General features: G+C 60.5%; 56 protein-coding genes and 1 tRNA gene (2 of these 57 only partly in view). 27 read left to right on the top strand and 30 right to left on the bottom strand.

Annotation, left to right across the window (positions count from 1 at the left end):
* The 4 genes from AC1D35_RS13410 to ftsE form a co-directional block, all read right to left on the bottom strand.
* A protein-coding gene (locus AC1D35_RS13410; RefSeq protein WP_477938687.1) for a lysophospholipid acyltransferase family protein crosses the window boundary here: on the bottom strand, positions 1-26 show its 5' end (the start). The gene continues 772 nt to the left of window position 1, outside the view; only the first 26 of its 798 coding nucleotides appear in the window; its start codon is at positions 24-26; its stop codon lies off the left edge, out of view.
* A gap of 89 nt (positions 27-115) precedes the next feature.
* Positions 116-829, bottom strand: a complete 714-nt coding sequence (locus AC1D35_RS13405) for a YdcF family protein (protein ID WP_477852241.1) — start codon at positions 827-829, stop codon at positions 116-118.
* 67 nt (positions 830-896) lie between these two features.
* Positions 897-1,844 carry a cell division protein FtsX gene (locus tag AC1D35_RS13400; RefSeq protein WP_477852280.1) on the bottom strand — a complete coding sequence of 316 codons (948 nt, stop codon included), beginning with the start codon at positions 1,842-1,844 and terminating at the stop codon, positions 897-899.
* A gap of 70 nt (positions 1,845-1,914) precedes the next feature.
* Positions 1,915-2,574 carry a cell division ATP-binding protein FtsE gene (ftsE, locus tag AC1D35_RS13395; RefSeq protein WP_113299088.1) on the bottom strand — a complete coding sequence of 220 codons (660 nt, stop codon included), beginning with the start codon at positions 2,572-2,574 and terminating at the stop codon, positions 1,915-1,917.
* Between the two features lie 205 nt (positions 2,575-2,779).
* Here ftsE and AC1D35_RS13390 point away from each other — a divergent pair, with 205 nt between their 5' ends.
* The 3 genes from AC1D35_RS13390 (at position 2,780) to AC1D35_RS13380 (ending at position 4,574) form a co-directional block, all read left to right on the top strand.
* On the top strand, positions 2,780-3,442 hold the full coding sequence (locus AC1D35_RS13390; RefSeq protein WP_113308214.1) for a hypothetical protein: 663 nt from the start codon (positions 2,780-2,782) through the stop codon (positions 3,440-3,442).
* A 110-nt stretch (positions 3,443-3,552) separates the two neighbouring features.
* Positions 3,553-4,095 (top strand): hypoxanthine phosphoribosyltransferase, encoded by a 543-nt coding sequence (hpt, locus tag AC1D35_RS13385; protein WP_113299086.1) that lies wholly within the window; start codon positions 3,553-3,555, stop codon positions 4,093-4,095.
* 119 nt (positions 4,096-4,214) lie between these two features.
* Positions 4,215-4,574 (top strand): response regulator, encoded by a 360-nt coding sequence (locus AC1D35_RS13380; RefSeq protein ID WP_113299085.1) that lies wholly within the window; start codon positions 4,215-4,217, stop codon positions 4,572-4,574.
* A 58-nt stretch (positions 4,575-4,632) separates the two neighbouring features.
* On the opposite strand, the gene AC1D35_RS13375 is transcribed toward AC1D35_RS13380, so the two are convergent.
* The 4 genes from AC1D35_RS13375 to argH form a co-directional block, all read right to left on the bottom strand.
* Complete coding sequence (locus AC1D35_RS13375) at positions 4,633-7,263, bottom strand: TIGR02302 family protein (RefSeq protein WP_113308213.1); 2,631 nt, start codon at positions 7,261-7,263, stop codon at positions 4,633-4,635.
* A 272-nt stretch (positions 7,264-7,535) separates the two neighbouring features.
* Positions 7,536-8,804 carry a diaminopimelate decarboxylase gene (gene lysA, locus AC1D35_RS13370; RefSeq protein WP_113308212.1) on the bottom strand — a complete coding sequence of 423 codons (1,269 nt, stop codon included), beginning with the start codon at positions 8,802-8,804 and terminating at the stop codon, positions 7,536-7,538.
* Positions 8,805-8,816: 12 nt separating this feature from the next.
* Complete coding sequence (lptM, locus tag AC1D35_RS13365; RefSeq protein ID WP_113299082.1) at positions 8,817-9,011, bottom strand: LPS translocon maturation chaperone LptM; 195 nt, start codon at positions 9,009-9,011, stop codon at positions 8,817-8,819.
* Between the two features lie 134 nt (positions 9,012-9,145).
* Positions 9,146-10,549, bottom strand: coding sequence for an argininosuccinate lyase (gene argH / locus AC1D35_RS13360; RefSeq protein ID WP_113308211.1), 1,404 nt, complete (start codon positions 10,547-10,549; stop codon positions 9,146-9,148).
* A gap of 26 nt (positions 10,550-10,575) precedes the next feature.
* Between argH and tlpA the strand changes: the two genes are divergently transcribed.
* Positions 10,576-11,238, top strand: coding sequence for a thiol:disulfide interchange protein TlpA (gene tlpA, locus AC1D35_RS13355; RefSeq protein ID WP_113308278.1), 663 nt, complete (start codon positions 10,576-10,578; stop codon positions 11,236-11,238).
* 181 nt (positions 11,239-11,419) lie between these two features.
* Here the strand turns inward: tlpA and AC1D35_RS13350 are convergent, their stop codons facing one another.
* The 7 genes from AC1D35_RS13350 to AC1D35_RS13320 all read right to left on the bottom strand — a co-directional run bounded on the left by AC1D35_RS13350 (position 11,420) and on the right by AC1D35_RS13320 (position 16,814).
* Complete coding sequence (locus AC1D35_RS13350; protein ID WP_477852238.1) at positions 11,420-12,301, bottom strand: 3-hydroxybutyryl-CoA dehydrogenase; 882 nt, start codon at positions 12,299-12,301, stop codon at positions 11,420-11,422.
* 146 nt (positions 12,302-12,447) lie between these two features.
* Positions 12,448-13,389, bottom strand: a complete 942-nt coding sequence (locus AC1D35_RS13345) for an electron transfer flavoprotein subunit alpha/FixB family protein (RefSeq protein WP_477852236.1) — start codon at positions 13,387-13,389, stop codon at positions 12,448-12,450.
* Positions 13,390-13,411: 22 nt separating this feature from the next.
* Complete coding sequence (locus tag AC1D35_RS13340) at positions 13,412-14,161, bottom strand: electron transfer flavoprotein subunit beta/FixA family protein (protein WP_477852234.1); 750 nt, start codon at positions 14,159-14,161, stop codon at positions 13,412-13,414.
* A 183-nt stretch (positions 14,162-14,344) separates the two neighbouring features.
* The gene (locus AC1D35_RS13335) at positions 14,345-15,130 is read right to left on the bottom strand and encodes a rhomboid family intramembrane serine protease (RefSeq protein WP_113312006.1); all 786 of its coding nucleotides are present in this window, start codon (positions 15,128-15,130) and stop codon (positions 14,345-14,347) included.
* A gap of 37 nt (positions 15,131-15,167) precedes the next feature.
* Complete coding sequence (locus AC1D35_RS13330) at positions 15,168-15,746, bottom strand: cob(I)yrinic acid a,c-diamide adenosyltransferase (protein ID WP_477938686.1); 579 nt, start codon at positions 15,744-15,746, stop codon at positions 15,168-15,170.
* Positions 15,747-15,759: 13 nt separating this feature from the next.
* Positions 15,760-15,963: a twin transmembrane helix small protein gene (locus AC1D35_RS13325; RefSeq protein ID WP_113299075.1), complete on the bottom strand. Its 204-nt coding sequence runs from the start codon at positions 15,961-15,963 to the stop codon at positions 15,760-15,762.
* Positions 15,964-15,980: 17 nt separating this feature from the next.
* On the bottom strand, positions 15,981-16,814 hold the full coding sequence (locus tag AC1D35_RS13320; protein WP_113312008.1) for an SDR family oxidoreductase: 834 nt from the start codon (positions 16,812-16,814) through the stop codon (positions 15,981-15,983).
* A 68-nt stretch (positions 16,815-16,882) separates the two neighbouring features.
* Between AC1D35_RS13320 and AC1D35_RS13315 the strand changes: the two genes are divergently transcribed.
* A complete protein-coding gene (locus tag AC1D35_RS13315) occupies positions 16,883-17,854 on the top strand; it encodes a YihY/virulence factor BrkB family protein (RefSeq protein ID WP_113312009.1) in 972 nt (323 codons plus the stop codon).
* Here AC1D35_RS13315 and gluQRS read toward each other — a convergent pair.
* Positions 17,819-18,700 carry a tRNA glutamyl-Q(34) synthetase GluQRS gene (gene gluQRS / locus AC1D35_RS13310; protein ID WP_477852231.1) on the bottom strand — a complete coding sequence of 294 codons (882 nt, stop codon included), beginning with the start codon at positions 18,698-18,700 and terminating at the stop codon, positions 17,819-17,821. The two genes, AC1D35_RS13315 and gluQRS, sit on opposite strands and share 36 nt — an antisense overlap.
* Here gluQRS and AC1D35_RS13305 point away from each other — a divergent pair.
* Both AC1D35_RS13305 and AC1D35_RS13300 read left to right on the top strand, forming a co-directional pair.
* Positions 18,699-19,385, top strand: a complete 687-nt coding sequence (locus AC1D35_RS13305; RefSeq protein ID WP_477852229.1) for a DNA-3-methyladenine glycosylase family protein — start codon at positions 18,699-18,701, stop codon at positions 19,383-19,385. The genes gluQRS and AC1D35_RS13305 overlap by 2 nt on opposite strands.
* A gap of 112 nt (positions 19,386-19,497) precedes the next feature.
* Positions 19,498-20,055 (top strand): HNH endonuclease, encoded by a 558-nt coding sequence (locus AC1D35_RS13300; protein WP_477938685.1) that lies wholly within the window; start codon positions 19,498-19,500, stop codon positions 20,053-20,055.
* Positions 20,056-20,064: 9 nt separating this feature from the next.
* Here AC1D35_RS13300 and AC1D35_RS13295 read toward each other — a convergent pair whose 3' ends face one another.
* Complete coding sequence (locus AC1D35_RS13295) at positions 20,065-20,580, bottom strand: disulfide bond formation protein B (protein ID WP_477938684.1); 516 nt, start codon at positions 20,578-20,580, stop codon at positions 20,065-20,067.
* Between the two features lie 22 nt (positions 20,581-20,602).
* Positions 20,603-21,193, bottom strand: a complete 591-nt coding sequence (locus tag AC1D35_RS13290) for a YqaA family protein (protein ID WP_113299068.1) — start codon at positions 21,191-21,193, stop codon at positions 20,603-20,605.
* Positions 21,194-21,388: 195 nt separating this feature from the next.
* Between AC1D35_RS13290 and AC1D35_RS13285 the strand changes: the two genes are divergently transcribed.
* Complete coding sequence (locus AC1D35_RS13285) at positions 21,389-21,691, top strand: hypothetical protein (RefSeq protein WP_477852227.1); 303 nt, start codon at positions 21,389-21,391, stop codon at positions 21,689-21,691.
* Positions 21,692-21,784: 93 nt separating this feature from the next.
* Here AC1D35_RS13285 and AC1D35_RS13280 read toward each other — a convergent pair whose 3' ends face one another.
* Positions 21,785-23,530: a cation:proton antiporter domain-containing protein gene (locus tag AC1D35_RS13280; RefSeq protein WP_113299067.1), complete on the bottom strand. Its 1,746-nt coding sequence runs from the start codon at positions 23,528-23,530 to the stop codon at positions 21,785-21,787.
* A 157-nt stretch (positions 23,531-23,687) separates the two neighbouring features.
* Between AC1D35_RS13280 and AC1D35_RS13275 the strand changes: the two genes are divergently transcribed.
* Complete coding sequence (locus AC1D35_RS13275) at positions 23,688-23,999, top strand: hypothetical protein (RefSeq protein WP_113299066.1); 312 nt, start codon at positions 23,688-23,690, stop codon at positions 23,997-23,999.
* Between the two features lie 117 nt (positions 24,000-24,116).
* Here the strand turns inward: AC1D35_RS13275 and AC1D35_RS13270 are convergent.
* Positions 24,117-24,201 (bottom strand) — tRNA-Leu (locus AC1D35_RS13270).
* An 84-nt stretch (positions 24,202-24,285) separates the two neighbouring features.
* Positions 24,286-25,581 carry an MFS transporter gene (locus AC1D35_RS13265; protein WP_477852225.1) on the bottom strand — a complete coding sequence of 432 codons (1,296 nt, stop codon included), beginning with the start codon at positions 25,579-25,581 and terminating at the stop codon, positions 24,286-24,288.
* Positions 25,582-25,705: 124 nt separating this feature from the next.
* On the opposite strand from AC1D35_RS13265, the gene AC1D35_RS13260 reads away from it, so the two are divergent.
* The gene (locus AC1D35_RS13260; protein ID WP_113312012.1) at positions 25,706-26,284 is read left to right on the top strand and encodes a TetR/AcrR family transcriptional regulator; all 579 of its coding nucleotides are present in this window, start codon (positions 25,706-25,708) and stop codon (positions 26,282-26,284) included.
* Here the strand turns inward: AC1D35_RS13260 and AC1D35_RS13255 are convergent.
* Together AC1D35_RS13255 and AC1D35_RS13250 are read right to left on the bottom strand one after the other, a co-directional pair.
* A complete protein-coding gene (locus AC1D35_RS13255; protein ID WP_477938683.1) occupies positions 26,281-27,075 on the bottom strand; it encodes a class I SAM-dependent methyltransferase in 795 nt (264 codons plus the stop codon). The genes AC1D35_RS13260 and AC1D35_RS13255 overlap by 4 nt on opposite strands.
* 291 nt (positions 27,076-27,366) lie before the next feature.
* Complete coding sequence (locus AC1D35_RS13250; protein WP_113299062.1) at positions 27,367-28,347, bottom strand: aldo/keto reductase; 981 nt, start codon at positions 28,345-28,347, stop codon at positions 27,367-27,369.
* Between the two features lie 222 nt (positions 28,348-28,569).
* Between AC1D35_RS13250 and AC1D35_RS13245 the strand changes: the two genes are divergently transcribed.
* Positions 28,570-30,207 (top strand): AMP-binding protein, encoded by a 1,638-nt coding sequence (locus AC1D35_RS13245; RefSeq protein ID WP_477852278.1) that lies wholly within the window; start codon positions 28,570-28,572, stop codon positions 30,205-30,207.
* Here the strand turns inward: AC1D35_RS13245 and AC1D35_RS13240 are convergent.
* The 3 genes from AC1D35_RS13240 to secA all read right to left on the bottom strand — a co-directional run bounded on the left by AC1D35_RS13240 (position 30,204) and on the right by secA (position 35,771).
* Positions 30,204-31,481: a GNAT family N-acetyltransferase gene (locus AC1D35_RS13240; protein WP_113299061.1), complete on the bottom strand. Its 1,278-nt coding sequence runs from the start codon at positions 31,479-31,481 to the stop codon at positions 30,204-30,206. The two genes, AC1D35_RS13245 and AC1D35_RS13240, sit on opposite strands and share 4 nt — an antisense overlap.
* On the bottom strand, positions 31,482-32,897 hold the full coding sequence (locus AC1D35_RS13235) for an oligosaccharide flippase family protein (protein ID WP_477938682.1): 1,416 nt from the start codon (positions 32,895-32,897) through the stop codon (positions 31,482-31,484).
* A 156-nt stretch (positions 32,898-33,053) separates the two neighbouring features.
* Complete coding sequence (gene secA / locus AC1D35_RS13230; protein WP_113312015.1) at positions 33,054-35,771, bottom strand: preprotein translocase subunit SecA; 2,718 nt, start codon at positions 35,769-35,771, stop codon at positions 33,054-33,056.
* Between the two features lie 248 nt (positions 35,772-36,019).
* Here secA and AC1D35_RS13225 point away from each other — a divergent pair, with 248 nt between their 5' ends.
* The 6 genes from AC1D35_RS13225 (at position 36,020) to AC1D35_RS13200 (ending at position 40,155) form a co-directional block, all read left to right on the top strand.
* Entirely contained in the window at positions 36,020-36,898 is an 879-nt protein-coding gene (locus AC1D35_RS13225) for a peptidylprolyl isomerase (protein WP_113312031.1), read from the top strand.
* A 116-nt stretch (positions 36,899-37,014) separates the two neighbouring features.
* Complete coding sequence (argJ, locus tag AC1D35_RS13220; protein WP_113312016.1) at positions 37,015-38,256, top strand: bifunctional glutamate N-acetyltransferase/amino-acid acetyltransferase ArgJ; 1,242 nt, start codon at positions 37,015-37,017, stop codon at positions 38,254-38,256.
* Positions 38,237-39,043: a GNAT family N-acetyltransferase gene (locus tag AC1D35_RS13215; protein ID WP_113299057.1), complete on the top strand. Its 807-nt coding sequence runs from the start codon at positions 38,237-38,239 to the stop codon at positions 39,041-39,043. Before argJ ends, AC1D35_RS13215 begins: the two co-directional genes overlap by 20 nt.
* Positions 39,040-39,453, top strand: a complete 414-nt coding sequence (mutT, locus tag AC1D35_RS13210; RefSeq protein ID WP_113299056.1) for an 8-oxo-dGTP diphosphatase MutT — start codon at positions 39,040-39,042, stop codon at positions 39,451-39,453. The genes AC1D35_RS13215 and mutT overlap by 4 nt, the downstream gene beginning before the upstream one ends.
* Before the next feature lie 126 nt (positions 39,454-39,579).
* The gene (locus tag AC1D35_RS13205; protein WP_113312017.1) at positions 39,580-39,918 is read left to right on the top strand and encodes a hypothetical protein; all 339 of its coding nucleotides are present in this window, start codon (positions 39,580-39,582) and stop codon (positions 39,916-39,918) included.
* A gap of 69 nt (positions 39,919-39,987) precedes the next feature.
* Positions 39,988-40,155: a Flp family type IVb pilin gene (locus tag AC1D35_RS13200; protein WP_113299054.1), complete on the top strand. Its 168-nt coding sequence runs from the start codon at positions 39,988-39,990 to the stop codon at positions 40,153-40,155.
* Between the two features lie 13 nt (positions 40,156-40,168).
* On the opposite strand, the gene AC1D35_RS13195 is transcribed toward AC1D35_RS13200, so the two are convergent.
* Positions 40,169-41,053 (bottom strand): methyltransferase domain-containing protein, encoded by an 885-nt coding sequence (locus AC1D35_RS13195; RefSeq protein ID WP_113312018.1) that lies wholly within the window; start codon positions 41,051-41,053, stop codon positions 40,169-40,171.
* 78 nt (positions 41,054-41,131) lie between these two features.
* Between AC1D35_RS13195 and AC1D35_RS13190 the strand changes: the two genes are divergently transcribed.
* Genes AC1D35_RS13190 through AC1D35_RS13175 form a run of 4 tightly spaced genes read left to right on the top strand, consistent with a single transcriptional unit; the run spans position 41,132 to position 43,491 of the window.
* Positions 41,132-41,908 (top strand): ComF family protein, encoded by a 777-nt coding sequence (locus tag AC1D35_RS13190; protein ID WP_477938681.1) that lies wholly within the window; start codon positions 41,132-41,134, stop codon positions 41,906-41,908.
* 33 nt (positions 41,909-41,941) lie between these two features.
* Positions 41,942-42,199, top strand: coding sequence for a glutaredoxin 3 (grxC, locus tag AC1D35_RS13185; protein ID WP_113299051.1), 258 nt, complete (start codon positions 41,942-41,944; stop codon positions 42,197-42,199).
* A 9-nt stretch (positions 42,200-42,208) separates the two neighbouring features.
* Positions 42,209-43,066, top strand: a complete 858-nt coding sequence (locus AC1D35_RS13180; protein WP_113312020.1) for a carbon-nitrogen hydrolase family protein — start codon at positions 42,209-42,211, stop codon at positions 43,064-43,066.
* On the top strand, positions 43,063-43,491 hold the full coding sequence (locus AC1D35_RS13175) for a DUF1178 family protein (RefSeq protein WP_477938680.1): 429 nt from the start codon (positions 43,063-43,065) through the stop codon (positions 43,489-43,491). The genes AC1D35_RS13180 and AC1D35_RS13175 overlap by 4 nt, the downstream gene beginning before the upstream one ends.
* Positions 43,492-43,533: 42 nt before the next feature.
* On the opposite strand, the gene ubiG is transcribed toward AC1D35_RS13175, so the two are convergent.
* Both ubiG and AC1D35_RS13165 read right to left on the bottom strand, forming a co-directional pair.
* Complete coding sequence (ubiG, locus tag AC1D35_RS13170; protein WP_113312022.1) at positions 43,534-44,280, bottom strand: bifunctional 2-polyprenyl-6-hydroxyphenol methylase/3-demethylubiquinol 3-O-methyltransferase UbiG; 747 nt, start codon at positions 44,278-44,280, stop codon at positions 43,534-43,536.
* A 176-nt stretch (positions 44,281-44,456) separates the two neighbouring features.
* On the bottom strand, positions 44,457-44,954 hold the full coding sequence (locus tag AC1D35_RS13165) for a BA14K family protein (RefSeq protein ID WP_113299176.1): 498 nt from the start codon (positions 44,952-44,954) through the stop codon (positions 44,457-44,459).
* 455 nt (positions 44,955-45,409) lie between these two features.
* Between AC1D35_RS13165 and AC1D35_RS13160 the strand changes: the two genes are divergently transcribed.
* The 6 genes from AC1D35_RS13160 to clpB all read left to right on the top strand — a co-directional run bounded on the left by AC1D35_RS13160 (position 45,410) and on the right by clpB (position 55,098).
* The gene (locus AC1D35_RS13160) at positions 45,410-46,684 is read left to right on the top strand and encodes an aspartate kinase (protein WP_113299047.1); all 1,275 of its coding nucleotides are present in this window, start codon (positions 45,410-45,412) and stop codon (positions 46,682-46,684) included.
* A gap of 90 nt (positions 46,685-46,774) precedes the next feature.
* Positions 46,775-49,042 (top strand): phosphoenolpyruvate--protein phosphotransferase, encoded by a 2,268-nt coding sequence (gene ptsP, locus AC1D35_RS13155; protein WP_477938679.1) that lies wholly within the window; start codon positions 46,775-46,777, stop codon positions 49,040-49,042.
* A gap of 28 nt (positions 49,043-49,070) precedes the next feature.
* On the top strand, positions 49,071-50,150 hold the full coding sequence (gene prfA / locus AC1D35_RS13150; RefSeq protein ID WP_113312024.1) for a peptide chain release factor 1: 1,080 nt from the start codon (positions 49,071-49,073) through the stop codon (positions 50,148-50,150).
* Entirely contained in the window at positions 50,147-51,016 is an 870-nt protein-coding gene (prmC, locus tag AC1D35_RS13145) for a peptide chain release factor N(5)-glutamine methyltransferase (RefSeq protein ID WP_113312025.1), read from the top strand. The genes prfA and prmC overlap by 4 nt, the downstream gene beginning before the upstream one ends.
* 345 nt (positions 51,017-51,361) lie before the next feature.
* Positions 51,362-52,120 carry a DUF4167 domain-containing protein gene (locus AC1D35_RS13140; RefSeq protein ID WP_113312026.1) on the top strand — a complete coding sequence of 253 codons (759 nt, stop codon included), beginning with the start codon at positions 51,362-51,364 and terminating at the stop codon, positions 52,118-52,120.
* Positions 52,121-52,494: 374 nt separating this feature from the next.
* Positions 52,495-55,098: an ATP-dependent chaperone ClpB gene (clpB, locus tag AC1D35_RS13135; RefSeq protein WP_113312027.1), complete on the top strand. Its 2,604-nt coding sequence runs from the start codon at positions 52,495-52,497 to the stop codon at positions 55,096-55,098.
* A gap of 69 nt (positions 55,099-55,167) precedes the next feature.
* Here the strand turns inward: clpB and AC1D35_RS13130 are convergent, their stop codons facing one another.
* Positions 55,168-55,466, bottom strand: partial view of a M23 family metallopeptidase gene (locus AC1D35_RS13130; RefSeq protein ID WP_113312028.1) — the end only. Its footprint extends 1,645 nt past the window's final position; the window shows 299 of its 1,944 coding nt (coding positions 1,646-1,944); the start codon falls outside the window, past its right edge; the stop codon is at positions 55,168-55,170.

Here is a 55,466-nt window from a genome sequence, read left to right as displayed (position 1 = left end):
AACAGAACGGAACGCAGGGCGATCATGAAACTTTCCCGAGGCACGGTCACGCCGACCGACCTACACGATATTGCCCGCCATAAAAAGCGTCTGATTGCCGGAGCGGGTAAAAGCCTCAGCTCTGGCCGGTCAGGTTGGCAGAACGCAAGCCCGTATGACGCAGGCCGACGATGTTGCGCGCACCTGCCAGCAGCAACTTGGCGTATTCGGCCAGCATGACGCGTAGTGCGTTCGGATCGGTGAACCAATCGCGCGTCTTCAGATCGGAATTGACGACAGGATAGGGGATGAATTGAATGTCGGGATCGACATAGGAGAGCTCGGCGAGGCTGCGCGGCATATGGTAGTTGTTGGTGACGACCAAAATGCTCCTGTAGCCCTTGGCATGAATCCAGTTCGAGGCTTCCTCTGCATTGCCGATCGTATCGAGCGCGTCGTAACCGATGTCGACGCAGCAGGAGAAGAGATCGGCCGAGCCTTGAGTCATCTTGCGGATCTGCGTTGGCGTGGTGGAGGGGTGCGCGCCCGATATCAACAGCCGCTTGCCTGCGCCTTTCTGCAGGAGTTCTACGGCCTGATCGATGCGCTGGTAGCCGCCGGTCAGCACGATGATCGCGTCGGCCCGCGGCTCGGCAGGTGGCTTCAGGGTCGTCACCGAATCTGCAAAGCGCAAAAAGCCGCCGAAGATCAGCGCGGCGATCAACACGCAGGAAAAGCCCAGCCAGCGCAAGACGCGGCGAATCGGGCCACGCCGCGGCGAGACGCTATCGGGGCCATCCAGCTCCGGGTCCGGGCGAATCGGATTGCGTGTCGTATGGCCCATCGTCATGAGTCGTGATTATACGCTGATTGCGGCGCAGAACAGACGCTTTCATGGCAAAACGGCATGGCGGTATCTAATTCGCGATACCGTCCGCACGCGTCGGATCGGAGCGCAATGTATCGATTTCATAGATCGTGCGCATGACGGTGAGCCGTGCGGTCACGGTCGTCAGCAATGCGATTACAATCATAGTCGCGAAGATGCCGAGATAGCCGAGCGCCCCGACCGAAAAGGTGCCGAAAAGAGCTGTCGCCTGATCGGTCTCGGGTGTGGCGATGGTCCTGCTCTGCAGAAAGCCTGCTGCGGCGAAGAAGAGTGCGGCCAGTGCGCTGCCGATTGCCGAGCCTTTGAGGCTGATCTTCAGGAAATGCTTCTGGAATTCCGTTGCGACGAAGGAGCTCTCCGCGCCGACGAAATGCAGCACTTCGATGATGTGGCGGTTGCCGGAGAGTACCCCGCGTGTGGCGAAGACCACCGTCAGCACCATGGCGGTGAAGACGAGCAGCAGGATGCCGGTGCCGATCATGACGGTGGTGCGGGCCATCGCAACCAGGCGGTCAACCCAGGTGCGGTGATCGTCGAGAAAAGCCTGCGGAATGCTCTCTTTCAGAAGATCCCGCATCGCTGCGAAGTCCGGCGGACGGCTCTCATCGATGGTGATGATGACGAGACGCGGCACGGGCAGTTCCTTGATATCCAGTCCGCTGCCGAGCCAGGGCTCGAGAAGGCGCGCCGTGGCGGCCTCGTCAACGATCTGGCCGCTCTTGGTGCCGACGAAGGTCAGGGCAATATCGCGGGCCTTAATCAGGGCCTTGTCCATATCCAGATTATCGTCAGGTTTGATCTGGATGGTAATCTCCCGGGAAATCTGGCTTTCCCAACTCGCCGCCGTCGAGCGGACCATGCTGACGCCGCCGAGTGTCAGGCAGGCCAGGAAAGCCATGATGGCGATCACCACCATCAGCGCATTGCCCTGAATATTCGTCGGCGGCAGGATCGGCGCCGTCGGGCGCACGCGCATCTCCGGCCGCTTGGGCTGCTGGGCAGCAACGGCGGCAGGTGCCTTTTTCGCGCGGGTCCTGGTGGGCGTCTTAGTCATAAATATCGAGATGCCCTTCCGAGAGAATCATGCGGCGGGCTTCCACCTGGTCCATCAGCGAGAGATCGTGGGTGGCGATCACCACTGCGGTGCCCAGACGGTTGAGTTCCATGAAGAGGTTCAGCAGGCGCTTGGCCATCGGCGGGTCAACATTGCCGGTCGGTTCGTCGGCAAGCAACACTTCCGGCCGGTCCATCAGCGCGCGGGCGATCGCGGCGCGTTGTTTCTCACCGCCTGATAGTACCGGCGGCAGAACATTGATGCGTTCGCCGAGGCCAACCCATTTCAGCAGGTCCAGCACGTCGGTCTTGTAGGTGCTCTCGTCCTTGCCACGCACGCGAAGCGGCAGGGCGACATTCTCATATGTCGTCAGGTGGTCGAGAAGGCGGAAATCCTGAAAGACGATGCCAACACGACGGCGCAGYAGCGGCAACTCAGGGCGCGGGATCTCGGAGATGTCGCGGCCGAACATGCGGATCAGGCCGCGTGTCGGCTGCAGCGACATGAAGAGCAGGCGCAGCAGCGTGGTCTTGCCGGCACCGGAAGGGCCGGTCAGAAACTGGAAGGACTTTTTCGGGATGTCGAAGGTCAGGTCCCGGAGAATTTCCGGACCCATGCCATATCGCAAACCGACATTCTCAAAGTGGATCAACGGGCAGCTCAGTCTTTCGTGGTTTCACCGCATGACTTGTTAACCAACACCGTTAACAGCAGGTAAATTTTGCCGAAAAGACGCCCGTTTGATGGCGATCTTTGCGAAGCATTAACTATTGAAATTTACGACTGGGGCGGATTCGTTTCAATGCCAAGATTGTCTTGAGCAGTGAAACCATGTGGACATCCGAGAGGTCGCCACCATGGAAGCATCCTCCTTCAGACGACAGACCGCCGGCCGGGCCTATGATTTTCTGCCGCCGGAACCAACTATCCGACGGACCCGACGCTTGCCGCGCAGGGATGACGTTGCCGATGCCGAGTTCATTGTTGTCGGTAAGGCGCGGCCGCAAGGCGCATCTGCCGGTGCCCGCGACACGACCCATAACGACAAACGCCGTCGCAGCGCCCCACCCAACACCCAGCCGCCGGTCCTGTTTGCTGCTGCCGCCGCGATCCTCCGTGGTACGGAGATCTGGCTGCAACGTGCGTCGCTGCGCGGTTTTGCGGCACTGGTGATTTCGCTCTTCGTTCTGGTCTTCGGGCTTGCCGGTGGGTTCTCCGGCCTTTCGCGGGGGGAGGCTTCCGCCGCCGGCCTTCACTTCTCGCATGTCACGATCACGCCGCGCGATGCCAATGGCATGCGCATCCTGCTCATCAACGGCATCATCGAGAATGAGAGCGGTGTGACGCAATCGGTGCGGCCTATCCGCGCCGATCTCGTGACCGATGAGCGGCTGATGGCGAGCATCGTCATCACGCCGCCGACGGATGCCATTTATGCCGGGCAAAGCCGCGGTTTTTCGGCCCGTGTTCAGCATGCCGGCGGCAAGGTGCCGGATATCAGGCTTTCCTTCATGCCTTGAGCGCCGAGTGGCGTTTTTAGGTCGATCGGTGGGAAAACCTGTCCTTCCGGGGTGTTTCGACGGAATTAATGTGCTAACGGCTTACCCTTCTTTTTGTGGAGCAAGCCTTTATGCCTGTCGTGCGCGGAAAAAACATCGAGCCGCTCTTCACTGCCGAGCAGATTGCCGAGCGCAATCATTCCATGGCGCAGGATATCGCCGCCGGCCCGACGAAGGATCTGCTGGTCATTGCCGTGCTCAAGGGCTCGTTCATCTTCGCGGCCGATCTGCTGCGCGCCCTGCATGATACAGGCCTTGCTCCCGAGGTGGAATTCATTACGCTCTCAAGCTACGGCGCGGGCACGGTTTCGCAGGGCGTGCGCATCGTTAAGGACATCGACAGCGACGTGAAGGACCGTGACGTTCTGCTCATCGACGACATCCTCGAATCCGGCCGCACGCTACTGTTTGCCAAGGAACTGCTCTATGAGCGCGGTGCACGCAACGTTACCATCGCCGTGCTGCTCGACAAGCGAGTCAAGCGTAAGGAACAGCTGGAAGCAGACTATGTGGGCTTCGAGTGCCCCGATTATTTCGTTGTCGGCTACGGCATGGATGTCGCCTACGCCTTCCGCGAACTCCCCTTTGTCGGCGTGGTTACCGGTGACGCGTAAGGTGTCTTGCTTCAAGACGGCTTGTTAACCATTTCGCCGATCGGCTTGGCATGTTTACCGATCGCTAGGGAACCGCATGCGATCTCCGTCGCGGGGCATGACGACGGAGCAATGCACAGATGGCAAAAATTCTGATCACGGAAGACGAAGATTCCCTTCGCACTTTCGTAGCCCGGGCACTACGCCTTGACGGTCATGAGACCGATGAAGCCGCCGATGGGGCGGAAGGGCTGGAAAAGCTGAAGGGCGGCAATTACGACTTGCTGCTTTCCGATATCCGTATGCCGGTTATGGACGGCATCGAACTTGCGCATCAGGCGAAGGACGCATTTCCAGCGTTAAAAATTCTGCTGATGACCGGCTATGCCGAACAGCGCGAACGGGCCGACGATCTCGCAGAAAAAATCATCGATGTCGTACCGAAGCCGTTCGCCCTGCCGGATATCCGAAAGGCCGTAGCGCGAGCGCTGGTGGCCTGATATTTGACGGCGCGGGCGTGCCGACAGGCACGCCGGCAATCTGCATTCTCTCTCAGTATCACTGAATATCCAGCAACCGCTCGAGATATTGCCGCTCGATCGCCTGGGTCGGATTGTTGCCGAGCTTCTCGCGGATAGCGTCCAGAATCTCTCGGGCGCGCTGAACATCGATCTCGTCGGGTATCTTCACATCGTTGTTCATATCCGGTCCGAGATCGGTCTGGCGCGGGCGGCCCAGCGGATCGCGGCCGTTCTGGTTGCCCTGGCCGAGCTGGCCGTTTGGACCCTGCTGTCCTTGCTGGCCCTGCTGCGCCTGCATCATCTGGCTCATCATGTCGCGAGCGCCCTTGCGCAAGGCTTCGAGGGCCCGGCCCTGACCTTCCAGTGCGCTGCTGCCGTTACCCTGTCCGAGGTCGCGGCCAGCGCCTTCCATTTCGCGCTGTGCCTGACCAAAGCCTTCGCCCGGCTTCATGCCCATATCGCCGAGGCTCTTCTGTAGTTCCTGCAACTGCTTGCCGAGCGCGTCCTGCTGGGCACGAAGCTGCTTTAATGCTTCGCGCAGTTGCTCGGCCGTCATCTGGTCACCGGGTTTCTGGCCTTGCTGTTCCTGCTGACCCTGTTGCTGCTCGCCTTCCTCGCCCGGCATCATGTCGTCCATATTGGGATCACCGCGCTGCATGCGGTCGCGGAGTTGCTGGTCGAGGCGGAAGGTCTGGTCCATCAGCTTCTGCTGATCGCGCAGGATCTGGCCCAGCTTGTCCATCTGCTGCGTCATCTGGCTGTTTTCCTGCTGCTGCTGGCCGCGCTGCGGGCGGGCCGTCTGCAGGTTGTTCATCAGCCGCTGGAGGTCCGAAAGCATCTGCTGGGCGGCATCGCGATTGCCGGAGCGTGCCAGGTTTTCGATCTGGTCCATCATGCGCTGCAGATCTTGCTGGCGCAGGAAATTCTGGGCGTTCTGGTTGGGCTGCATCGGCATGTTCTGCAGGCGCTGTGCCAACTCACTCATATAGTCCTGCATCGCCTTGCGCAGTTCGTCCATCAGCTTCTTGATCTCGGCGTCCGGCGCATTGCGGTTCAGTGCATCGGCAAGATTCTGCTGGGCGTCGCGCAGGCGACGCTCGGCAAGCGAAAGATCGCCTTCCTCGATGCCGAGGGCAATGTCCCAGAGATACTGGGCCGTATCCTTGAGCTGCTCATCGCCCTTGGCGAGCTTCATGCGGGTCAGCGCGGACTCGATCAACAGGTAATGAGTGGTGTTCGGGATCGTCTCCTCCGGCCGGATCGTCAGTGCTTCGTTGAGCGCGATCGCATCCGGCATTTTGCGAGTATCGAGAGCGAAGGTCTGTCGCTCTTCGGCGACGGCCGCAGCCAAGGGCTCGCTGAACGGACGCGACGGCATGATCATCTCATAGGGCGGGCTGCGACCCGTCTGCCCCGCGGCGTCCTTGGCGACGAGAGTGATGCGCACGCGTTTGCCGGCGAGTGGATGTTCGGTCAGGTTCTTGCTCGTCAGGCCTTTGCCGTCACGCGCATTGCGGCGGGGAATGTCCAGCTTGAATTCCGGCAGCGGATAGAGCGGCGTTGCGGCCGGATCGGATTCGACGGGCACGATCTCGGCATGGGCCTCCTGCACGCCGTAGTCGTCCTTCACCGTAAAGCCGACTTCCAACGCGCCGTTGACGGCGCGACGCGGCATGCCGTCGAAGGCGATTTCCGGTGCCTTGTCGGGCAGCACGTCGAAATTCCAGGTGCGGCCGTTCGCCTGCAGCGCGCCATTCTCCTCAAGTTTCATGATGTGCGTCTGCGCCATCAACTGGGGTGCTGTGGGCGCGCCTGAGGCCTGCTCTGCATTTACGTTTGTAGTCGGCAGCTGTGGCCGAGTGTCTTCCTGAACTGCGATTTCCTGGCTTTCGCCATTAGCCTTCCTGAAGATGACCTTCTCGGCCGATTGGCCGCCGCTGACACGCACCGTCAGGCTGGAAAACTGCGGAATGCCGATCGGCGCCTGTTCGCTGCCATCGGCTGTCAGATAAATTGGCGGGCGGCCGGTATAGGATGGCGGGGTCACCCACGCATCGATGCGCACGGCCGGATCGCTCTTTACCTGAGCGGGTGCCGACTGCAGTGCATCGGCGATGGACCCGCCATTGATCGACGTGGAATAGCCGAAGGCGGTGACGACCAGCAGCGCCGGAATGGCGCGCAGTGCGAAGCGATCGTGCCGGGCGATATCGGGCTGCGGCAGGCCGGCGTCGAGCGTTGCGATCTTCCGCGCCATTCGCGTCTGGTGTTCGCGCCACAAGGCGCGGGAGAACGGTGTATCGAAGGCCGGCTCATCCTCCTGCACCATGACGGGCTGGTGCGGCAGGCCGTTGCGCTCTTCAAGCATGCGGTCGGCCTCAACCACCCGCGGCCAGCGAAGATTGCGCAGTGGCAGTAGCGAAGCAAGGAAACCAGGAGCAAAGGCAATCAGGAGAAGAATGCGCAGCCAGTCAGGCACGAGGCGGAAAAAACCGAACCAGGAGATCGAGAGATAGATCGCGACGACGCCAACAGCCGGCATCAGCAGCGGAAGGATCTGCTCGGCGAAAAGCACGATCCTGGCCAGGAAACGTTTTGCCGCCACCAGCCGCGCCAGAGAGGGTTGAAGCGCGAATGCGCCTTTCTTCTGCCTTGCGGGGCTTGTCATCAATCCGGTCTCCGCGATCTGGCGTTCAGGAAACAGAGGGCGCTTCCGGCGATTGCTGGGCAATACGCTCGCGAAGGAAAAGGATAACACTCTTTGTGGCGAAGGCGAGGGCGAGCGCCTGTGAATACCGGTTTTTCGCGTGCGGTCGCCAAAAAGTGATTGCGGCCTTCAAAGCGTGTTGTGCATCTTTCGGATGCGCTCGCGACGCTTTTCATCTTTGTCTCACGCATCTCGTTATCGCAAAACCGCTGCGCACTTTTGCGCGATATGCGTTAGTCCAGCCAAGCCGGGACGGAATCGAGACCAATCAGCTCCGAGTAGGTACGGCGCGGGCGAATGACATGGAATTCGTCGCCCTTGACCAACACTTCAGGCACCAGAAGGCGGCTGTTATAGGTGCCGGCCTGAACCGCGCCATAAGCGCCGGCTGTGCCGACGGCCAGGAGATCGCCGGGCTTCGGCGTCGCCATTTCGCGGTCGAGGGCGAGGTAGTCGCCGGTCTCGCAGACGGGGCCGACGACATCGGCGCGGATGCGCGGGGCATTGGCTGCCGAAATCACCACTGGCATGATCTCGTGATAGGCCTCGTAGAGGGTCGGGCGGATGAGGTCGTTCATCGCGCCATCAACAACCACGAAGGTCTTTTCGCCGCCGTCCTTCATATAGATGACTTCGGTCACGAGGATGCCGGCATTGCCGACGATCAGGCGTCCGGGCTCGGCGACGATCTTGCAGTTCAGGGCGCGAAGCTGGTTCTTGACGATTGCGGCATAGGCCTCCGGTGAGGGCGGCGGGTTGTTGTCGTCCTTGTAGGGAATGCCGAGGCCGCCGCCGATATCGACGTGGTGGATATCGTGGCCGTCGGCGCGCAACGTGCTGACCAGATCGTGCAACAGCTTGAAGGCATCGTCAAAGGGCTGCAACTCGGTGATCTGGCTGCCGATATGCATGTCGATGCCGGTCACTACGATGCCCGGCAGACTGGCGGCGCGGGCATAGATGGCGCGAGCGCGTTCCCAGGATATGCCGAACTTGTTTTCCTTCTTGCCGGTCGAGATCTTCGCATGCGTGCGGGCGTCGACATCGGGATTGATGCGGAAGGAGACGGGAGCCTTCTTGCCGGCGCGCACGGCGCGCTGGTTGAGGATCTCCAGTTCCGGTTCGGATTCGACGTTGAAGCAGTAGATGCCGGCTTCCAGCGCATAATCCATTTCATGCGGCGTCTTGCCGACGCCGGAGAACATGATGCGGCTGGCCGGGATGCCGGCGGCAAGCGCGCGGCGCAGTTCACCTTCGGATACAACGTCGATGCCGGCGCCGAGCCGGCCGAGCGTTTTCAGCACGGCCTGGTTCGAATTGGCCTTCATCGCATAGCAGACCATGGAATCGACATCGCTGAAGGCTTCGGAGAAGACCCGGTAGTGACGCTCCAGCGTTGCCGTCGAATAGACGTAGAAAGGCGTGCCGACCGCCTTGGCGATCTCAGGAACGGGGACATTCTCGGCATAGAGGATGCCGTCGCGATACTCGAAATGGTTCACGGGAGTCCGGCCTTAGAGAAGGGGATCGAGAATGAAGGGCTTGTCGACGGAACCTGGTTGTTTCGTCGGCTTGGAGATATCGCCCCCCTTCGTCGCATTGGCGCTCGGCGGATCGAGGTCGCCCTTGCGGCCGCATCCGGCAACGGCAAGGCCGATGACGGCAAAAACCACCGTAAGGCGGATGAGATGCGGCAAGCTCGTCTGCATGGATATCCTCATATCGGGCACTGGCTGGCATCTTCATAGCGAAGTTTATCAACCTTGTGCACCCTGATTATTGAAGCTTGATGCTCAGCGCATTTCCGGATGGAGAGGCGGTTTGCCCTTCACCCGGAGGTGCTTCAGTTGCGAGCGCGCCAGTAGGCGATCTGTTTGCGGACTTCCGACGGTGCGGTGCCACCGAAGCTCTTGCGGCTGGCGACAGAGGCCTCGACCGTCAGCACGTCATAGACCTTGTCGGTGATCGCGGAATTGATCGCCTGCAGATCGGCGAGCGGAAGCTCGGCGAGATCGCAGCCCTTGCTTTCGGCAAGTGCCACGGCGCGGCCGGTGACATGGTGGGCATCGCGGAAGGGAAGGCCTGCCTCGCGCACCAGCCAGTCGGCAAGATCGGTTGCCGTCGAGTAGCCGGAACCGGCGGCCGCCTTCATGCGCGCTGTGTTAACAGTCATGTCACGCACCATGCCGGTCATGGCGGCAATCGCCAGTTCCAGGCTCTCGGCGGCATCGAAGACCTGTTCCTTGTCTTCCTGCATGTCCTTGGAATAGGCGAGCGGCAGGCCCTTCATGATCGTCAGCAGGGCAATCAGCGAGCCGTTGATGCGGCCGGTCTTGGCTCGCACCAGCTCGGCGGCATCGGGGTTCTTCTTCTGCGGCATGATGGAGGAGCCGGTGGAGAAGGCGTCGGAGAGGCGCACGAAACCGAATTGCGGCGTCGACCAGATGACGATTTCTTCGGCAAGGCGCGACAGATGCACGGCGCAGATCGCGGCAATCGCCAGGAATTCGATGGCGAAGTCGCGGTCGGAAACAGTGTCGATCGAATTGCGGGTCGGCTCACGGAAGCCAAGGGCCTTGGCTGTCATGTGGCGGTCGATCGGATAGCCGGTGCCGGCGAGCGCTGCCGCACCGATCGGGCTTTCGTCGAGGTGCTCGATCGCATGGCGCACGCGCGAGCGGTCGCGGCCAAACATTTCCACATAAGCCATGCAATGGTGGCCGAAGGTGACCGGCTGGGCGGTCTGGAGGTGGGTAAAGCCGGGCATGACGCTGTCTGCATGTTCCTCGGCGCGGTCGAGGAAGGCCGCGATGAGGCTGGTCAGCATGGTCTCGGTCTTCTGCAGCTCTTCCTTGACCCAGAGGCGGAAATCGAGCGCCACCTGGTCGTTGCGCGAGCGGGCCGTATGAAGGCGGCCGGCGGCCGGGCCGATCAAGGTCGCGAGCCGGGCTTCGACATTCATGTGAATGTCTTCGAGCTGGCGGGAGAATTCGAAATTGCCGCTTTCGATTTCTGACAGGATCGTGTTTAGCCCGTGAACGATCTTGTCCTTATCGTCGGTTGAAATGATGCCCTGATGAGCGAGCATCGTTGCGTGGGCGATCGATCCGCGGATATCCTGGGCAAACAGCTTCTTGTCGAAACCGATCGAGGCATTTATCTCCTCCATGATTGCATCGGGGCCGGAAGCGAAACGTCCGCCCCACATCTGGTTGGAGGATTTGGTGTCCGTGTTGCCCTCGGCCATGGAAGATGCCCGTCCTGGAGAATGAAATGATGACGAAAAAACCCTTCGGCCTGCCGTCCGTGAAACTGATCGCAATCGCCGCCGTTGCAGGCATTGTTGCCGGTGCGGCAGCGGTATACGTGAAGGAGACGGGCATTGGCAATGCCGTCAGTGATGCCGCCTCGGCCGAATGCCCGCTGACGAAGGAGCATGCCGCCAATCTGACGCCGCTCATGAAGGGCCAGGTCGCCGCGATGGTTGCCGCCAACCAGCCGAAGAAGCTTGAGACCGTCGCCTTCAACGGCCCTGACGGCAAGCCGATGACGCTCGATCATTTCGCCGGCAAGACCGTGCTTCTCAATCTCTGGGCCACATGGTGCGTGCCGTGCCGCGAGGAGATGCCGGCACTGAACGCGCTGGAGAAGGAGATGGGCAGCGACAAGTTCCAGGTCGTGCCCGTCAATATCGACACCGGCGATGACGAAAAGCCGAAGGCGTTTCTCAGCGAAATCGGTGTCGATGCATTGCAGTTCTACCGCGACAACACGATCGGTGTGTTCAATAACCTGAAGAAAGAGGGCCTTGCCTTCGGCCTCCCGGTCACGCTGCTGCTTGACGACAAGGGCTGCCTGATCTCGGCCATGAACGGTCCCGCTGCATGGGATAGCGAGGATGCCAAGGCGCTGATCAAGGGTGCTGTCGGATCGTAAAGACGGCAGTCAGGAGTCGCCGGCGCCGCGGATGAGGAAAACACCCGCAAGTCCGATCAGGACGCAGCACTGCAGCAGAAACATCGGCAATTCGCTCGACATGGCATTTTCCTTCCGTTCGCCGGAAGGAAAGCATGTCTCGGGCGTTTGTTCCATTCACCCGATCTGATGACGGGCGATCTTAGCGGGTCGGAACCGGCGTTTCGCCGCGATAGTCGTAGAAGCCACGGCCGGATTTGCGGCCGAGCCAGCCGGCCTCGACATATTTCACCAGCAGCGGGCAGGGGCGGTATTTGCTGTCGGCGAGACCATCATGCAGCACCTGCATGATCGAAAGGCAGGTATCGAGGCCGATGAAATCGGCAAGCTGCAGCGGTCCCATCGGATGGTTGGCGCCGAGCTTCATGGCGGTGTCGATGGCATCGACGGTGCCGACGCCTTCATAGAGCGTGTAGATCGCTTCGTTGATCATCGGCAGGAGGATGCGGTTGACGATGAAGGCCGGGAAATCCTCGGCGACCGTGACCGTCTTTTCCAGCGATGCGACGAATTCGCGGGCGGCGGAGAAGGTGGTCTCCTCGGTCGCGATGCCGCGCACCAGTTCCACGAGCTTCATGACCGGCACCGGGTTCATGAAATGAATGCCCATGAAGCGCTCGGGGCGGTCCGTTGCTGCAGCCAACCGGGTGATCGACAGCGAAGAGGTGTTGGTGGCGAGGATCGCTTCCGGCTTCAGTACCGGACAGACCTGCGTATAGATCTTGCGCTTGACGCTTTCGTCCTCGGTCGCCGCCTCGATCACCAGGTCGGAGGGGGCGAGGTCATTGATGTCGGATGAGCCGGTGATGTGTGAAAGGGCGGCGCTACGCTCTTCGTCCGTCATCTTGCCGTTCGTCACCAGCCGGGCGAGATTGCCGTTGATAGTGGCAAGGCCGGATTCGATGCGGTCCTGCGAGAGATCGTAGATATGAACCTTATATCCTGCAGCGGCCGAAACATGCGCGATGCCGCAGCCCATCTGGCCGGCACCGATGATACCAATATTCTTCAACACCGCAGCCATCTCCAACCCCCGCCAGCATACGCCCCCGCGCTGCCGGTATTTCTATATGAAATTGCCGGACGAAAGATCGCCCGGCAAAAGTAGTAGACCGATAGAAGACAATTTTCCAGTCATTCGCAAGTGCGAAAAGAAGGCAATGTGCCCGATCAGAGTGCCTTTTCGAGTTCCGGCAGAGCCTCGAAGAGGTCAGCGACAAGTCCATAGTCGGCGATCTGGAAGATCGGGGCTTCCTCATCCTTGTTGATCGCGACGATGACCTTCGAGTCCTTCATGCCGGCCAGATGCTGGATGGCGCCGGAAATGCCGCAGGCGATGTAGAGCTGCGGGGCGACGACCTTGCCGGTCTGGCCGACCTGCCAGTCGTTCGGGGCGTAACCGGCGTCAACTGCGGCGCGCGAGGCGCCGACGGCAGCGCCGAGCTTATCGGCGACCGGCAGGATGACTTCCTTGAACTTCTCGGCAGAGCCGAGTGCGCGGCCGCCGGAAATGATGATCTTGGCGGAGGTCAGCTCCGGACGTTCGGAAGCCGACAGCGCATCGGACACGAAGTTCGAAAGGCCCGGGTCAGAGACGGCCGGGATCGCTTCAACGCCAGCCGAGCCACCCTCGCTTGCAGAGGCGAAGGAGGCGGTGCGCACGGTGATGACCTTCTTGGCGTCGGTCGCCTGCACCGTCTGGATCGCATTGCCGGCATAGATCGGGCGCTTGAAGGTGTCGGGCGAAACCACTTCGATGATTTCGGAGACCTGGGCGACATCGAGGAGTGCTGCGACGCGCGGCATGACGTTCTTGCCGGTCGAGGTCGCAGCGGCGACGATCGTATCATAGCTGCCGGCCAGCGAAATGATCAGGTCGGCGAGCGGTTCGGCAAGGTTGTTTGCGAGTTCGTCGCTTTCGGCGAGCAGCACCTTGGAGACGCCGGAGAGCCTCGCAGCTGCATCGGCTGCCGCCTTGGCGCCCTTGCCGGCCACGAGAACGTGGACGTCGGTTCCCGCTTCCTTAGCAATCTGCGTTGCAGCGGTCAGGGCCTTGCCGGTCTGGTCGGAGAGGCTCGCATTGTCGTGGTCAGCCAGAAGAAGAATGGCCATGGTCGTATTCCTTTCTCGAACCTTAGAGGACGCCGGCTTCGTTCTTGAGCTTGTCGACAAGCTCGGCGACCGACTTCACCTTCACGCCCGCCTTGCGGCCGGACGGCTCTTCCGTCTTCAGCACCTTGAGGCGCGGAGCGGTGGAAACGCCGAAATCGGCCGGGCTCTTCTTGTCGAGCGGCTTCTTCTTCGCCTTCATGATATTCGGCAGCGTGGCGTAGCGCGGCTCGTTCAAACGCAGGTCGGTCGTCACGACGGCGGGAAGCTTGACCTTGATCGTCTGCAGGCCGCCGTCAATCTCACGGGTGACGGTGGCGCTGTTGCCGTCGATCTCGACCTTGGAGGCGAAGGTCGCCTGGGCCGAGCCGAGGAGGGCCGCGAGCATCTGGCCGGTCTGGTTGCTGTCGTCGTCGATCGCCTGCTTGCCAACGATAACAAGGCCCGGCTGTTCGGCGTCGGCAACACCCTTGAGGATCTTTGCCACAGTGAGCGGCTCGACCGCATCATCGGTCTCGACGAGGATGGCGCGGTCGGCGCCCATGGCGAGAGCGGTGCGCAACGTTTCCTCTGCCTTGGCGGGGCCGATCGAAACGACGATCACTTCCTCGGCCTTGCCGGCTTCCTTCAGGCGAAGGGCCTCCTCGACCGAAATCTCGTCGAACGGGTTCATCGACATCTTGACATTTGCAAGGTCGACGCCCGATCCATCCGGCTTGACGCGGATTTTCACGTTGTAATCGACAACGCGTTTGACTGGGACGAGAATTTTCATGGGGTCCTTCCTTCGAACAGAGATGGGCCTTCAACAGAGACGTCTGGGAAAATGCGCGCTTGGGCGCCGCTCCGATTGTCGAATGGCGACATGGATACGCGTTTTTCCTCCAAATACAACGCTTCCATGGCGTAGCCAGTCGATTTGAATGGCAATATATTAACGTTTACGTTCACGTCAATATTAAAGCTTGTCGCGCCCCCATGGCAGGCGAGGCGGCACAGGCATGCCCGACGCAGTAACGCGGATGGGGACCAGCCGATCTTGGACGGCGCGCGGGGTGACGATCTGCCGATCGAAAAGCGGCACACCTGGCCGGCGCAGGATGAGAATAAGCAGGGTGCCCGTGACGATGCCGCCGACATGTGCACTCCATGACACGTTGCCGTCGGGATCGATCAGCAGCATGAAGAACTGCTGACCGACCCAGAGCAGGAGCGGAATGAAGGCCGGCAGCGGCAACGGCACGCGGAAGAAGACCAGCACCCAGACCCGTACGCGCGGATGCAGCATCAGATAGGCGGCCACCACACCCGAAATCGCGCCCGATGCACCGACGAGCGGCGCTTCCGACGTCGTCATCAGCAGACCATGACAGAGGGCGCCGGCCGCAGCGCAGGCTAGGTAGAAGACGAGGAAACGCAGGTGCCCCATCGCGTCCTCGACATTGTCACCGAAGACCCAGAGGAAGATCATGTTGCCGGCAAGATGCCAGAAGCCGGTGTGGATGAAGGAATAGGTGATGTAGGTCGCTGCTTCCGGCACGATCTCCAGCCCTGGCGCCAATACCGCATGGCCAAAGATGATGGCCGGGATATAGCCGAGCCCTATGGTCGTGGCCTGCGCGACCTGCTCGCTTTCGACCGAGGTGAAAATCCAGGCCGCGATGTTTGCCGCCATCAGGCCGAGTGTGACCCACTGAACTTTAATATACTTCAGCGTATTGGCGTCGTGCAGCGGTATGAACATGAAAGCCTGCCCCCGGGCGATCGTGACTGTGGCGAGCCTACCTGTTTTTTCCGGGAACCCAAAGCACATCTGCCTTGCCTCCATCATTTGCATGACGGGCGGCAACGAACAGGAAATCGGAGAGGCGGTTGACGTATTTGAGTGCGGCGGCGCCGACAGTTTCTCCTTCGCTGCGGGCAAGTGCGACCATCAGCCGTTCGGCGCGCCGCGCGATCGTGCGAGCGAGGTGCAGATGGGCGGCGGCGGGGCTGCCGCCTGGCAGCACGAAGGATTTCAGCGGCTCCAGATCGGCATTCAGCCTGTCGATGTCCTGCTCCAGCCGGTTCACCTGGCTTTCGACGATGCGCAGCGGCTCGTAGGCCGGCGGCTCAGCAGTTTCGGGTGTGGCGAGGTCGGCGCCGAGATCGAAGAGGTCGTTCTGGATCAGCGCCAGCATGGCGTCGAGTTCGGCCAGCTCCGCCGTGTGCAATCTTGTCACGCCGATCGCCGAATTGGCTTCGTMGATGGTGCCGTAGGCTTCGACGCGCAGGTCGTGTTTGGCGCGGCGCGGGCCGGAGACCAGCGCAGTCGTGCCATCATCGCCGGTTCTGGTGTAAATCTTGTTGAGCTTTACCATTGCCGCTCTCAGATCAGCTCGGGCGTCCGCCGCCAGTCAACCAGAGCGTCAGCATGATCAGGAGGACGGCGATCGCCTGCAACAGCACGCGAAGCTGCATCAGTTTGTTGGAAAGGTTTGCGTCGCCACCCTTCATCATGTTGAACAGGCCGCGGATCAAAACGAGGGCAACGAGGCCCATGACGATGATCGCGATGACGTAGGTGACCGTGGACATGGCAGTCTCTTTTCTTCTCAATCCGTCCAGCGCATCAGGCGGTAGAAGAGGTCGGCCGGAAGCAGCCTCTTCAGCCATATGCCCTGTTTAGCCGGAGTCGTTACGGGATAATGTGGCTTTGGATTTTTCGAGTTCAATGCATGCGTCAATACTGCATAGACGGCCTCGGGGCCAAGCTTGTGGCGGTTGACCGGGCCTGAGCCTTCAAGGCGGGCAAGCTGTCGGCGGTACTCGACCGCATGGGGTGAATTTTCGAGGTCGATATGTTCCTTGATCTTCGCCAGCGCGTTTGCCGTAAAGCGGCTGGTGATCGGTCCCGGTTCGATCAGGCTGACGTGAATGCCGCTTCCCTGCAGTTCCATGCGCAGGGTGACGCTCAGGCCTTCCAGCGCGAATTTCGAGGCCGTGTAGGCGCCGCGATAGCGGTAGGGCACGAGGCCGAGGATCGAGGAGCATTGCACGATACGGCCCTGGCCGTGCCGGCGCATGAAGGGAATGACCTGCCTGGTCAGTTCGTGCCAGCCGAAGACGTTGGTTTCGAACTGCTCGCGCAACACCTGTGTGGAGATATCCTCGACCGCGCCCGGCTGCCCGTAGGCGCCGTTGTTGAACAGCGCATCGATCCTGCCGCCGCTGCGTTCGGCCACTGCACCCACCAGTGCCGAGATCGTTTCGGGCTGCGTGTAGTCCATCAGGAGGGCTTCGATACCGTCTGCTTCAAGCGACGATAGATCCTTGGTTTTGCGCACCGTGGCAAAGACACGCCAGCCGTCCGCTTTCAGGGCGCGTGCGCAATAGGCGCCGATGCCGGAAGAGCATCCGGTTACGACGATGGTGCGCTGGTCGGCCATTCAATGATTCCTGTACAAAATGGGACTCGTTTCCCATATTCGCCGAAAGGATACAATTGGGAAGCCGAATGCCGAAAATCCTGCGCACGCTGTACGATGTGGTCTATGATGCCATCTGCCACCTCATCGACGATGACGGTTTTGCCATGGCAAGCCATGTGGCGCTTTCGAGCCTGCTTGCGGTCTTTCCCTTCCTGATCTTCGGCACGGCGCTCGCCAATTTCCTTGGGGCCGACCAATTTTCGATTTATGCGATCCACTTCATCTTTGACACCTGGCCGGAGGCAATCGCCAAACCGCTTTCGGATCAACTTGTCGAAGTTCTGACAATCCCCCGTGGCGGTCTTCTCACGATTTCTGTACTGGCGGCCGCTTATTTCGCTTCGAATGGCGTAGAGGCACTGCGCATCTCTCTCAACCGCGCCTACCGAGTGCAGGAAACCAGGCCGTGGTACCTGACACGTCTTTTCAGCCTCGGTTATGTTCTTGTTGCGGTCATTATTGTCGCCGCCATCAGTATCCTGCTCGTCGCCGTTCCCGTCGGTCTCAATTATGCGCGCGATTGGCTGTTGCATAACGACACTCTCGAAGTGCTTCCAGAAGTCGTGCGCCAATGGTTGCCAACGGCCGTCGACACGCTCGAAATCGTTTTCGGCTGGCGTATCTACGGGACCCTGGTGCTCCTGACACTTGGCCTTTTGGTCGTCCATCTCTGGCTGCCTTCGGGCAAGCGTCGCGTGTTCGACGTCGTTCCGGGTGTATTTCTGACCCTGCTGCTCTGGCTCGCCGGCGCGCTGATCTTTGCTTATTATCTCGCGACCTTCGCCAATTACACCGCCACCTATGCCGGCCTGGCATCCGTCATGATCGTCCTGATCTTCCTTTACATGGTGAGCGTCATCTTCATCGTCGGAGCGGAGATCAATGCGGCATTGATGAAGTTTCGGGTGTTGCGCAATTTCTCACGCACCTTTTCGGTGGTCGGGCGTGACCGCGTTGCCGGTTCAAAGCCCGACAAGACGGCGAATATCGGCAGCTGACAGACCACTTGCGCGCAATTCCGCAAGGCCGGTGTCGCTCTGGCTCTTGGAAAGCTTTCGGCCCTCTCCATCCGCAACGAGTCGATGATGGTGATAGACGGGCTGCGGCAGGTTGAGCAGGTTCTGCAGCAGCCTGTGTACCGAAGTGGCGTGGAAGAGGTCGAGGCCGCGTACGACATGGGTCACGCCCTGCAGCGCATCGTCGATGACGACGGAGAGGTGATAGCTGGAGGGGGCATCCGAGCGCGAGAGAACGACATCGCCCCAGGCGCCGGGCTCGGCCAGGATTTCGCCCTTCCGCTCATCACCGGTCTCGGTCCAGAACAGCGGTACACCGATCAGATCCAATGCCCTGTTCATGTTGAGCCTCCATGCATGTTTGAGACCGGATGCCAGCATCGCATCGCGCTCTTCCTCGCTGCGGTCACGGTCGTCGGCTGGATAGCACGGCGTGCCGTCGGGATCGCGCGGCCAGCGTTCGCCTGCTCTCTCATAGGCGGCGAGGCGTGTTTTGACTTCACCGCGCGTCAGGAAAGAGGGATAGACCAGTCCGCGTTCGATCAGTGAACGAAGAGCTGCCTGGTATTCGGGAAAATGTTCCTGTTGGCGACGGACCGGCCGTTCCCATTCAATGCCCAGCCACTCGAGATCGGTGTAAATGCCGGCCTCGAATTCTGGTGTGCAGCGCGTCAGATCGATGTCTTCGATACGCAGCAGCAGCCGGCCGTCTGCGGCCTTGGCCATGTCGTCATTCAGGAAAGCCGACAGCGCGTGACCGAGATGCAAAGGCCCATTGGGGCTCGGGGCGAAACGGAATAGGGGTTTTTGACGCGGAGTCGTGATCATGCTTTCTTCTGGCATGGATTTGAAGCGATCGCGAGGCAAGGTGCGGGTCATCAGCAATGAGAAGGATATCGAGGAGGGGCTTGCCGCTCTTCTTGTTCTCGATCCCCGGCTCGTGGCAATTGCCAGGGAGGCAGGTTCTGTCCCGCTCAGGCTTCGCGAGCCGGGATTTGCCGGCCTTGCCCACATCATCGTTTCGCAAATGGTATCGCGCGCCAGCGCTGAGGCGATCTGGCGGAGGATGCAGCCCGAGAGCGGATTGCTGAGCGCTGAGACTTACATACTGCTTCATCCCGAGGCTTGGCGTGAATTCGGACTGTCCCGCGCCAAGGCCGACACGCTGACGCGGATCGCGCAGGCCGTCGCTTCCGGGCGAATCAATCTGCACGAACTGGTCCAAAAACCACCCGGCGAAGCGCTCGCCGAACTGGTGGCGCAGAAGGGAATCGGTCCCTGGACAGCAGAGGTCTATCTGATGTTCTGCGGCGGGCATGTGGATGTGTTTCCAGCCGGCGACGTCGCACTTCAGGCCGCTGTCGCTGCGGCATTCGGTCTCGCTGAACGCCCGCCGGCCAAGGCGCTCGCGGGGCTTGCGGAAATCTGGTCGCCGTGGCGCTCGGTCGCCGCCCGGCTTTTCTGGGCTTATTACGCCGCAAAAATGCGTCGCGACCTGCTGCCGATCGGCTAACGGACGCCCTCCCTCAATTCGCCTTTATCCGCTGAATTTATTGGACTTCACAATCCTGTAACAACCGGCCTAATATACAAGTGCAGATGCCGAATCGATCCAGGAGGGCTCCTTGACGATTGCAGTCTCCCCACAGGCCCTGCCGGCGCTCGTTCTGAACGCTGACTACCGGCCGCTGAGTTATTACCCCTTGTCGCTATGGTCCTGGCAGGACGCGATCAAGGSGGTATTTCTCGACCGTGTGAACATCATCGCGGAATATGAGCACGAGGTTTCCTCACCGAGCTTCTCGATGCGGCTGCCGAGTGTCGTTTGCCTGAAAACTTATGTACAGCCATCCCGCAATCCTGCTTTCACTCGTTTCAACGTCTTCCTGCGCGACAGGTTCGAGTGCCAGTATTGCGGTGCGCATGACGATTTGACCTTCGACCACGTCACCCCGCGCGCTCATGGCGGCGAGACGACCTGGGAGAATGTCGTTGCGGCCTGCTCGCCCTGCAATCTGCGCAAGGGCAGCAAGCTTCCGAAGCAGGCAGGCATGTTCCCCGCTCAGAAGCCATACCAGCCGACGGTGCAGGATCTGCACAATAACGGCCGGCTTTTCCCGCCGAACTATCTGCACGATAGCTGGCTCGACTACCTCTACTGGGATACCGAGCTGCAGCCCTGATCGAAGCCCCTACGCAGTCTTCTTCACGCTCCAGAAGGCGAAGGCCGCGAGGATCAGGCTTGCGATCACATTCCAGCCCGCAAAAGACAGGCCGAGAACGCGTAGCGCTGCATCCGTGCAGGACGGGCCTTTGATCGTGTTCAGTTCGCCCAGAAGGTCGCCGGCATTGGTCGTCATGCTGCTTGCCGTGGTCGAGCAGGTAGCCGGGCCTGCCCAGAAATGCCATTCCACGCCCGAATGATAGACGCCCATGCCGGCGCCGACGAGCATCAGGATGCCGACGGCGAGAATGATGGCGCGCGTCATCCAGTTCGGCAGGCCGATGACGGCCGCAACAGCGCCGAGGATGGCGATCGGAATGCCGTAGTAATAGGGCTGGCGCTGCAGCAGGCAGAGCGCGCAGGGAATATAGCCGCCGATATACTGGAAGCCGAGAGCCGTTCCGACGACCACGGCCATGCCGATGGCARGCAGCAGAGAGTAGACGACGCCCGAACGGGCAAGCGGCAGGGTGGAGGCGTTCATGGCGGAACTCCGCGAAGTTGGCTCAGTGGGCAAGATATCGGTAGGCTAGATATAGCACGATCACGAACGCCGCGCCGATGCCGACGATCTGTCCGAGGCGCTTCTCGATGAAGTGACGGATCGGCTCGCCGTAACGGCGCAGCAGCCAGGCGAGGAAGAGGAAGCGGGCGCCGCGAGCGATAATCGCTGAGACGATGAAAAGCGGCAAGCTGACGTGGATGACCCCGGACAGGATCGTCACGATCTTGATCGGCGGCAGATGCGCCAGACCTGAGGTGACGAGCAGCAGCAGGATCGTCTCGTAAGTGACGTAGGATTTCATCTGCTCGAATTCATCGAGCTTTCCATAGAACTCGAGAACCGGGCGTGCCACAGCTTCGTAGGCGTAATAGCCGAGCGCCCAGCCGGCGATGCCGCCGAGCACCGAGGCGACGGTGGCGACGATCGCATAGCGATAGGAGCGCTCGGGCTTGGCGAGTGCCATCGGCAGGAAGAGCACGTCAGCGGGAACGAGAAAGACGGAACTTTCGACGAAGGCGATGACGGCGAGCCAGACTTCGGCCGATTTTTTCGAGGCCAGAGACATGGTCCAGTCGTAAAGTCTGCGGAGCATCCGTTTCCTTTCCCTGTTGCAACGCACAAAGCATTAGGGGGCGATCACGACCCTGTAAATGCTCGGCCTGCGGCTTACCGGGTTTAGTGTTGAAAATTTCGTGATCTGCGTCGGCTCCTCCCAAAATTTCGCGGGATGGCAAGCGGGCGAATCTGCGGCAAGCTTTATGCGAGTCGAAATACCGGGTGGCATGCCATGCGATTGAGGGTGATAGAAGGCGGGCTCGCTGCGGCCGGCCAGCGGGGTCGCGGAGCCGAGAGCCGTAGGCCGGACAGCGAGGATGTCCGCCGTGAGGCGGCGCGACGTCTTGGTGCCAGCGGCTATAACCGTTCACGGGTCATGGAATTTGCCGCTGGTGTGCCGATGCCGGCCATACTCAAATATCTCGCCATGCAGATCAATTTTGCCGCCGAAGCGATTTCCAGGCTCGATCCGATCCCGGCCGATTACCATTCGGATCTCTACTGGCCGAAGATAGACGACATCACGACAGCGTGATCAGGGCTGCCCGCAGATCGCACGATGTGCGGGAATAACGGGTCCTGCGCACTGTTCCCACCTCGTGACGTTGCGGCCCGTGCGGCGGCGTTTTTACGACAGATCCATGGATTTTTCCCACTGTTGGCGCATCACGTTCATTGCGGTGCGCTTCTGTGCCATTTCACTGACGATCGTACGCAGATGCGGATGGCGCGACATGAACATGTTGAAGTCACGCCGATCCAGCACTTCGAACTGGCAAAAATCGACGGCCGTGACATCGGCAGTGCGGCGTCCGCCGCTGAGCAACGCCATTTCGCCGAAAAAGGCCCCGGGCTCGAGCCGCACAGCCCCGCTTGCAAGCCGTACCTCGACTGCGCCGGAAGAGATGAAATACATGCTGTCACCGCGATCCCCGCGGCGGATGACGCGCTCGCCGGGCGAGGCGAGTTTGGGGTTGAACAGCAGCAGCAGTTCCTCGAGCGCATCCTCGCCGACTTCGGAGAAGAGCGGGAAAGTCTCGACCAGTTGCTGGATCCGCAGATGATGCTGGCGCGCGCGTTCCTCGCCGAGCGCCCTGATCTTTTCCAGTTCCCGCGCCAGGGCATCCTGGTTCTTCCGGCCGTAGCTTTCGTAGAGACGCGGCCATTTCTTCTTGATTTTGCGGTTCAGCTTCTCCGCCACGAAGATGACGAGCGGGTTCAGTGTGATGGAGAGAATTGCTGCGGCGAGGATCAGGTCTTGTCCCTCGTGCGGCAGCAGCCCGAGCGAAACGCCAAGGCCGGCGAGAATGAAGGAGAACTCGCCGATCTGGGCAAGGCCGCCGGCTGCCGTCAGCCCCATGCCGATCGGATAACGCAACAGGGCTACGATGCCGAAGGAGATGACCGCCTTGCCGATGATGATCAGTGCCAGTGCGCCGATGACGGCGAGAGGCTGATGTACGATGATCGAAGGGTCGAAGAGCATGCCGACCGAGACGAAGAACAGCACCGAGAAGGCATTCTGCAGCGGCAGGGAATCGGCGGCGGCGCGATGGCTGAGATGGGATTCGCTCATGACCACGCCTGCGAAAAAGGCGCCGAGCGCAAAGGAAACGCCGAAGATCGCCGCCGAGCCGAAGGCGATGCCAAGCGCGATGGCGAGCACGGTGAGCGTGAAGAGTTCACGTGAGCCGGTCCGGGCAATCAATGTCAGAAGCCAGGGCACGATGCGGGGGCCAAGGAAGATCGCCATGGCAGCAAAGGCCACAACCTTCAGCAAGGTGAGTGCGATCGTCACCGAAAGCGGCAGATCGAGGCCGTGCGTGGCGGCGTCGCTTGCGTGACCGCCCAGAAGTTCGGCAAGGGCCGGCAGCAGGACGAGCGCCAGCACCATGGCGAGATCCTCGACGATCAGCCAGCCGACGGCAACGCGCCCGCCTGCGGTGTTGACGAGGTTGCGCTCTTCCAGCGCTTTCAGCAACACGACGGTGCTGGCGACCGAAAGGCTGAGCCCGAAAACGATGCCGGCGCCGAGGCTCCAGCCCCACAACTCCCCGAGACCGATGCCGAGCAGGGTCGCAAGCAGGATCTGGCCGATGGCGCCCGGAACGGCGATGCCGCGGACAGCCAAAAGATCAGATGCGGAAAAGTGCAGGCCGACGCCGAACATCAGCAAGATCACACCCATTTCGGCAAGCTGGCTCGCCAGCTCCGTATCGGCGACGAAGCCCGGTGTGAACGGGCCCATGACGATACCGGCGACGAGATAGCCGACCAGCGGCGGCAGCCGCAGCCTGTCGGCGCCATAGCCAAGAATTGCCGCGAAGACGAAGCTTATGGCTACCGTTGCGATGAGTCCCGCTTCTTGATGCATCAGCCCTCTCAAAATGCCCTGCGGCCGGCACTTTAGGATGAAGCGCCGGCAAAGTTAAAGAGTTGATTTGGATGGATCGGGCCTAAATGTCCGGCTTTTTGGCGGAACCACTAAGCTCCCGTGTCGTTGCTTATACACGACGACAAGGAGAAGAAAGATGCGAAAGATCATCATCAACTGTGCAATCGTTGCCCTTGCCCTGGGCTCGACCGCAGCCCCTGTAATGGCAGACAGCGTGACGGTCACACGCGAGCGTGCATACGACGGTTATGATCATTACGATCGGTATGACCGTGACCGGGAGCGGGCGCGTCCCGGCGTAACCATTAGCGATCGCGGCATCACGTTCGGCGCGGTGCGCGAACGTGATCGCTACCGCGATCGGGACCGTGACCGCTGTGTCACCCGCAGTGTAACCCGTCAGACCGATGAAGGCGCTGTCACGAAAACGGTTCGCCGTTGTAATTAGTCGGCAGACTGAAGATCCGGCGCTCCACTCCGCCGGGTCTTCAGCATTGTCAGCCAAGGTTCACCCCTCGCCATCGGGGCGTAGGCAAAAATGAAATCCATTTATCTTAGAGATATCTGGTGCCCCATGCCGGGGTCGAACCAGCACTTCTTTCGAAACTCGATTTTGAGTCGAGCGCGTCTACCAATTCCGCCAATGGGGCAGCGAATACGAGGCGGCTGTCTAACATGCGTTCGCCCGCGCGTGCAAGACGGCGGGCGAAGTTTTGGCGTTTGGAAATCAAGGTTTAGTGGGCGACTGCCTCACCCGGGCCAGTGAGGTCGGATTTCTTCAGCGTGATTGCCAGGATCGAAGCCAGCAGGCAGAAAGCGCCGGCGATGAAGAAGGCGGGCAGGTAGCTTTCCAGGGCCGTGCGTGACAGGCCAGCGCCGTAAGCTGCGGTCGCTGCACCCAGCTGGTGGCCGGCAAAGACCCAGCCGAAAACGAGGCCGGCTTTTTCACGGCCGAAGCGGTCGGCAGCGATCTTGACGGTCGGCGGTACGGTGGCGATCCAGTCGAGGCCGTAGAAGACGGCAAAGATCGACAGGCCGTAGAAGCTGAAATCACTGAAGGGCAGAAAAAGCAGTGAGAGACCGCGCAGGCCGTAATACCAGAAGAGCAGCCAGCGATTGTCAAAACGGTCGGAGAGCCAGCCGGAGCCGATCGTACCGAAGAAATCGAAGATGCCCATGACAGCGAGAACGCTGGCGGCGGCAACTGGCATGATGCCGAAATCGCCGCAGAGCGTCACGAAATGCGTCTGGATAAGGCCGTTGGTGCTGAGACCACAGATGAAGAAGGTGGCGAACAGGATCCAGAAAGTGGACGTCTTCGAAATCTCCCTCAGGACGGTGATCGGCGTTGCCAGTGCAGCGATGAGAGTTCCGCGTGCCGGAGCCGGCGCGATCTGGGTTTCGCCGACCGACGGCAGGTTCACGTCCGAGGGACGGTCACGCATGAAGAGCAGCACGAGAAGGGCGGCGACCATGATCATGGCGCAGACGAAGAAGACGGTGGCGCGCCAGCCGTAGCGTTCGGTCAGTTCCGCCATTAGCGGCAGGAAAACGAGCTGGCCGGTTGCCGAGCTTGCCGAGAGCATGCCGACGACGAGACCGCGATGCTTGACGAACCAGCGGGTGGAAACCGTGGCCGCCAGTACCATGGCAGTCAGGCCGGTGCCGAAGCCGACGACGACACCCCATAGCGCCAAGAGATGCCAAAGCTTGGTCATGAACAGCGAGCCGACGAAGCCGGCACCAATGAGCGCCAGCGCGAAGACGATGACCTTGCGAACGCCGAAATAGTTCATGAAGGCGGCCGCGAAGGGACCCATCAGGCCGAAGAGGATCAGGCGGACGGCGAGAGCAGAGGAAATCTGCGAGGTTTCCCAGCCGAATTCGTCCTGCAGCGGTTTGATAAGGACACCTGGCGCGCCCATTGCGCCGGCGGTTACCAGCATGGTCAGGAAGGCGGCGGCAACGACGACCCATCCATAGTGGATGTTTCGCCGGGCAAGGGATGATGCAAGGACTGCAGAGACCATGGGCAAATTCCGTTAGTGGGAAGGGGACAATACAAGGCAGTTTTACATGATGATCATCATATTTGTTGCGTATTGATGATGGACATCATATAAATTGTCAAGCGACCATTTCCGGAGACGAAAAATGCGGGTCAGCCGCGAGAAATTTGCAGAAAACCGCGAGAAGATCCTGACGGCGGCCAGCGTGCTTTTCCGCGAAAACGGGTTTGATGGCGTCGGCGTTGCCGACATCATGAAGGCTGCGGGCCTGACGCATGGCGGATTCTACGGCCATTTCGAATCGAAAGACGGTCTTGCGCTGGAGGTTAGCCGCAAGCTGATCGAGCGCGTCGAAGAGCGCTGGCGTGAATTGATCGCCAATGCGCCCGACCGACCGCTCCGGGCACTGCTCGATCACTACATTGACTGGCGCACGGTCGATGATCCCGGCGGAAGCTGTGTGTTCGCTTCACTGATCCAGGAAGTCAGCCGCAGTGAAGGTGCGGTCCGTGCAACCTTCAGCGAGGGGCTGTCCACCCTGGTCGATGTGCTGAAGGATATCGTGCCGGGTGAGACGCCGGAAGAGCGCCGCGCCAATGCGACGACCACGCTTTCCTCGATGATGGGGGCCGTTATCCTCGCCCGCGCGGTTGAGGATCGAGCGCTGGCCGAACAGTTTCTGGTGACGATGCGCCGCAAGCTCGATTCCGAGCCGCAGTCCTAGTCGCGGAAGGCGATCAGCGCGTGGCTTTCAACGGTTTCGGTGAACCTGCCGTCCGGTGACAGGGCGGCCAGTTCATTGCGGAAGGCTGCCTCGAATTCCTGTGTCTTGTCACCCAGCGCCTGTGGCGAGGTGACGGACATGGAGAAGGCACGGCCGATGATGTCTTCCGCCCCGATCACCCTTTCGTTGACGATGCCGATGCGTTCCAGATTGTGGAAGGGGGAGCGCAGGAGGATTGTCTCATGCGGGCCGAATTCCGGCGCGCGACGCAATTTGCGTTCGGCGCTTTTTTCCGGCGAATAGGTCTCCGAGAGCTGATGCAGCACGTCGCGCCAATCCGGTGTCGCGGCGATATGCTTGTCGGCGAAGAGAACGACGGCGCCGCCCGGAATGATGAGCCTGTCGAGTGCTGCAAGAGTTGCCGGCCGGTCCATCCAATGGAAGGAACGGCCCATGATGGCAAGTTTCAGCGGCGCCAGATCCGGGCCGAGATCGTAAGACGAGCCTTGGATGAACCGCACGTCGACACMGGTTTCCGCGGCATTTTCGCGTGCGACCTCCAGCATTTCCGGCTCGGGATCGAGCCCGGTCACATCGCCGCCGGCAAGGCGCGCGAAGGCGACGCCGAGCGGTCCCGGCCCGCAGCCAAGGTCGAGTATATGCTCGCCGGGGTTCAGGCCGGTTCTTTCGGTAACGCGTTCAATCAGCCTGTCAGGATAGGGAACGCGGAAACGGCTGTAATAGACAGCGGTGCTGCGAAAGCGGTGAGCGTCGAAAGGAACGATGGTCATGCGGACGGTCCTCTGTTTACCGCAAACCGCTAAGACCTAACTGTGACCGGCTCGTGATGGTCTCTTGCTGCGGGCACGCGCAGCCTCGAAAGAGGCGACGTTTTCGGCGGCCCAGCGCCACATCGGCATGATCTGCTTCCATAGGTCGCGCCCGAGCGGAGTGAGCTCATATTCCGTGGCGGCCGGTTTCGATGAAGAGGCGACAAAGAGGTCGCTTGCCTGGAAGTCCTGACTTCAGGAAGTGTAAAGAGCCTCCCCCGCCAATGCCGAGGGAGGTCGCAATCCGGCGACTTATTTGAAGCCGGCGACATTGTGCGGAATGTAGGGTGTTTCGAGTGCCGCAATATCCTCGGCACCAAGCTTCACCGACAGCGCGCCGACGGCGTCGATCAGGTGCTGTGGCTTGGAGGCGCCGATGATCGGAGCGGTGACGGCGCTTTTCTGGAGGATCCAGGCGGTGGCGACCTGCGCGCGGGAAACGCCATGGGCCTTGGCGATTTCGGCGACCTTCTCGACGATCTTCCGGTCGGCATCCTCGGCCTGCTTGTAGAGCGTCTTGCCGAATTCATCAGTCTCGCTGCGGTTGGTCTTTTCGTCCCAATCGCGGGTCAGGCGGCCACGGGCGAGCGGGCTCCAGGGAATGACGGCGATTTTCTGATCCTCACAGAAAGGCAGCATTTCCCGTTCTTCTTCGCGGTAGAGCAGGTTCACGTGGTCCTGCATGCTGACGAATTCCGTCCAGCCGTTGAGGCGGGAGGTGTAGAGCGCCTTGGCAAATTGCCAGGAATACATGGAGGAAGCGCCGATATAACGCGCCTTGCCGGCTTTGACGACATCATGGAGAGCTTCCAGCGTTTCCTCGATCGGCGTCGTATAGTCCCAGCGATGGATCTGGTAGAGATCGACATAGTCTGTGCCAAGGCGGCGCAGGCTGTTGTCGATCTCGTCGAAAATCGCCTTGCGCGACAGGCCGGCGCCATTCGGGCCGGGGCGCATGCGGTTGAACACCTTGGTCGCAAGCACGATATCCTCGCGCTTGGCGAAATCCTTGATGGCGCGGCCGACAATCTCTTCGGAGGAGCCATTGGAATAGGTGTTGGCCGTGTCGAGGAAATTGATGCCGAGATCGATCGCCTGCTTGAGCAATTTTCGGCTTTCTTCTTCCGACAGGCTCCAGGCGTGGTTTCCGCGGTCCGGGTCGCCATAGGTCATGCAGCCAAGGCAGATCTTCGAGACTTCGAGACCGGTTTTCCCGAGTTTTACATATTCCATGAAAGTGCTCCGTGATGAATTTCAGCGACTCCCGAGGCGCATGCGCATGATGTAGCGCAGAAATCGTCATAGTCTCAGCGAGCTAGCGGAGAATGTGTTCTGCCGTTAGCGCAATAATACATGATGAGCATGCGGAACGTCGTCTCATCCTTGCGGATTACATCGCTTGCACATCCGCACGGTGAGGTGTTAGCTGGTGCAGCATTTTACGAGATCATGCTTATGAAACTGCCGCCCGGCGATCGATACGACACGCTCTACCGCGATTTCTCCTGGCAGATATCAGAGGATTTTAATATCGGCCGCGTCGTCAGCGACGACTGGGCCGCGCGTGATCCCGACCGCGTCTGCCTCGAACATTTCAGCCCCGACGGCCATCACCTGTCGCTGACCTACGGCGAACTTGCCGCTCGCTCCTCGTCCCTCGCCAACGCGCTTGCGGCACTTGGCATCGGGAGGGGAGACCGTGTGGCGCTGCTCCTGCCGCAATCCTTCGAGACAGTCATTTCGCATGTGGCGATCTACAAGATGGGCGCGATCGCCCTGCCGCTTGCGCTGCTTTTCGGTGTCGAGGCGCTGGAGTACCGGCTGAAGGCTGCGGGTGCGACAGCTATCGTCACCAATGGTTTCGGGCTTGCGCGCGTCAACCAGATCCGCGAACGGCTGCCTGACGTCAAACATATCATCAGCGTAGAGGGAGCCTCCGCAAGCACGCTCGGCTTTGCCGATCTGGTCTCTGCCTATTCCTCCACTTTCGAAATTGCGCGATCGGGACCGGACGAGCCGGCGCTGATGATCTTTACGTCCGGCACGACGGGGCCGCCGAAGGGCGCGCTGCATGGTCATCGAGTTTTGGCTGGCCATATTCCCGGCATGCAGTTTGCCCACGAGGGCTTTCCGCAGTCCGGAGACAAGGTCTGGACTCCGTCCGACTGGGCCTGGGCTGGCGGGTTGCTCAATGCGTTGTTGCCAAGCCTGCTGCTCGGCGCGCCTGTCGTCTCCTCGCCGGCACAGAAATTCGATGCCGACATGGCCTATCGCATCATGGCCGAGATGAAGGTGCGCAACGCCTTCATTCCACCGACGGCGCTGCGGCTCCTGAAATCCGTCGAGGATCCACGCTCGAAATATGATCTCGTGCTGCGCACCATTGGCTCGGCAGGTGAATCCCTGGGGCGCGAGACCTACGAATGGGTGCGCCGCACGCTCGGCGTCACCGTCAATGAATTCTACGGGCAGACCGAATGCAATTTCGTGCTGGCCTCGAGTGCAGCCTTCGGCGTATCGAAGGCCGGCGCGATCGGGCGTGCCTCGCCGGGCCACAGGGTGGCTATCGTCAGCGATGAAGGCGACGAACTGCCGGTCGGCGAGCAGGGGCAGATCGGCATTGCCAGCCCAGATCCGGTGATGTTTCTCGGCTACTGGAACGATCCTGGCGCGACCGAGAGGAAGTATGCCAAGGACTGGCTGCTGACCGGCGATATCGGCCGGCAGGATGCGGAGGGCTACATCACTTTTGCCGGCCGTGACGACGATGTCATCACGTCGTCGGGATACCGCATCGGCCCGGCGGAGATCGAGGACTGTCTCATCGGCCACCCGGCCGTGCAGCTTGCGGCGGCCGTCGGCAAGCCCGATCCGCTGCGTACGGAGATCGTCAAGGCTTATATCGTGCTTTCGCCGGGTTACAGCCCGAGTGCGGAACTGGCAGCGGAAATCCGGGACTGGGTGAAGACGCGGCTTTCGATGCACGAATATCCGCGCGAGGTTGAATTCGTCGATGCCCTGCCGCTGACGACCACTGGCAAGGTCATCCGCCGGCTGTTGCGGGAAAAGGCTGCAAAGGAATCTGCAACCTAGCCGCGGCCGGCAAGCGACATGATCTTCTCGCGCAGCATCTTCGCCATGTTGCGGGTGCTGCGGTACATGTGAAGCTGGGCGGCAACCTGGCGCATGTCGCGGTCGCCGTTCTGGGTGAGGCCGATCACCAGCGTGCCCATCTCCTCGCGTTCCCGCCAGAAGCGGCTCATGATCGGATGGTCGGAGACGGCGCATGAATCCGAGCGCACGACATTGGCGTCGTCGAGATGCCATTCGGTCAGTTCGCTCATCAACAGCTTGCCCGGCGAATAGCGAGAATAGCTTTCGTCATAGGCGGTCTTCCAGGTGTAGGCCTCGCCGCCCATCATCAGCACGACCACGGAGGCAATCGCCTTGCCTTTGAGGTCGATCGTGTGGATGCGCACGGCATCGATCTCCGCCAGGTTGGAGACGGCCTCGCGGGCGAAGGCGGTATGATAACGGTCGGTCACCAGCGCGCTGCGGCGCTTGCCCTTCCAGCCGCCGGCCTCCAGCGCCAGGAATTCCTCGAAGCGCATGTGAATCTCGCGCGGCTGGCGGGCAACCGTGTGGACGACCGTGCCGAGCTCTTCGAGCAGCCGCCACTGGCGGCGCATCTCGCGCAGGTGGGAAGAGGATACGGTGCGGCCGAGATAGACAATGGCGTCGTCATCGCTCTGCAACATCGGCCGCTCATAGGGATTGGCGATGGTCAGCGGCAGGTTGCGGCTCAGCGCAACGGCCTTTGCCATGCGCACGAAGATGCCGTTCAGCCGCACATCAGGCAGCACCAGCGTGCCCGGCAGGCCGAGATCCGGGGTGATCAGGCCCTCGAAGAGATTGTCCAGCGTCTCGGCCGCGTCCTCGGCATCGACCAAGGGCGTGCCGAGCGGGCCGAAGCTGTTTGCCCAGCCGCGGATGATCGATGGGCCAACGGCGAAACCGGGCTTGTCGACGGAGAAGGGCATGAGCAGGCGCATGCGGCTGCGCTTCTCGTTCAGGTCTCTGATAATGGCGAAATTGACCTGCCGATCCTCCAGCCGCGGCATGGCCGGGGCCAGGAAACGGCCGCTGAAGAAGACGTTCGGCTCCATCGCGCGGTTGGAGAGGAAGTCCAGTTCCTCCTGCAGATCGTAACCGAGCTTGCCGGGGTAAAGGCAGAGTTCACGGCCCGGCCGGCCGATTTCGATGCGCCCTTCGGCCTGCGGTGCTTCGAACTTGAGCGCGGCAAGATCGTGAACCATGCGGTTCGCGTTGCTGTCGGTACTCTCGGTGATGGGTGGTACGCGTACCATCTATCGGGCTCTCATTTCTGGCGTTGCGGCGGAAGGGGTGGCGAAAGCAAAAAGTACAAAGCCGAGCGCACGGCGCACGAAGACATGCAGCAGGATCGCTTCCACGGCCATGGCGGAGGCTGTAGCGATTGCCGTGCCGACGATGCCGTAATGCGGGATCAGCAGAATATTGAGGCCGACATTGGCGGTGAGTGCTCCGGCATAAAGGGCGACGCAGAGGTTTTGCTTGCCTGCCATCATCAGAAGCGTTTCGGCAGGACCGACGAGTGCCTTGGCGAGGATGCCGGCGAGCAGGATCGCCATCAGCATATAACCGGCCGTAAAGGCACCGCCGAAAAGCGACAGCAGAAGATGCCCGGCCGCCAGGACCACGAGACCGACGCCAAGGGCCGGCCAGAAGGTCCAGCGAGCGGCATCGATGGCCGCAGCCGCGAGATTTGCCTGGTTGCCTTCGGCAATGAGGGAGGAGAAGCGCGGGCCGGAGGCGGCCTTCACCGAGAAATTGATGAAATGCACCAGCGCCATGGTTTTGGCCGCCGCAAAGTAGATCGCGACGTCATGCGGCTCCAGGAAGATGCCGACGACGACGACGTCGGAATTGGTGAGCAGGAAGCTCATACCTTCGATCAGGAAGATCGGGAAGGCGACACCCAGCCATTCCACGAAATCCACCTTGCGGGGGGCGGCATCGTAATGCTTGCGCATCCGATAGAGCGTAGCGGCATATTGGCCGAGCGCGGTGACGAAGGTTGCCGCAAGTGCTGCCTGCATGGCGGTAACCGCCGTGTGCGGTACGCCGGAGAAGATCGCAGCCAGCATGAAAAGGATGATGAGGATCGGCCTGACAATATAGACAGGGCTGAGCGCCATGACGGGCCAATGATTGGCCCGTGACGTGCCCTCGAGGATGTCGCCGAGCGCGATCATCGGCATGGCCATGAGGCCGAGGAAGATCGGCACCAGGTAATAGCTTTCGATCCTGTCGCCGAAGAAATGCAGGCCGAGCATGCCGGCGATGAGAACGGTCGTACCTGAGAGCAGCGCGAAAACACGCGCCGTGCCGGTCAAGCCGCGGATCTCGGCAAAGGCGCCGGCAGCGCGATATTGCGGCAGGAAGCGGACGATCGCTGTGTGGAAGCCGAGGCATGAAAGATCGCCGCAGAGGACGACCAGCACCCAGACGAAAACGAARATGCCGTATTCATATTCACCCATCAGCCTGGCGAGCACGATCTGCGACAGGAAGGCGAGTGCGGCGCTCAGAATGCGGATCGAAAAGGCGATCAGCGCCATGCGTTGCGCGGCTGCCTTGTCGCCCCGATCGGTCAGCACGGTGGCGAGCATGCGCAGCACGGGGCCGGCCATCGGCCGCAGCCCCGCCGGCAGCATTTTTTCCGCTGTTTCTATGACCGCCATTTTAACACGCAAAACTCTAAGGGCAGGGCATTCGCACCGGCAAGTCTTGCCAGACCAGGGTTAAGAAACGGTATTGCCGTGGTTGCCGAAGTACCTGCGGCTCATGACCAAAAATGGGAGGAAGGCAAAAGAAAATGGCGCCCGGAGGCGCCATTCTCAGACCTGTTCGAAAGCACCGTGGCAGTGCTTGTATTTCTTGCCCGAGCCACAGGGGCAGGCCTCGTTACGGCCGACCTTGCCCCAGGTTGCGGGATCGTCGGGGTTGCGGTTTTCCGGCGGGACGGTGATCTCAAGCGCCTGATAGGTCGTGTTCGTAAATTCATCCTCGCCGGTCGTCGGGTCGAGGTGATGCGCCTGCATGATCGGCGGTTCCGGCTGCGGCGGAGCCTGCTGCACCAGCTCGACACGCATCAGCTGTGCGGTGACGGCCTGGCGCAGATTGTTGAGCAGCGCTTGGAAGAGTTCGAAGGCTTCCGACTTGTATTCCTGCAGAGGATCGCGCTGGGCATAGCCGCGGAAACCGATGACGGAGCGCAGGTGGTCGAGGTTGACGATGTGCTCACGCCACAGATGGTCGAGCGTCTGCATGACGATCTGGCGCTCGACATAGTGCATGATATCAGGGCCGAAACGCTCCACCTTGTCGTTGAAGGCGGCGTTGGTGGCTTCCATCAGGCGCTCGCGGATATCGTCCTCGCCAATGCCTTCTTCCTTCACCCAGTCCTCGATCGGCAGATCGAGGTTGAGGATGTTGGCGACCTGTGTCTTCAGGCCGGCGGCATCCCACTGTTCGGCATAGGCCCGTTCGGGAATATGGGTCGTAACGAGATCGTCGACGGCTTCGCGACGCATGTCCGATACGGTCTCGGAAATGTTCGGCGCTTCCATCATCTCTACGCGCTGCTCGAAGATGACCTTGCGCTGGTCGTTCAGAACGTCGTCGTACTTCAGAAGGTTCTTGCGGATGTCGAAGTTGCGGGCTTCAACCTTCTTCTGCGCGCGCTCCAAGGCCTTGTTGATCCAGGGATGGACGATTGCCTCGCCATCCTTGAGGCCCAGCTTCTGCAACATGCTGTCCATGCGGTCGGAGCCGAAGATGCGCATCAAGTCGTCCTGAAGCGACAGGTAGAACTTGGAACGGCCGGGGTCGCCCTGACGGCCGGAACGGCCGCGCAGCTGGTTATCGATGCGGCGGCTTTCATGGCGCTCGGTGGCGATGACGTAAAGTCCGCCGGCGGCAAGCGCCTGTTCCTTGAGGGTTTTGATTTCTTCGCGAATTGCCGCGACTTTGGCGTCATACTCTGGGCCCGGCTCGATTTCGGCAAGCTCATGCTCGATGCGCATGTCGAGGTTGCCGCCGAGCTGGATGTCCGTACCGCGACCGGCCATGTTGGTAGCGATCGTCACTGCACCCGGAACACCGGCTTGAGAGACGATATAGGCTTCCTGCTCGTGATAACGGGCATTGAGAACCTGGAATTTCGAGAAGCCCTGCTTGCGCATAAGCTCGGCCAGAGATTCCGACTTCTCGATCGAGGTGGTGCCGACGAGTACCGGCTGGCCGCGCTTGTGAGCGTCAAGGATCTCGGTGATGATCGCCTTGTACTTCTCCTCGACGGTCCGGTAGACCTCGTCGTCTTCATCGATACGCATGATCGGCAGGTTGGTCGGCACCTCGAGAACGTCGAGATTGTAGATGTTGCCGAATTCTTCCGCTTCCGTCTGAGCTGTACCGGTCATGCCGGCAAGCTTGTTGTACATGCGGAAGTAGTTCTGGAACGTGATCGAGGCCAGAGTCTGGTTTTCCGGCTGGATCTGTACCTTTTCCTTGGCTTCCAGCGCCTGATGCTGGCCTTCCGAGTAACGGCGGCCCGGCATCATGCGGCCGGTGAATTCATCGATGATGACGATCTCGTCGTTGCGGACGATATAGTCCTTGTCGCGCTGGAAAAGCTTGTGGGCCTTCAGCGCATTGTTGATGTGGTGGACGATCGCAACGTTTTCGATGTCGTAGAGCGATGCGCCCTTCAGGAGGCCAGCCTGCTTCAGCAGGTTTTCCAGTTTCTCAGTGCCGACTTCGGAGAAATTTGCCGAACGCTGCTTTTCATCGATCTCGTAATCATCAGGCGTCAGCAGCGGAATGTAGGTATCGATGGTGTTGTAAAGGTCGGAGCGGTCGTCGAGCGGGCCGGAGATGATGAGCGGCGTGCGGGCTTCGTCGACGAGGATCGAGTCCACTTCGTCGACGATCGCGAAGTTGTGGCCGCGCTGGACCATCTGGTTCGTCTCGTACTTCATGTTATCGCGCAGATAATCGAAGCCGAGTTCGTTGTTGGTCGCGTAAGTGATGTCACACGCATAGGCGTCGCGGCGTTCGTCGTCGGAAAGGCCGTGGACGATGACGCCGGTGGTCAGGCCGAGGAAGCTGTAGAGGCGGCCCATGGTCGCTGCGTCGCGCTGTGCAAGGTAGTCGTTGACGGTGACGACATGAACGCCCTTGCCAGCAAGCGCGTTCAGATAGACCGGCAGGGTGGCGACCAGCGTTTTGCCTTCACCGGTTTTCATTTCGGCGATGGCATTGGAATGGAGGATCATGCCGCCAACAAGCTGTACGTCAAAAGGTCGCATGCTGAGGACGCGGCGAGAGGCCTCCCGAACGACCGCGAAGGCCGGGATGAGGATATCGTCCAGCGTTTTGCCTTCCGCCAGAAGAGCACGGAACTCCACCGTCTTTGCGGTAAGCTGCTCGTCCGTCAGCGCCTTGGTCTTCTCTTCGATAGAGTTGATTGCGGCGACGTTCGGCTGGAAGGACCGCACGCGGCGGTCGTTGGCTGAGCCAAATAACTTGCGGGCAATACCGCCAAAGCTGACCATATGACTGGCCCTTTCTGAATATTCTTCCCCGACGTTTCTTATTCGCGGCCCAGCCGAAAAACAGGCGCGCGCTTGAAAACGCCCGGAAACTGTTCTGGACGCGAGGTTGCGTGACAGATAAGAGGGGGGGCAAATGATGTCAACGGATTTGGCTGATATAGAAAGGCCACATTCCGGTGTTGAAGGCTGTTTTCGGGCTGGATTCACACAAGCTGAAGCCGGCGGGTATAATTGTGAAGGGTTATTTGATGTTGAGCACCAACAAACTTGCTGCGCTGGCGTTTACGGCCTTCGTCGCCTTCCAGGCTCCGGCCTATGCCGATGACGCCGTCGTCGCCAAGGTCGGCAATCTTGAGATCCACCAGTCGGAACTCGATCTGGCAGTAGCCAATCTCGACCCGCAGCTCGCGCAGCTTCCTGACGACCAGAAGAAGGTCGCAGCGCTCTCCGCCGCGATCGACGTAAAGCTGCTCGCTGCCGATGCCACCGCCGAGAAGCTCGACCAGACGGATGACTTCAAGAAGCGCATGCAGTACCTGACGGACCGCGAACTTCACAATGCCTACTTCAAGAAGCATGTCGTCGACACCGTGACCGATGCCGACGTGAAGGCACGCTATGACAAGGAAGTCGCCGGCCTGCCGAAGCAGGAAGAGGTTCATGCCCGCCACATCCTCGTCAAGACCGAGGACGAGGCCAAGGACGTGATCAAGCAGCTCGAAGCGGGCAAGGATTTTGCCGAGCTCGCCAAGGAAAAGTCCACCGATCCGAACAAGGATGATGGCGGCGACCTCGGCTATTTCAGCCGCGGCCGCATGGTCAAGGAATTCGAGGATGCAGCCTTCGCACTCGACAAGGGCACCTATTCCAAGACCCCTGTGAAGACCGATTTCGGCTATCACGTCATCAAGGTGGAGGATAAGCGCGACGCTCCGCCGCCGGCATTCGAACAGGTACAGGACCAGGTTCGTCAGCTCGTCATGCGCGACAAGTATCTTGCTCTTCTGAACCAGGCGAAGGCTTCGGCGAAGGTTGAAATCACGGACGAAGCGCTCCGCAAGGGTTACGAAGACGCGAACAAGCAGCCTGAGCCGGGTGCCGCGCCGGCACCGGCGCCGCAGCAGTAATCAGCATTTGGGCCCGGTTCTTCCGGGCCCTTCACTATCATTGATTGTTGTCGCATTTCCGGACGGTGAACCGGCTTCCACTTCGCCTGGAAATGCTCATTGGCAGGTCGCATCCCATGTCCGCTATCGTTTCTCCGCTTGCCCCGAAATCCTTCGCTTCGCTGCCCCCGCTACGCGGAGTACGCATGGCGACTGCTTCCGCAGGCATCAAGTACAAGAACCGGACGGACGTGCTGATGATGGTGTTCGACGCTCCGGCTGCCGTTGCCGGCGTCTTCACCAAGTCGAAATGCCCCTCCGCTCCAGTCGATTTCTGCCGGACCAACCTGCCGCATGGCGTGGCACGCGCCGTCGTCGTCAATTCCGGCAATGCCAATGCCTTCACCGGTTTGAAGGGCCGCGCTGCGACTGAACTCACTGCAAAGTCTGCCGCTGCTGCCGTCGGCTGCGGTGAAAATGAAATCTTCCTCGCGTCGACCGGCGTCATCGGCGAACCTCTGGACGCCACCAAATTCTCCGGTGTACTCGACAAGATGCATGCCGATGCCACAGGCGATTTCTGGTTCGAGGCCGCCAAGGCCATCATGACCACCGACACCTATCCGAAAGTCGCGACCCGCACTGCCGAGATCGGCGGCGTCAAGGTGACGATCAACGGCATCGCCAAAGGCGCCGGCATGATCGCGCCCGACATGGCAACCATGCTTTCCTTCGTCGTCACGGATGCCGATATTGCTTCCTCCGCCTTGCAGTCGCTGCTGTCTGCCGGCGTCGAGCCGAGCTTCAACTCCATGACCGTCGACAGCGACACCTCGACATCGGATACGCTGATGCTCTTTGCGACGGGTGCAGTTGCAGCCGACGGACAAGCGAGCATCACGAGCGCGGACGATCCGCAGCTCGGCGCGTTCCGCGCAGCCCTCAACGAACTCCTCAAGGATCTGGCGATTCAGGTCGCCCGCGACGGTGAGGGCGCGACCAAGATGCTCGAAATCACCGTGACCGGTGCGGAGAGCGATGCCGCTGCCAAGACGATCGCCCTTTCCATTGCCAATTCGCCGCTGGTCAAGACTGCGGCTGCCGGTGAGGATGCCAATTGGGGCCGTATCGTCATGGCCGTCGGCAAGGCCGGTGAAATGGCCGACCGCGACCGGCTCGCCATCTGGTTCGGCGATGTGCGCGTCGCCGTCAACGGCGAGCGCGACCCCAGCTATTCCGAGGATGCGGCCTCTGCCGTGATGAAGAAGCAGGATATTCCTGTCAAAGTCGATATCGGCCTCGGCTCCGGCAAGGCTACGGTCTGGACCTGCGACCTCACCAAGGAATATGTTGCGATCAATGGCGACTACCGGAGCTGATCGTTCGTTGATGCAAGCATCCCTTCCGAAGCAGAACCTGCCGCTGGTCCGGCGGCTGGAAGCCGTGGGTTTTCGCGCCTGGCCGGCCGCTTCCGTGCAATATGACGGAAGCTGGCAGGTCCGTCTGACTGCGGGCCATCCCTCCAACCGCCTGAACTCCATCGTGCCGCTCGATCCTTCCGATCATCGTGATGTCGAGATCCGGCTGGAGAAGGCAAGCCGCAAGTTCGAGGCCTATGGCCGTCCTGCCATCGTGCGCGAGACGCCGCTTGCCTCGCCTGTTCTGATCGACCTGATTAGAGAACAAGGATGGAAGCGTTTCGATGAGACGGCTGTGATGGTCTGCGATCTCTCGCAGGCCGATCTGCCCGATACGCTCGATCATCTTCCGACCCATGACATCGGTCGGTTCGTCGATGCCAATCTTGTCGTCGATCAGGCGCCGCTGTCGCTGAAGCCGTCGCTTGCCGAGATCATTTCTGCGATCAAGCCGCCATCGGGCCTTTTCATGATCGAGGATGCCACCCATGGCTCGCTGGCGACTGTCCTCTGCGTACAGGACAACGACCTTGCCGGCATCATGTCGCTTTCGGTTGCCGATGGGCATCGCCGCAAGGGTCTCGGCGTCGAAATCCTGACCTCGGCCTTGCGCTGGGCGCGGATGCGCAGCGCCCGCACCGCGTGGCTGCAGGTGAAGCTTTCCAACGCGCCGGCGATTGCGCTTTATGAGCGTCTCGGTTTTCGCGATGCCTATCACTACTGCTACTGGCAGGAGAGATGCGAATGAGCGACGCCGGAAGGAAACTGCTGCTCGTCGCTGCCTGCGCGCTGATCGATACCGATGGGCGTATCCTTTTGGCACAGCGGCCGGAAGGCAAGTCGCTTGCCGGCCTATGGGAATTCCCCGGCGGTAAGGTCGAGCCTGGTGAGACACCGGAGGAGACGCTGGTACGCGAGTTGAACGAAGAACTCGGCATTACGACCAAGGTGCCGTGCCTTGCGCCGCTGACCTTTGCCAGCCACACCTATGAGACATTCCATCTGCTGATGCCGCTTTACGTCTGTCGCCGTTATGAAGGCATTCCACACGGTCGTGAGGGACAGGCGATCAAATGGGTGCGCCCGCAGGCGCTGCGCGATTACCCGATGCCACCGGCCGATGAGCCGCTCATCCCGGTGCTGCAGGATTTACTTTAGCCTTTACTGATTATTGGTGTGAAACGTCGATTTCACCTGTGGATATTAATCGATCATTTAGCACCTTCTGGCAATGATCGGCCTCACTCAAGCAACTGGCGTGCGTGTATTTAAGGGCTTGACGTCATGGACGACGATTTCTGGAAAGCTGTTCGCGAGAAGGAACGGGCTTCTTCGTCTGCTTCGCGCAGGACGGGGGCGCTCAATATCGCCCTTCTGTTCGGCACGGCCGTAGTGGCGCTGACCCTCATCCTGACGCCAATGCTGGCGGATTCCTCCAAGAAGAGCGTGCTCGCCAGCGCACCGGCGGATTTCGACACGATCACCACCGGCTCCATCCCGAAGACCGAGAATGGCCCGAAGACCGAAAACGGCAAGCGTTATACGATTCGTCGCAGCGTGCTCCAGGATACGCCTGGCTCTGTCTGTGTCGTCCAGGGCTACGGCGTCGGCGCCGGCTGCTGAGGAAATGAAGCTTCCGTCGCCGGAGGCCGTGAATTTCATTGCTGTCTTGCGCACAAAAGGGTTGGGTTGATGAATTTGCTGAAGAAATTTCTGGCGGACAGAAGCGGTGCGACCGCGATAGAATATGGACTGATCGCAGCGCTGATGGCGGCTGCCCTCATTGGAGGCCTGGGCGTGTTCACCAATGGCCTGCGTGGCGTGTTCAACACTGTCGAGAATAACCTGACGATCAATTGAGCTATCCGTTAGCTCACTGCCTGAGCTTCTGCTCTTCCACCTTCAGGGCGTCAGCAAGCCGCGCCTTGGCCGTTCCTGGCTTCAGCGGCTGTTGCTGGCTTTCATGCGGTGCCCATCCCGACACGTAGATTATTGAAAATGTTGCGCGGATACGGCCGTCGGGGTCCGAATAGCGCTCGGCATAGATTTCAGCGGCGCGCAGGAAGAAGGCGCGCGTCAGCGGCTTGCGGCTGCGGGCTGCCAGCGGATTGGCCATGCCCATCGCTCTCAGGTCGCGCATCAGCGGAAAAATTGAATCATAGCGTACGGTATAATTCTCCGCGTCGATGACGGGCAGGGCAAAGCCTCCACGTTGCAGCAGGCCACCGACATCGCGCACATCGGCGAAGGGGATGACGCGCGGGCTTGCGCCGCCGGTCATTTCAATTTCGGTCGCAAGTAGCACTTCGCGCAGTTCCTGCAGCGTACCGGCGCCCGGAATGGCGGCCAGGAAAAGCCCGTCTGGCTTTAACGCGCGGCGGATCTGGATGAAGACGCCGGGTGTGTCGTTGGTCAGGTGCAGGTTGAGCGGCGCGATCACCAGATTGGCCGATTGCGGCGCCAGTGGCACGTCTTCAAGCGGTGCTTCGAGAAATGATTCCCCCGGCGCGACGTAGTCGATGTCGCTTTCCACGCGGGTGAGGCTGTCGACCTTGCCGGTGGCCATCGCCGCGCGGGCGGCTGCGCCCGTGGTGCCATGCAGTTCCACGGCGTGTTCGAAGGTGCGCTCCACGACGGCCAGACGTTCTGCCAGTTCCTCGGCGGCGATGTCGAGCAGGAAGCCTGCCTTCGGATCATGGTTTGCGAGCGCGCGGCGGCGGTTTGCGGCGATCTGTGGCTTGTCGAAGATGATATCCATGGGCGATGTCCATATTCCCCTGTCCGGCGGGCGGCAAGGCGATTTTCCTTTGGCTCGCGACACGCTAGTCTGCCTCATATGGGGATGATCGAGACGAAAAGAGAGAAGGGACACGTGTGGGCGCAGCTGCTGCGGCCGCTGTCGCTGATTGCCGATCTTGTCTATCCGCCGGCTTGTGCTGCCTGTGGCGTTTCGACGGGTGGCCATCGTGGGCTCTGTCCGAAATGCTGGGCCGCCGTCCGGTTCATCGAGCGGCCTTATTGCGAGGTGCTCGGCATTCCCTTTTCCCATGATCTCGGCACCGGCATCCTGAGCGCCGAGGCGATCGCCAATCCGCCGCCCTTCGACCGGGTGCGTTCGGCAGCCGCGCATGACAATGCCATTCGCGCCCTCGTGCATGGTCTCAAATATCGGGATCGCACCGATCTTACGCCGATGATGGCCGGCTGGATGCTGCGTGCCTCGGACGGCACGGTCGAGCGCTGCGACGCCATCATTCCAGTACCGCTTCATCGCGCCCGCATGGTTTCACGCAAGTTCAACCAGGCAGCGGAACTTGCCCGGCATCTGGCGCGACTTGCCGAAAAGCCCCTTCTGCCCGCAACCCTTCTGCGCGTGAAGCGCACCAGCCAGCAGGTCGGCCTCGGCGTTCGGGCGCGAGAGGAAAATGTCCGTGGCGCTTTTGCCGTCGCCGCCAATAAAGAAGACGATGTCTTCGGCAAGCGCATCGTGCTCGTTGACGATGTCTATACGACGGGTGCGACGGTCGCTGCGGCAACGCGCGCGCTGCGCAAGGCAGGTGCTGCCGATATAACGGTTTTGACCTTTGCAAGGGCCTTTGYGGAAACTATATGACGTTAAGAAAACAGCACCGTCTGGAGATCATTCATGGTACCCGTTACCATCTATACACGGCAGTTCTGCGGCTTTTGTACACGCGCCAAATCTCTGCTTGAAGAGAAGGGCGTGGACTATGTCGAGCATGACGCGACCTTCTCGCCTGAACTTCGCCAGGAAATGCTCGGCAAGTCGAACGGCCGCAGCACCTTTCCGCAGATTTTCGTCGGCAGCACGCATGTCGGCGGTTGCGATGATCTTTACGCGCTCGATCGGGCAGGCAAGCTCGATCCACTGCTGGCAGCCTGAGGAAGAGCGATGAGTTTCACGGCCGCTGCCATCCAGATGTGCTCCGGTGTCGATCCGGAGCGGAATGCCGCTTCGATGGCGCGACTTGTCCGGGAAGCCGCAGCAAAGGGCGCGACTTACGTGCAGACGCCCGAAATGACCGGCATGCTGCAGCGTAACCGCGCGGCGGCAAAGGAAGTGCTGCGCGACGAGAGCAATGACATCATCGTCAAGACCGGTTCGACGCTTGCCGCCGAGCTCGGCCTTTACATGCATGTCGGCTCGACGGCGATTGCGCTCGATGACGGCAAGATGGCCAATCGCGGGTTTCTCTTCGGACCTGACGGCAATATCCTGAACCGCTACGACAAGATCCACATGTTCGACGTCGATCTCGATAATGGCGAGAGCTGGCGCGAAAGCGCAGCCTATCGACCGGGATCGGAGGTGCGCGTGCTGTCGCTGCCTTTCGCGGAGATGGGTTTCACCATTTGCTACGACGTGCGTTTCCCGCAGCTTTTCCGTGCGCAGGCGGTTGCCGGCGCCGAAGTGATTACTGTTCCGGCCGCTTTCACGAAGCAAACCGGTGAGGCGCATTGGGAAATCCTGCTGCGAGCCCGCGCCATCGAGAATGGCGTCTTCGTCATCGCCGCCGCGCAAGCCGGCCTGCATGAGGATGGGCGCGAGACATTCGGCCATTCGATGATCATCGATCCCTGGGGCAAGGTGCTGGCTTCGGCCGGCCCGTCTGGCGAGGCGGTCATTCTCGCGGAGATCGACCCGGCGGCCGTAAAGGTGGCGCATGACAAGATTCCGAACCTTAAGAACGGCCGGGAATTTTCCATCGAGCGAATTGCGGGGGGAATTTCAGGAGGCACAGCAGCTTGATCCGCTATTCCCTTATTTGTGAAAATGCCCACGAGTTCGAAGGCTGGTTTTCCGAAAGCGCCGATTTCGATCGGCAGGTTGCAAATGGCTTTCTGACTTGCCCTGTGTGCAATTCCGCTTCCATCTCCAAATCGCTGATGGCGCCATCCGTTTCGACCGCACGCAAGAAGGAAGAGATGCAGACGGTTGCCATGGATGCAGCTCGTCGCGAAGCCTTCCTCAAGCTCAAGGAAGCCGTAGCAGAGATCAAGGCGAAATCCGAGGATGTCGGAACCCGCTTTCCAGAGGAAGCTCGCAAGATCCATTACGGTGAGGCGGATGCCCGCGGCATCATCGGCCAGGCGACGCCCGACGAAGCCCAGGCGCTAGTGGAAGAGGGCATAGAAATCGCCGCTCTGCCGGTCCYCCCCGAAGACGTGAACTGATATGGAGCCTGCGGCCGGCCTTGAAACTGTAGACCGGCCGGATCAGACCGGCCGTTTTGCCAGCAGCATGTAGTTCACATCCATGTCCTTCGACAGGTTCCACTGGTTTGCCAGCGGATTGAAGAAGACGCCTGTACGGTCGATGATGTCGAGGCCATTCGCCGCAAGCGGCTTTTCCAGCTCTTCAGGACGAACCAGCTTTTCATATTGATGCGTGCCGCGCGGCAGCCAGCGCAGGACGTTTTCTGCGGCGAAGATCGCAAGTGCAGCCGCCTTCATCGTGCGGTTGATGGTGGCAACGAACATCAGCCCGCCCGGCCGGACCATGCTGGCGCAGGTATTCATGAAAAGTTCGACATCGGCCACATGCTCCACCACTTCCATGTTGAGCACGATATCGAAGGTTTCGCCGGCTTCGGCGAGCTGCTCTGCGGTGACGGCGCGATAGTCGACCACAACACCCGATGCCTTGGCGTGGGTAGAGGCGATGCCGATGTTCTTCTCCGAAGGGTCTGCACCGACGACCTCGGCGCCCATGCGGGCAACCGGCTCCGACAGCAGACCGCCGCCGCAACCGATATCGAGCACACGCAGGCCTTCAAGCGGCCTGGCACTCCTCGGATTGCGCGAAAAATTCTCTGCCGCCTTATCGCGGATATAAGCAAGGCGAACGGGATTGAACTTGTGCAGCGGCCTGAACTTGCCGGTTGGGCTCCACCATTCGGCCGCCATGGCGGAAAAGCGATCGACTTCGCTTTGGTCAACGGTGGTCTTCGCCGCTTCGGTCATCTTGCCCGCTCCTTTGTCCTGCCAGTGAAGTCGGACGATCGGAGCAATAAGTCAAGGGCTGGCGGCTGCCGCATTGCTTGACGGGAGTCGCCAGGAGACTGCAAAAATTGCGGACGCTTTCAGCCAATAAAAAACCCCGCATTGCTGCGGGGTTCTTGCGCTTGTTCGGATATTGCCTAGCGGCATTGACGGCGCGGACCGTACGTGGGCTGGTACGTATTGTCGGATGCACGGTAGGAGCGATAACGGCTATAGCAATAATCGGCATGCGAACTACCGGCGCTCACGCGTGGCTGCGAAGCAATGATACCGCCGATAATCGCGCCAGCTGCGAGTCCGCCGATGATGGCGCCCGTGTTATCGCGGCGGTAATAGCGGTCGCGGTAGTAGCGGTTACCGTCATAGCGGTTGCCGTAGTAGCGGCGGTCCCCGTTCCATCGACGATCATCACGATAACGATCACTGTAGCGATAATCGCGGCCGCCACGCGAGCCGTAGTCGAAGCGCGGGCACTTGGTGAAATTATTGCAGCCTACCTTCAGAAGCTCAGCTTCGCCGCCCAGGGATTGCGGTGCGGATTGAACCGGATTTTCCACATAGGCCGGCCCTGCCCAGGCTGGTATTCCGGAGAATGCGGTTGCTATCGACAGGGCAAAAATCGCTAATCTTCTCATTTTCATCACCAGCCTTCTGAGACGTTTATCTGTGATTTAAACGCATTTGGCGCAACTAAGTTTCATGGTGGTTGCGAGGATCCACGTTTCAGATTTTCGCGAGGACTGCTATTGGGCTGAAGCTGCCATCTGATCGTCCTTGCTCTGAGATTCAGAAGGGCGATTATCCACGGCCGCTGGTCAGGATGAAATACCCTTCCACTTCGCTTTCTTCCCGCCCTTGCCACCCCCCATCAAACTCGCTAAGAGACGCGCCAACTTTCGTCCTTGGTTGGCGGGCGTTGGAAGTGTTCCAGAAACCAGTATTTCCGGGCTCTTCGGTCGATCGACAGCCAGAATTTTCTGATGTCTGGGAGGGTTGATATAGACCTCCCGGTGGTTTGTGAATGGCGCGTAGCGTGCCGGGGAAGCAAATCCCGTTTCCGGCAATCGCACGCGGGTCGTGGTAGAGGCTTATGGCGCGCATCGTTATGAAATTCGGCGGGACGTCCGTCGCTGACCTGGACCGTATCAAAAACGTCGCCCGCCACGTGAAACGCGAAGTTGATGCCGGCCATGAGGTGGCGGTCGTCGTTTCCGCCATGTCCGGCAAGACCAACGAGCTGGTCGGATGGGTTCAGAATACGCCGAAGGTGATCGGCGCCAACTCGCCCTTCTACGATGCGCGCGAGTACGACACCATTGTCGCCTCCGGCGAGCAGGTCACCTCAGGCCTTCTGGCAATTGCGCTACAGAGCATGGGCATCAATGCCCGTTCCTGGCAGGGTTGGCAGATCCCGATCCGCACCGACAACGCGCATGGCGCGGCGCGCATCATGGAAATCGACGGGACCGATATCATCAAGCGCATGGGTGAGGGCCAGGTTGCGGTCGTCGCCGGCTTCCAGGGACTCGGTCCCGATAACCGTATCTCGACACTCGGGCGCGGTGGATCGGACACGTCTGCCGTGGCGATCGCCGCTGCGGTAAAAGCCGATCGCTGCGACATCTATACCGATGTCGACGGCGTCTACACGACCGACCCACGCATCGAGCCCAAGGCACGCCGCCTGAAGAAGATCGCTTTCGAAGAAATGCTGGAAATGGCGTCGCTCGGCGCCAAGGTTCTTCAGGTGCGCTCGGTCGAGCTTGCCATGGTGCACAAGGTACGCACTTTCGTGCGTTCGTCTTTCGAGGATCCCGATGCTCCGGGCATGGGCGACCTCTTGAACCCGCCCGGAACGCTGATTTGTGACGAGGATGAAATCGTGGAACAGGAAGTAGTCACCGGCATCGCCTATGCCAAGGATGAGGCTCAGATCTCGCTTCGCCGTCTTGCCGACCGACCGGGCGTTTCCGCCGCGATCTTCGGGCCGCTTGCCGAAAGCCACATCAACGTCGACATGATCGTCCAGAACATTTCCGAAGACGGTTCGAAGACGGACATGACCTTCACCGTCCCCTCGGGCGATGTCGAGAAGGCCATCAAGGTTCTCTCCGACAACAAGGAAAAGATCGGCTACGACGTCGCGCAGAGCGAATCCGGGCTGGTTAAGGTTTCCGTCATCGGCATCGGCATGCGCAGCCATGCCGGCGTTGCAGCGACCGCCTTCCGGGCGCTCGCCGAAAAGGGCATCAACATCAAGGCGATCACGACCTCGGAAATCAAGATTTCGATCCTGATCGATGGTCCCTATGCAGAACTCGCTGTCAGAACTTTGCATTCCTGCTACGGTCTGGATAAGAATTGATTCCCAGCGGGCGGCATGCCCCTTCAGGTTGAAGATGCGGCCGGTTCTTCTGGCCGCATCAAGCGTTTGTTTCGGGGAGCTTGAGACGCAATGAGAGACCTTTCCGGCGGTCCGCGCGTGCTGCTCAAGCGGCTGCGCGAGTTGATGGCGGAGCCGCTGGAGCCGCAAGAGCGCCTCGATCGGATTGTTCGCCAGATCGCGAGCAACATGGTGGCGGAGGTCTGCTCCGTCTATGTTCTGCGCGCCGACGGCGTTCTTGAGCTCTATGCTACCGAAGGTCTCAATAAGGAAGCCGTCCACCTTTCGCAGCTGAAGATGGGGCAGGGCCTCGTCGGCACGATCGCCGCATCGGCCCAGCCGCTCAATCTGTCCGACGCGCAGTCACATCCGGCCTTCCGCTACCTGCCGGAAACGGGCGAGGAGATCTACCATTCCYTCCTCGGCGTGCCGATCCTGCGGACGGGACGTTCGCTCGGCGTTCTCGTGGTGCAGAACAAGGCAAGCCGCAATTATCGCGACGAGGAGCTGGAAGCGCTCGAAACGACGGCGATGGTTCTCGCGGAGATGATCGCGACCGGCGAGCTCAAGAAAATCACCAAGCCAGGCCTCGAACTCGATCTCACCCGTTCAGTCACTGTCGACGGCGATACGTATAATGACGGCATCGGTCTTGGCTACGTCGTGCTGCATGAACCGCGTATCGTTGTCACCAATCTGCTCAACGAGGATGCGGAGAAGGAAATCCGGCGGCTGGCGGAAGCCATGGGGTCGCTCCGGATCTCCATCGACGACATGCTGTCGCGCCGTGACGTTTCCATGGAAGGCGAGCATCGCGAGGTGCTGGAAACCTATCGCATGTTCGCACACGACCAGGGTTGGGTGCGCAAGCTGGAAGAGGCGATCCGCAACGGCTTGACCGCCGAGGCGGCAGTCGAGAAGGTCCAGAGCGACACAAAGGCGCGCATGATGCGCCTGACGGACCCTTATCTGCGCGAGCGGATGCATGATTTCGAGGATCTCGCGAACCGGCTGCTGCGCGTGTTGACGGGCTATACCGGCCGCACGACCGCCGAGGGCTTCCCGACCGATGCGATCATTTTGGCGCGTGCCATGGGTGCCGCCGAACTGCTCGATTATCCGCGCGCCAATGTGCGCGGCCTGGTGCTGGAAGAGGGTGCGGTAACGAGCCATGTGGTGATCGTCGCGCGCGCCATGGGCATTCCGGTGATCGGCCAGGCGGCGGGTGTCGTAGCGCTTGCCGAAAATGGCGATGCCGTCATCATCGATGGCGACGAAGGGCATGTGCATATCCGGCCGATGCCGGATCATCGGCGCTCTTATGAGGAAAAGGTGCGCTTCCGCGCGCGGCGGCAGGAGCAGTTCCGGGCTTTGCGCTCCGTGGAACCGGTCACCCGGGACGGGCAGCGCATACAACTGCAGATGAATGCGGGCCTGCTGGTCGACCTGCCGCAACTGGCGGAATCGGGGGCGGAAGGCATTGGTCTTTTCCGTACTGAACTGCAGTTCATGATCGCGTCKACCATGCCGAAAGCGGAAGAGCAGGAGATGTTCTACCGCAATGTGCTGAAGCAGGCGGGTGGCCGTACCGTGACCTTCCGGACGCTCGATATTGGCGGCGACAAGGTTGTGCCGTATTTCCGCGGTCACGAGGAAGAGAACCCGGCACTCGGCTGGCGGGCGATCCGCCTGTCTCTCGACAGGCCGGGTCTCTTGCGCACGCAGTTGCGCGCCATGCTGAAGGCTGCGGCGGGTGCTGAGCTGAAGCTGATGGTGCCAATGGTGACTGAAGTTTCGGAACTCCGGCAGGTGCGCGAGCTCCTGCAGAAAGAAGTTCAGCATCTGTCGCGCTTCGGCCACGGCCTGCCGCGCAAGCTGCAGTTCGGCGCGATGTTGGAAGTGCCGGCGCTGCTCTGGCAGCTCGACGAGCTGATGGATGCGGTTGACTTCGTCTCTGTCGGATCCAACGATCTCTTCCAGTTCGCCATGGCTGTCGACCGCGGCAATGCGCGGGTGTCCGATCGCTTCGATCCGCTTGAGCGGCCATTCCTGCGCATCCTGCGCGATATTGTGCGCGGTGCGGATCGCAACAAGACGCCGGTGACGCTCTGTGGCGAGCTGGCTGGCAAACCGCTCTCGGCCATGGCCCTGCTCGGTGTCGGCTTCCGCTCCATCTCCATGTCGCCGGCATCGATCGGACCGGTCAAGGCGATGCTGCTCAGCCTTGATGCGGGGGCGCTGACGGCGGCGGTCAATGAGGCGTTGGACGACCGCCACGCGACGACGCCGATGCGCGAAGTGCTTGCCCGCTTCGCCGAGAGCCACAATATTCCCCTTTAGACATATATAAGAAGAATAGGAGTAAGGGGTGGCGAAGCTTCCCATTGAAAAGATGCGTGAGCTTGAGCGCCGCTTCGGCGAGATCGAAGCGCGCATGTCGGCCGGCCCGTCGGCCGATGTCTATGTAAAGCTTGCATCCGAATATTCCGAACTGCAGCCGGTGGTAACCATGATCCGCGCCTATGAAAAGGCGGTCGGCGAGCTTGCCGATCTGGAGATGCTGCTTGAGGACAAGTCCGTCGACCGAGAAATGCGCGACCTTGCCGAGCTCGAACTGCCCGATGTGAAGGAGCGGATCGAGGCGCTGGAGAATGAAATCCAGATCTTGCTGCTGCCGAAGGATGCGGCTGACGAGAAGAGCGCAATCCTGGAAATCCGAGCCGGCACCGGTGGCAACGAGGCGGCACTTTTCGCCGGCGACCTCTTCCGCATGTATGAGCGTTATGCGGCAGCGCATGGCTGGAAGGTCGAAGTGCTCTCGGCGAGCGATGGAGAAGCCGGCGGCTACAAAGAAATCATTGCGACGATCACTGGCAAGGGCGTCTTCGCCAAGCTGAAATTCGAATCCGGCGTACATCGCGTGCAGCGCGTGCCGGAAACGGAAGCGGGCGGGCGTATCCATACCTCGGCAGCGACCGTTGCCGTTCTGCCCGAGGCCGAGGAGATCGATATCGAAATACGGCCAGAGGATATCCGCATCGATACGATGCGCTCCTCGGGTGCGGGCGGCCAGCACGTCAACACGACGGACTCTGCAGTGCGCATCACGCATCTGCCGACGGGTATCGTGGTGACCAGCTCGGAAAAATCGCAGCACCAGAACCGCGCCAAGGCCATGCAGGTGTTGCGTTCGCGGCTTTACGATGCCGAGCGGCAGAGGGCCGATAGTGAACGTTCCGCCGACCGCAAGAGCCAGGTCGGCTCGGGCGACCGCTCCGAGCGTATCCGCACCTACAACTTTCCACAGGGGCGCGTGACCGACCACCGCATCAACCTGACACTCTACAAGCTCGACCGGATGATGGTCGGCGAGATTGACGAAGTGGTGGACGCGTTGCTGGCCGACTATCAGGCGAGCCAGCTCGCGCTGCTTGGCGAACAGCAATGATCGCATCCGGGTCGACGGTTTCAGAGATGCTTTCCGAAGCCCGGCGTCGCTTCACGGAAGCGGGTATTGCCGATCCGCAGACCGATGCGCGGTTGCTGATTTCGGGATTACTGGAGCTTTCACCGACCGAGATGCTGACAGCCGGCCGTGAACCGGTTTCAGAAGAGCAGGCGGACAGTATCGGCCGCGCTATCGAAAGGCGGTTGAAGCACGAGCCGGTGCACCGCATCCTGGGAGAGCGGGAATTCTACGGTCTGCCGCTTTCGCTGTCCGCCGGCACGCTGGAGCCGCGGCCCGATACGGAAATCCTCGTCGATACGATCATTCCCTATCTGCGCGACCTTGCAAAGACGCAGGGCAATCTCCATATCCTAGACATAGGAACCGGGACTGGAGCGATTTGCCTTGCGCTCCTCAATGAATGTCCGGAAGCATCAGGCATCGGCAGCGATATTTCGACCGATGCACTTGAGACGGCAAGATCAAACGCAGAAAGACACGGATTGCAGGACCGATTCACGGCTATTCGATCGAGCTGGTTTGAGAACATCCATGGGACGTTTCATGCGATTGTCTCAAATCCGCCCTATATTGCTTCCAATGTCATTCACGATCTCGCTCCCGAAGTGACGAAATTTGATCCGGCTGCAGCTCTGGATGGCGGCCCGGATGGGCTTGACGCCTACAAAGCCATAGCAAAGGATGCAGCAAGGTTCGTACGATCAAATGGGGTCGTCGGACTGGAAATTGGCTATGATCAGCGAAACGATGTGACGGCGATCTTTGAAGCGGAAGGCTTCAAGTGCCTCAAATCCGTGAAAGACTATGGTCAGAACGACAGAGTGCTCGTGTTCTCGCCGGCATGACCGGCGACAAATTGCAGCATCGAACTGGACATTGTTGCTATTGCGAAGAAAAGGCTTGGATTTCCCGAGGAAGCAATATAGGTTGCCCTCACGCGTTGGGCGCATAGGAATGAACGAGATTCGTTCGGTACTTGCTCAGCTTCGGGGGTCTGCTCTTTTAAACGAGAGTTTCAAAAGTTGAACACGACCCAATGCGTGAATCAGTCAAACTGACTTGAAGACAAGCGGCAGGTCGGCGCGAAGGCGCACTATGCTTGCGGCACGAAGGCCCTGATCCGGATGAACCGGTCTTGGCGGTTGGTGCCATGTATCCAATCACAAACAGAGAATTCAGGTGAACGATCGATGAGGCCAGGACAGCAGAACAAGCGCGGTCGAGGGCGTGGCAGTAATAACAATAACGGCGGCGGCGGCGGTGGTGGAAATAGCAATAACAACAATTTCAACCGCAAGGGCGGAAACCCGCTGACCCGGACTTACGATAGCTCCGGCCCCGACGTGAAAATCCGCGGTACTGCTCAGCACATCGCTGAAAAATATGCGCAGCTTGCCCGTGACGCCCAGAGCTCCGGGGACCGCGTCATTGCTGAAAACTACCTGCAGCACGCCGAACATTACAACCGCATCATTGCCGCCGCACAGGCCCAGATGCAGGAACGCTTCCAGCGCGATGATCGCGGCGACTTTAATGATCGTGACAATTCGGATCGCGACGGCGATGAAATGGATATGGCAGACAATGACGATGTCGTCGTTGTTCAGCCACCTCATCAACAGCAGCGTGAAGAACGCCAGTCGCAACGCGAAGAACGCCAGCAACAGCGCGAAGAACGCCAGCCGCGCGAACAGCAGCAGGTTGCTCCGGCAGCCCCTGTTCAGCAGGCCGAAGCAATCGACGGGACCGGCCCGCAGCCGGAAATCGAAGGCATTCCTGCTGAAGTCGCGATGGAAGAGGAAGGTGGCGCAACGCAGCAGCGCCAGCCCCGCCGCCGCAATCCCAGCAGCCGCCCGCGCCGCCCGCGGCGGAGTGCCGAAGGTGAAGCAACTGGTGAGGAAGGTGCTTCGGCCGAAGCACCTGTTCTAGCTGAGGCTGCTTCGGAATAAGCTCGCTTCCAGAATAGACAAATTGAAAGGCCGCTCTTTTGGGCGGCTTTTCTGTTTGGGGAGTTCAAGGCTGCTTGTCGTGCTGTGATCACCCGGCGCATATTTTCGCATCGCGCCTATGGTAGGGTCGAGGATTTCTTCGATAAGAACTGGACGCGTCCGGACATGGTCAGCGCTCGGGCGAAGAGGCCTCGGAGGCAGCGCTTTTCGCATGCTTCACCCCTTTAAACTCCCGGGATTTCCCACCATATCCTGTTCAGTTTCGTTTGCCGGAAATCTCGCTGGCGACAAACAGGGCTTGCCTTTTGAGGGAGCTCAATCTCAATCATCGGCCTGTGCCTTATGAAGGGCAGGGCGATTCATGGAGGTAGCATATGAATATCGAAAAATACTCCGAGCGGGTGCGCGGTTTCGTTCAGTCTGCCCAGACTTACGCGCTGGCGCAGGGCCACCAGCAATTCACTGCGGAACATGTTCTCAAAGTCCTGCTCGACGATGATCAGGGCATGGCCGCTTCGCTGATCGAGCGCGCTGGCGGCGATGCCAAGGCCGCGCGGCTTGCCAATGACGCAGCACTTGCCAAACTGCCGAAGATTTCCGGCGGTAACGGCAACATCTATCTCGCTCAGCCGCTCGCCAAGGTTTTCTCTACCGCCGAAGAGGCTGCCAAGAAGGCTGGCGATAGTTTCGTGACGGTCGAGCGTCTGTTGCAGGCGCTGGCGATCGAAAGCTCTGCCTCGACCTATCAGTCGTTGAAGAATGCAGGCGTGACCGCGCAGGCGCTCAATCAGGTCATCAACGAAATCCGCAAGGGCCGCACGGCCGATACGGCAAGTGCCGAGCAGGGCTTCGACAGCCTGAAGAAATACGCGCGCGACCTGACCGCCGAGGCCCGTGAGGGCAGGCTCGATCCTGTTATCGGCCGCGACGACGAAATCCGCCGCACGATCCAGGTTCTCTCCCGCCGCACCAAGAACAACCCTGTTCTCATCGGTGAGCCCGGCGTCGGCAAGACCGCGATCGTCGAAGGTCTTGCGCTGCGCATCGTCAATGGTGATGTGCCGGAAAGCCTGAAGGACAAGAAGTTGATGGCGCTCGATATGGGTGCCCTGATCGCCGGTGCGAAGTTCCGAGGCGAATTCGAAGAGCGCCTGAAGGCCGTGCTGAACGAGGTTCAGTCGGAAAACGGCGAGATCATCCTCTTCATCGACGAAATGCACACGCTTGTCGGTGCCGGCAAGGCGGATGGGGCGATGGACGCCTCCAATCTGCTGAAGCCTGCGCTTGCCCGTGGCGAGCTGCATTGCGTCGGCGCAACGACACTCGATGAGTATCGCAAGCATGTCGAAAAGGACCCGGCTCTTGCCCGCCGCTTCCAGCCGGTCATGGTCGAGGAGCCGACGGTCGAAGACACGATCTCGATCCTGCGCGGCCTGAAGGAAAAGTACGAGCAGCATCACAAGGTGCGTATCGCCGATGCCGCACTGGTTGCCGCTGCAACCCTTTCGAACCGCTACATCACCGACCGTTTCCTGCCGGACAAGGCGATCGACCTGATGGACGAGGCGGCTGCCCGCCTGCGTATGCAGGTGGATTCAAAGCCGGAAGAGCTCGACGAGCTCGACCGCCGCATCATCCAGCTTAAGATCGAGCGCGAGGCGCTAAAGAAGGAAACCGACGTCGCCTCCGCTGATCGGCTGAAGCGGCTGGAAACCGAGCTTTCCTCAATCGAGGAAGAAGCGGATGCGCTGACGGCCCGCTGGCAGGCGGAAAAGCAGAAACTCGGCCTTGCTGCTGACCTCAAGAAGCAGCTCGACGATGCCCGCAACGAACTGGCGATTGCCCAGCGTAAGGGTGAATTCCAGCGCGCCGGCGAACTCGCCTATGGCGTGATCCCGGGTCTCGAAAAGCAGCTGGCCGATGCCGAAAGCAAGGAAGACAATAGCCGCAATGCGATGGTGCAGGAGGTCGTGACCCCCGACAATATCGCCCATATCGTCTCCCGCTGGACCGGCATCCCGGTCGATAAGATGCTGGAAGGCGAACGCGACAAGCTGCTTCGGATGGAAGACGAGCTGGCGAAATCGGTCATCGGTCAGGGCGATGCGGTTCAGGCCGTATCCCGCGCCGTGCGCCGTGCACGCGCCGGCCTTCAGGATCCGAACCGGCCGATCGGTTCGTTCATCTTCCTCGGTCCGACCGGTGTTGGCAAGACGGAGCTCACCAAGGCGCTCGCCCGCTTCCTCTTCGACGACGAGACGGCGATGGTGCGCATGGATATGTCGGAATACATGGAAAAGCATTCCGTGGCTCGGCTGATCGGCGCACCTCCCGGCTATGTCGGTTATGATGAAGGTGGCGCGCTGACGGAAGCTGTTCGCCGCAGGCCCTACCAGGTCGTGTTGTTCGACGAGATCGAGAAGGCGCATCCCGATGTCTTCAACATCCTGTTGCAGGTGCTTGACGACGGTCGCCTGACCGACGGCCAGGGCCGGACGGTCGACTTCCGCAATACGATGATCATTATGACGTCGAACCTCGGTGCTGAATATCTCACGCAACTGCGCGAAGGTGACGACAGCGATACCGTTCGCGAACAGGTCATGGATGTGGTCCGCGGTCATTTCCGGCCGGAATTCCTGAACCGTATTGACGAGATCATCCTCTTCCACCGCCTGAAGCGCGAGGAGATGGGCGCGATCGTGGATATTCAGCTGAAGCGGTTGTTGTCGTTGCTGTCCGAACGCAAGATTACGCTCGATATCGATGAGGATGCTCGCAACTGGCTGGCCAACAAGGGGTATGATCCCGTTTATGGCGCCCGTCCGCTGAAGCGGGTGATCCAGAAGTTCGTGCAGGATCCGCTTGCCGAGCAGATCCTTTCGGGCCAGGTGCCAGATGGGTCGATGGTGAAGATCACCAGCGGTTCCGACCGATTGCTGTTCCGCACAAAACAGGCGGTCAACGAAGCGGCGTAACGCTGCGCAGACAGGGATTGAAGATGGCGGCTTTCGGGCCGCCATTTTTGCTTCTGCTTGAAGGGAAGGTTACTTGCTCGCGACCTGATCCGAGGCGGGCTGGTTGTTCAGCAGCGTGTCGATGCGCTTGCGCTCGTCCTCGAACTTTGCGAGTGCATCGCCCTGGAGCGACTTGCCGCCCGGCAGTCGAATACGCAGCGGGTCGACCTTCGTGCCGTTGACGATCAGTTCGTAGTGCAGGTGCGGGCCGGTGGATTCGCCTGTCGTTCCTACCCAGCCGATGACCTGACCCTGTCGCACCTTGGTGCCCGGCACGATGCCCTTGGCGATGGCGCTCTGGTGGTTATAGGAGGATTCGTAGCCGTTGG

It is taken from the genome of Rhizobium sp. P1_E6, from assembly GCF_056405875.1.
This window is presented reverse-complemented; position numbering and strand designations above follow the sequence as displayed.

Bases quoted from the DNA above. Each gene is read 5' to 3' on its own strand.
- argH (WP_113308211.1), bottom strand. From the start codon at position 10,549: ATGGCCGAGGGCAACACGGACACCAAATCCTCCAACCAGATGTGGGGC.
- clpB (WP_113312027.1), top strand. From the start codon at position 52,495: ATGAATATCGAAAAATACTCCGAGCGGGTGCGCGGTTTCGTTCAGTCT.
- AC1D35_RS13260 (WP_113312012.1), top strand. From the start codon at position 25,706: ATGCGGGTCAGCCGCGAGAAATTTGCAGAAAACCGCGAGAAGATCCTG.
- AC1D35_RS13180 (WP_113312020.1), top strand. From the start codon at position 42,209: ATGAGTTTCACGGCCGCTGCCATCCAGATGTGCTCCGGTGTCGATCCG.
- mutT (WP_113299056.1), top strand. From the start codon at position 39,040: ATGAGCGACGCCGGAAGGAAACTGCTGCTCGTCGCTGCCTGCGCGCTG.
- ubiG (WP_113312022.1), bottom strand. From the start codon at position 44,280: ATGACCGAAGCGGCGAAGACCACCGTTGACCAAAGCGAAGTCGATCGC.
- AC1D35_RS13240 (WP_113299061.1), bottom strand. From the start codon at position 31,481: ATGGTACGCGTACCACCCATCACCGAGAGTACCGACAGCAACGCGAAC.
- argJ (WP_113312016.1), top strand. From the start codon at position 37,015: ATGTCCGCTATCGTTTCTCCGCTTGCCCCGAAATCCTTCGCTTCGCTG.
- AC1D35_RS13215 (WP_113299057.1), top strand. From the start codon at position 38,237: ATGGCGACTACCGGAGCTGATCGTTCGTTGATGCAAGCATCCCTTCCG.
- tlpA (WP_113308278.1), top strand. From the start codon at position 10,576: ATGATGACGAAAAAACCCTTCGGCCTGCCGTCCGTGAAACTGATCGCA.
- AC1D35_RS13325 (WP_113299075.1), bottom strand. From the start codon at position 15,963: ATGTCCACGGTCACCTACGTCATCGCGATCATCGTCATGGGCCTCGTT.
- grxC (WP_113299051.1), top strand. From the start codon at position 41,942: ATGGTACCCGTTACCATCTATACACGGCAGTTCTGCGGCTTTTGTACA.
- AC1D35_RS13390 (WP_113308214.1), top strand. From the start codon at position 2,780: ATGGAAGCATCCTCCTTCAGACGACAGACCGCCGGCCGGGCCTATGAT.
- AC1D35_RS13165 (WP_113299176.1), bottom strand. From the start codon at position 44,954: ATGAGAAGATTAGCGATTTTTGCCCTGTCGATAGCAACCGCATTCTCC.
- AC1D35_RS13195 (WP_113312018.1), bottom strand. From the start codon at position 41,053: ATGGATATCATCTTCGACAAGCCACAGATCGCCGCAAACCGCCGCCGC.
- AC1D35_RS13320 (WP_113312008.1), bottom strand. From the start codon at position 16,814: ATGGCCGACCAGCGCACCATCGTCGTAACCGGATGCTCTTCCGGCATC.
- AC1D35_RS13265 (WP_477852225.1), bottom strand. From the start codon at position 25,581: ATGGTCTCTGCAGTCCTTGCATCATCCCTTGCCCGGCGAAACATCCAC.
- AC1D35_RS13275 (WP_113299066.1), top strand. From the start codon at position 23,688: ATGCGAAAGATCATCATCAACTGTGCAATCGTTGCCCTTGCCCTGGGC.
- gluQRS (WP_477852231.1), bottom strand. From the start codon at position 18,700: ATGATCACGACTCCGCGTCAAAAACCCCTATTCCGTTTCGCCCCGAGC.
- AC1D35_RS13350 (WP_477852238.1), bottom strand. From the start codon at position 12,301: ATGGCTGCGGTGTTGAAGAATATTGGTATCATCGGTGCCGGCCAGATG.
- AC1D35_RS13140 (WP_113312026.1), top strand. From the start codon at position 51,362: ATGAGGCCAGGACAGCAGAACAAGCGCGGTCGAGGGCGTGGCAGTAAT.
- AC1D35_RS13315 (WP_113312009.1), top strand. From the start codon at position 16,883: ATGCCGAAAATCCTGCGCACGCTGTACGATGTGGTCTATGATGCCATC.
- secA (WP_113312015.1), bottom strand. From the start codon at position 35,771: ATGGTCAGCTTTGGCGGTATTGCCCGCAAGTTATTTGGCTCAGCCAAC.
- AC1D35_RS13225 (WP_113312031.1), top strand. From the start codon at position 36,020: ATGTTGAGCACCAACAAACTTGCTGCGCTGGCGTTTACGGCCTTCGTC.
- AC1D35_RS13200 (WP_113299054.1), top strand. From the start codon at position 39,988: ATGAATTTGCTGAAGAAATTTCTGGCGGACAGAAGCGGTGCGACCGCG.
- AC1D35_RS13405 (WP_477852241.1), bottom strand. From the start codon at position 829: ATGACGATGGGCCATACGACACGCAATCCGATTCGCCCGGACCCGGAG.
- AC1D35_RS13335 (WP_113312006.1), bottom strand. From the start codon at position 15,130: ATGTTCATACCGCTGCACGACGCCAATACGCTGAAGTATATTAAAGTT.
- AC1D35_RS13245 (WP_477852278.1), top strand. From the start codon at position 28,570: ATGAAACTGCCGCCCGGCGATCGATACGACACGCTCTACCGCGATTTC.
- AC1D35_RS13340 (WP_477852234.1), bottom strand. From the start codon at position 14,161: ATGAAAATTCTCGTCCCAGTCAAACGCGTTGTCGATTACAACGTGAAA.
- AC1D35_RS13250 (WP_113299062.1), bottom strand. From the start codon at position 28,347: ATGGAATATGTAAAACTCGGGAAAACCGGTCTCGAAGTCTCGAAGATC.
- hpt (WP_113299086.1), top strand. From the start codon at position 3,553: ATGCCTGTCGTGCGCGGAAAAAACATCGAGCCGCTCTTCACTGCCGAG.
- AC1D35_RS13205 (WP_113312017.1), top strand. From the start codon at position 39,580: ATGGACGACGATTTCTGGAAAGCTGTTCGCGAGAAGGAACGGGCTTCT.
- AC1D35_RS13160 (WP_113299047.1), top strand. From the start codon at position 45,410: ATGGCGCGCATCGTTATGAAATTCGGCGGGACGTCCGTCGCTGACCTG.
- AC1D35_RS13345 (WP_477852236.1), bottom strand. From the start codon at position 13,389: ATGGCCATTCTTCTTCTGGCTGACCACGACAATGCGAGCCTCTCCGAC.
- prmC (WP_113312025.1), top strand. From the start codon at position 50,147: ATGATCGCATCCGGGTCGACGGTTTCAGAGATGCTTTCCGAAGCCCGG.
- AC1D35_RS13285 (WP_477852227.1), top strand. From the start codon at position 21,389: ATGCGATTGAGGGTGATAGAAGGCGGGCTCGCTGCGGCCGGCCAGCGG.
- AC1D35_RS13380 (WP_113299085.1), top strand. From the start codon at position 4,215: ATGGCAAAAATTCTGATCACGGAAGACGAAGATTCCCTTCGCACTTTC.
- AC1D35_RS13305 (WP_477852229.1), top strand. From the start codon at position 18,699: ATGCTTTCTTCTGGCATGGATTTGAAGCGATCGCGAGGCAAGGTGCGG.
- AC1D35_RS13400 (WP_477852280.1), bottom strand. From the start codon at position 1,844: ATGCGCGTGCGCCCGACGGCGCCGATCCTGCCGCCGACGAATATTCAG.
- AC1D35_RS13280 (WP_113299067.1), bottom strand. From the start codon at position 23,530: ATGCATCAAGAAGCGGGACTCATCGCAACGGTAGCCATAAGCTTCGTC.
- AC1D35_RS13290 (WP_113299068.1), bottom strand. From the start codon at position 21,193: ATGCTCCGCAGACTTTACGACTGGACCATGTCTCTGGCCTCGAAAAAA.
- lptM (WP_113299082.1), bottom strand. From the start codon at position 9,011: ATGCAGACGAGCTTGCCGCATCTCATCCGCCTTACGGTGGTTTTTGCC.
- AC1D35_RS13375 (WP_113308213.1), bottom strand. From the start codon at position 7,263: ATGACAAGCCCCGCAAGGCAGAAGAAAGGCGCATTCGCGCTTCAACCC.